The sequence below is a fragment of the Clostridioides mangenotii TR genome (assembly GCF_000498755.1).
Classification (GTDB): Bacteria; Bacillota; Clostridia; order Peptostreptococcales; family Peptostreptococcaceae; genus Metaclostridioides; species Metaclostridioides mangenotii_A.
This window is the reverse complement of sequence record NZ_AXUS01000002.1, coordinates 115,344-173,014: the sequence shown is the minus strand read 5'-3', so window position 1 is coordinate 173,014 and position 57,671 is coordinate 115,344. Positions and strand designations below refer to the sequence as shown.

The window sequence follows — 57,671 nt, the reverse complement described above, 5'->3', positions numbered from 1 at the left end:
ATATCTCCATTTTCGTTCTTCCAAACTAATACCAAAGGAGCAGAGAAGCTTTACAGTATTGCGAAAGATTTTATAGGAGATCACAATGACAAAGTTTTATTTGACTTATACAGTGGAACTGGTTCAATAGGTCAGTTAATGGCTGATTCAGCTAAAAAAGTGTACGGAATAGAGATAGTTGAAGAGGCAGTGTTTGCCGCCAATGAAAATGCTAGATTAAATGGACTTACTAACTGTGAGTTTATAGTAGGTGATGTTGCTAAAACAGTTAAAGATCTTAAGGAGAAGCCAGATCTTATTATTGTCGATCCTCCTAGACCGGGTATCCATAAGGATGCGGTAAGAGATATTTGCGGTTTTGGTGCTGATGAGATTGTATATATTTCTTGTAACCCTAAGACTATGGTTCTTGATTTAGAGTTGTTTATGGAGTACGGGTATGAGGTTAAGGTTGTTAAATGTATGGACATGTTCCCTAATACGCCTCATGTGGAAACTGTAAGTAAACTTGTGAGAGTATAGCATGGTTACAACTGTTTTACAATGATGAAAAATGTGTAATGTGTGCCATGTTGTATGCCCGAAATACAACATGGCACACATTATTTTATTATAGACTCTAAAATATTAACTGTTACACTTTCCATTTTATCTGTAACATGTGAATAAGTATCCATAGTTGTTGATAATTTAGAATGCCCTAATCTTTTTTGTATATCTTTTATGTTGGCACCAGACTCTAATAACATTGTAGCATGTGTATGTCTTAAACTATGAAAATCAAATTTTATCATTAGTTCGTAATTTACTTTATTAGTCGGTATAGGTCTTGGAATTATGTTTAGATCAGATGCATCAACAGGTGGAACAGACCTTATAGCACTTATACTAATCAAAAAATTCCCTAATTTTAAGGTAATAAATTTACTTAGCGGTCTTGACGGAACTATTGTTATAGCATCAGGAATCGTAAATAATAGTATAGAGACAGCTCTATATTCAGGTATAGATCTTCTCGTAATAGTGAAGATTGCAGATATAATAGTAGAAGGATTTAACTCATCGAGAGCATTTTATATAATTTCAGACCAGCCAGAAAAAGTTAGAACGGCAATAACTGGTGAATTAAATAGAGGACTAACTATTTTAGATGGTAAAGGCGGCTATACAAAAACAAGCAAAGAGATACTACTAGTAGTAGTAACAAAAAACAAGAGCTATTTTTAAATAGACTTGTTATGGACGTTGATCCAGAGGCGTTTTTCATTGTTTCGGATGTAAAAGAAGTCTACGGTAAAGGATTTAAAGTTCTGGGGTCATAATAATCATAAATTATTTACTAAATTTCAATTGGTCTTAATATGAAGATATGAGGTTTACTCTACTTCTATTAAGACCTATTTCTTATTTAAAAATTATTGATTAAAAACACTAAAACAAATACTTATTGTATCTAGTAGAATTCTACTTATAAAGAATGTATCTGTAGCAAACAGTATCTTTTGTATTTAAAAGAATAGATTTAAATAGTTCATTTTTATTTGTCTTTTTATTTGTATTAGAAAATTTTTTTGTAACTGTTTCTAGATATATAAATCCTAAATTCTTGAGCGATTTAGTTGAATTAGAGTTTTCTTTATATGTTTCAGCTATGATTCGTCTTAAATTTAGATGTGTAAATCCATAGTTTATCATAGCCTCAGTAATTTCTGTAGCATAGTCATCTCCCCAATAATTTGGATTTATGCAGATGCCTATTTCAGCTTCCTCATCGCCAGGATTTATATTGTTAAATCCCTGATTTCCAATGACTTTATTATCTCTTTTAGAAACTATTGCGTAGTGCCCTACTCTTCCTTGGTTATAATTATTTATAAAAAACTTTTTTATAAACCTTTCAGTATCTTTTAAATTGGAATGTTTTTTTATTGGTAAATACTTTACTACAATGTCTTTACTATAACATTCATACAAATCTTTTGCGTCAGATAGTCTCACAGGTCTTAAAAAGCAATTTTTACTCTCTAGCGGTTTCATTTGTGAATACTCATTACTCATACTATCCTCCCCCTAATATCATCATCTATATTATAGTATTTATTTACTTGAATTTAGTTCGCAATACAAAACAGCAGATGAATTTAAAAGCTATAATATATTCAGTCAAATTAATTAATAGTAATATAAAAAATTATAAATATAGCTGGTATTGGGTTAAAAATATTACTACAGGCATTAAATTAGATGCTCCGGATTTTATAAAGAAAAAGTAAAATAGACCTTAATAGTAAGGAAGAAGCAAAGTTGGATGCTCTTGATGAATTAGGTAAGTACATTGTTGACACAAGGAATGTGATTGCTCATGATAAAGCTAACTATACAAAAAAGGGCAAGGTGCTTTAAAACTTAGTGCCGAATACTTAATGAGAAATAAGTTGATTTTTTCAAGAAAAAGAAAGAGACTTATCATGGCAGCATCTTTCCAAAGATAATAACTTGGGCATTATGTGCTTTAGTATGTTTTTTTAACATTTTCTCTATTTTAATAATTCTCATAGTGATTTGGATTGGATTCTGTTATTTTACAGAGATGCGTTAGAAATAAGCTGTTGCTACCGTAGAGTACATGCCGAACGATCGAGGTAAGAATAAATATAAGGGGTTAGTGATTATCACTCCCCCTTATATTTATTTAGCTAACTTTTTTAATTACATTAAATTATATTAATTCCATATAAGAAAATATTTAATGTAAACAATTTATTTTCTCTAGTAATTGTTATGATTTTGTCTCCTTGTCGAATAAAACCATGACTATCATAGAAACCATAATTACATGTTGTATCTGTGAATAGATAAATATTATTAGTAGATTTATGCTTAAGATATTGAAAAAGATAATTCAACAATTCATTACCAACACCATAACCTTGACATTCTTGTGTAACAGCGAAAAGAGTAAGAACGCCGTCAAAATCTTTTTCACTGTCTAAAAGAAGTTCTTTATATGTTTTACTCAAAATCTTATATTCATTTATATCGCATTTAAATAGTTTAGCTGTAGTTATCATTAAAGAAGAATAGAATCCCAGGAAGAGTAAATAAGGTAAATGTTTTATATATTGATATTCTTTTTTCGATTGACCTAATATAACCCCAACAACTTTGCCATCTTTTTCTGCTATACAATTAAACGTTTGCTCAACTAGGCAACTATATAGATAAGTTTTTAGAAAATACTTTAATACTATAGGATTATCTACATATTTATATAGGTCAAAACTTTTATTTATAATTGACTCAACTTCTTTAAAGTCACTTTTTCTTATTTTTCTGTATAGTACTTTATCCATTTTGTAATTCGTCATATTTATTAAACTCACCTGCCCATTCAAAAGCCTTTTTAGAAATTATAACAGCCAAAATCTCATTGATAACTGCAGCTGCAGCTATTGTTCCTTGAATAATTTTTGCACTCTCAGGAGCTGGAGTAGATAATACGGATACGGCAATACCGGTAAAAACTAGTGACACACCTGAATGAGGTAATAATACAAGCCCTAAGTACTTCTTAACGGTATTAGGTGAATTGGTAATCTTCGCTCCATAGTAAGCACCACTGTATTTTCCTAATGATCTTGCTAGTATATATATAACAGTGTATAAACCTGCTCCAAAAACTAAATTATAATCAAGTGGCGTACCAAGATTTAAGATAACTATTAGCATTGAAATACCAAGTATAGGATTAAAAGAGAGCATAATCTTATTTAAATTTTCTTCAGAAATTAAATTAGCGAATGTAGCAGAAAAGGCCATTCCAATTAGCATAAAATTAAGAACTGGTTTTGGTAAAACAAAATAGTTGAAAATGAAACCAACACTTGAAGCAATTAATAATGTACTTATCAAAATCAAATTTGTAACATAAGAAGGATATTCTTTTTTAAAAAATAAGCCTACAAATAATCCAAGTATTACTCCAATTACTATAGGTAATAAGATTACTACTAGTATCATATATAAAGGAAGTTTTTGTTCTGATATATGATTAGATACAACGGAAATAGTTGTGAAGAAAACAATAACAGCTACCATATCATCAAGTGCTGCCATAGGGATTAACGTTTTTGTAACAGGACCATCTGTCTTGAATTCACGTACAATTGAAAGAGCAGGTGCAGGTGCTGTTGCAAGTGCAATACCACCAAAAATAACTGAAAGATAAAGTGGTACACCTGTAAAATAAAATGCAATGCAAAATATTATACTAACAACAAAATAAGTACCAAGTGAATGAGTCAATGTTGTAATAATGATTTGTTTCCCTGTTTTTTTAATTCTACTCCAGACAAGTTCTGTACCAATTAATAAACCGACTGTACATTCTAATATATTAATAATGGTTATATACCAATCAGAATTTAAAAGTTCATTATTGATAAGACCTAAAGCATGAGGTCCTAAAAGCATTCCTGCTAAAAGCCAACCCAAAATTGATGGTAATTTGGTTTTAGAAACAATCTTTCCGACAAATATTGTTAATATAACTGAGATAATAAGACGTATTAATAATAAAATCAAATTTACTTTTCCTCCTTTGCAATTCCATAAAGCAAAATATCAAGTAGTTTAGATAATTTTAATTCATGTATCTCAACTAAAGTATTAAAATCTGAGTTTCCAAATGCTTTATTTTGAAAATAGCCATTGTACATTTCCTGAAATATTACGAAAAATTTCAATGCCTCACTTTCTGTAAATTCATCTCTTAACGTAATGTCATCAAGTATTCTTTTATAGTGTTTAATATTTATAACATCAAACTCTTTTCTAAGTTCTTTGATTTGTTCTTTTAAATGTCTAGGTGGCTGTATAATTGATTGAAAAAATATATTACCATATAAAGGATTAATGTAGAAAAAATGCTCTCTTCGATCTAGATAATTTTTTATACTATTTGTGCTTTTGCTAGGAATAATATTACTATCTTCTTCGTCTTTTAGATATTCTGTAAGTTTATCAAAACAAGATTTTACACATGTTAGATATAAGGCTTCTTTATCTTTAAAGTAGTGATAGATCAATCCTTTAGAAATTCCATTTTCATTACATATATTATTTAGCGATGCGCTTTCATAGCTTTTAGTTCCAAATTCTACTAGCGCTGAATTTAGTATTTTTTCTTTACTGATTTTACTTTTTTCTTTTTGTTTCATAAAAATCCTCCAATATAATATAAAATAGACCATATGGTCTATTTTATATTATATTGAAAACAAACCCGGTAGTCAATATTAATTAATCTCATGAAGTAAAATTAATAGTATCATGCTAAATTTTATATAATAAGCAATAACAGAGGACGAATTCGACACTAAGAAAAAAGTGTAACTAAGTTTGTAGGTAATGACTTTAAAGACATATAGAAGAGTAGTTGAGTGGTTGGAAAATAGAAAATTAATGTAGGTGTAAGGTAGGTGCAATTTGTACCTACCTTTATTTTTTATGCCTAAATATGAAAGAAGGTTTATTAGAATTGCATGTTGAATAATAAAATATAACAAAATCTATGAGATCAATAAATTTAATGTAACATCAAGTGCGTCACCATTTTTAAAAATAGGGAATCTGATCAATAGTTTACATAGGATTTAATCAAGTTTATAAGAAATAGCTCTATAGAAATAATAAATAATAACTGTTTCGTGATTAAGAATCAAATAACTGTGTATATATAGAAGGGTAGGTGATCACTACTATTGTATCAAATGTATATACAATAACTAATCAGTATACTAATATAAAAAAGTTGTAAATTAAATTTCTATTGGTGTAAGGAGTATGAATATGAAAAAATTTGGTAAATTAGGTATAAGCCTATTAGTATCCGCTTTTGTCTTCTCTGGAGGAACAGTTTTGGCTTTTCAATCTTCAGTAGATTGGAATTCGATTATAACAAATACTGAAAACAGAGTAAATGATCTGGCTGGTCGTTTAAAGCGAAGTAAAGCTGATAATATTACATTAGAAAACAATTCTAAAGAGTTACAAAAAAGCAAAGATCAATTGATATCAGAAAAGACAACACTAGAATCTCAAAAACAACAGTTAGAAAATGAATTGAGCTCATTGAAACAGGGAAATCAGTCATCAGAACAAGAGATTAAAAGTTTAAAGCAACAATTGCTTGATAAACAAAATGAGATACAACAGAAAATTAATGAGATAAATGAGAAGGTAAAGGAGGTTAATGAAAAGGCTAATGAAGTAAGCAGAGCAAATGCCGAAAGGGATCAGTACAAATCCGAATCGGAAAAAGCTAAATCCGAACTATATAGTATTAAGGCTAGATTACAGCAAATGGAGGAGAATACTAAAAACGTTTATGAAGATGCTATTAAATAGTGTTTTTTTCTTAATTTAATATAAAGAAATGGTAGAGCAGATTAATACATATTAAATTCATCTGCAAAATGTAGATATATAACTGCTTCAATAAAATTATAATATAATGATTTGCTTATATATTTAAGTTATGTTTTAGTTAGATGAGTGAAAGAAAGAGCCATGTAAATTGGCTCTTTTCTCGTGTTCAAAAAATAGATCTAACTATGTACAATTGAGTTTTGGTGATAATTTTAAAGAAATAGAGAAACACGAAAAGATTGATAATACTATAGATAAGCTTCGTTATAGATTCGGACATTATGCAGTTCAAAGAGGAATATCACTGGTTGATACCGAGTTATCGCATATAAACCCTAAAGAGGATCATGTAATACACCCTACAGCATCTAGATAACGTTATTGTAAATATTTTCCTATATTTGCTATAATATATATAAATGAAGTGTAAGGAGATTAAATCATTATGGACTTAACATTGGCTTTTGGAATTTTAGGTGGCATTCTAATTATATTTTTAGGATATACAGCTAATAGAGAAGATGAAAAAGAGCTAGCACATTTAAAAGAATTATTAGATATAGGAGCAATAACTGAAGATGAATTTAACACTAAGAAGAAAGAGTTATTAAATATATAAAGTATTGGTACACATAAATCTAAATGTGTGCCAATTTGTGTGCCATAGTAGTAATATATAATGAAATATAATACACTATGAAAAATATTAAAAAAAGTTGATTAACTGGAGTAAATAGATATTAATAATATAATAAAAGGTGTTAGCTAATAATAAAAAATACTAGGTCATAATGTAAATACACACGACTCATGTGGAAACTGTAAGTAAACTTGTGAGAGTATAGCTTGATTTCAAAGTTTTAATTATGTGAAAATATATAAATTGCCAACGTAAGATTTTTCTCGTTGGCAATTTATTTTTCATTGGTAGTCCTTTTGAAAATATCGACTGTTTGTTCTGCCAATGACTATGATATAGCTACAAAATCGGGTTATGGAGAAGTTGCTAAATTAATAGCAGAAAATAAAGCAATAGAGAGCGAAAAAAGTAATAATGATACTAAACTAAACCACAGGCATACGATAATGCTAATCAAATCGCAATTTTATCGTCTTCTTGTATTAAATCAAAGTCCTTTATAGCTTGTCTTGCTTTACTTAGTAATTTTTTCATTGATATATCCAAACACAGCAATATAGGAACAATATAATTTTGACTTAGTTGTTATAATTTAAATATCATGTTAAAAAATTGCATAACCTTACAAAAGATAATATAATGGAATTAAATAACAAATTTATAATATATTAAAAGATAAAGGAACTTTTATAATGTAGTTAGCATTGAATAATAAGATTTATAAATAATTAAAATTATTATACAACCTAAAAATTCAGAAAACTTTCAATAAAAAAAGTTCAATTTGTATAATTTTATTAATTAATATATAAACCGACTTAAAATCATAAAAAAATCAGAAATGGAGCTGTATATATGAGCGATGTAAATCAAATAGTAGCAACCACTCTTTTAAATAATATAAGCAGAGTTTATGAAAATAATAGAAGTCCAATGTATTCTAAGTCATACTCATTTAATAACATACTTAATGACACATTAAATACTCTTGTTGAAAGTAATGGTGGATGTTCTTGTAGCAGTACTGGTGATTTAGGTAAATTACTTATGCTGACTACATTTACTGGATATTTAAATAATGTAAAATTAGATGTAGCTCAAAATAATGACTTAAGTAACAATACAAGTAACGATGATATTACCAATTATACAAATATTTCGAGCACTGCATCTACAACATCAGAATCTACAACATCTACTAAAATGAATGATGCTATGAAGCTGTTAGAAGCACAAATAGGAAAAAAATATGTATGGGGTGCTAACGGTCCAGATTCATTTGATTGCTCTGGATTAACTAGATACATTTATAAAAATGCTCTAGGAAAAGAAATACCTAGGGTATCTTATGAACAAAGTAAAACTGGACAAGTTATCGATAAAGAAAATTTAAAACCTGGCGACTTAGTATTCTTTGATACTATGGGTAAAGGTAGAGTTAGCCATGTTGGTATTTATGTAGCAATGATGAGTTTATTCATGCATCAAATGCCAGGGATGGAGTTAAAAAATCCAATTTATCATCATCTTATTACCAAAAAACTTATAGAGGTGCTAGAAGACCATTAATAGCTTAATATTTAAGGAAGTAAAAAAAGATAAAAACAAGCTGACTCTAGTATATACAGTTGAGTATATGCTGAATGATAAGGGAAGTTTAAGGCATACAGTTTTAAAGGGTATTAGAGAAGATAAGTTACCGAATGAGTGTAGTGAGTAAATAAGAGTGGTGTAATTGCCACTCTATTTTTTGCTTAGAGTATCTTTATAAATTTCCCAGTTATGTGAGAATAATTTATCAAAACTATATACTAAAAACATAAATCATGTTACTTTAAAAATTGAACTAAATAATTTGTTAGATAAGAGGTATATATATGGGTATAAAAAAATAATTAAAACTTCATTAATATTATTTTAAATATTGATATTAATATTATTTTGTTTATTTGATTTTTTAGGTATGAATATAAACGTAAAATTAAAAGTAGGTTTGATGCTTATCTTTATTTCGGCTTTATTAAATTTTTTAAATATTTTTCTTGTACAATAGTCATAGGTATAGTGCTTAATTTAATTACACGAGGAAATATGAATATTATCCGTATTATTGTGTTGTCTATTGGTTTTTCATTCGTGTCTATATTTATTAATATAAAAAATTAAACGAGCTTACTATTAATGTAACATGAGGTAGAAACATTAAAAGAATTGCTAGACATAGGAGCAATGACAGAGGACGAATTTAACACTAAGAAAAAGGAACTATTAAATATATAGACAGTAAAGAAGAGTTAGTTTATAAAAATACTAACTCTTTATTATATAGTTAGAAATATGTACTAGAAGATAAAAGTTATAGACACACACTAATACATATTGCATAAACATATAAGTAAAGGTTCTGAAAATTCTATACTATACAAGAGGATGGGAATTGGAGGATGGATTAATGCTTAATATAATAACCTTGTTAACCTATATCGCAATAGCTACCGTTAGTCTAATTATAATATATAACTATGGACGAAAGTTAGAGCAAGAAATTTACTCAGAACAAAGAAAAAAATTTGAGCAACTTAATATAGAAAATATGAAATTAGAGAATGAAATTCGAAATAAAAAACAAAGTTAGATTATTGATATAGAAGGTACTCAAATGTACCTTCTATACAATATTATTATGAGGGGGAAACTATTGAAAGTAGTATTTACAATACCAGGAGAGTGTGTCAGCAAAGATAGACCTAGGTTTAATAATGGACATGCTCGTATTGTATTTGGATTTTTAATAACTATTACATTTGTCTTAGATATTGTAACTGTTATATATTATGAAAAAAAGAATAGAAAATTTAAATTAGATTTTTATAAAAATCAATATTAAAATAAATTAAACTTAAGAACCCTAGAAATAGGATTCTTTTCTATATTGTAGATTATCACCTGCTTTCAGTATTAAAACAAACATAAGATAATAGTATTATTAAAAAATATTCCACGACAGATAGGTTTTCCACCCTAGATAATAATTAGTATCATTAAAGACTTAGATTAATTTTTAGCTTGTTATAACTTTTCATTGTATATATCACCTTAAGAAAGAACTATTTACTTAATAATTTATAAATATATAAAAAAACAATTATATTAAGTAAAATTAATACGACAAATGAGAGCACGGTTAATTTCATTTTTATCACAACTACCTTCTAATAAAATTTAATTTAAAATATTTTTTTCCTAGTCAGAAGAAATTACTTATATTTATTAGACGTGAAATTTAATTTAAAAGTTTCAAATTTATAGAAGGATTTAATTTAAAAGTGCACTTTCTTTACATTTGGGATAGCGATACCCTCAAAATAGCGTTTTTTTGTTGTATTCTAATTAAGTTATAAGTATAATCTAATTAGTGCATATATTTACATAGGGAAAATTTACCATCATGCATGAGGTAATAGTAAAAAGAAAATTTTTAATATTATAATTTTAATTGATTGAGGAGGATTATTTTGGAAGATTTATTGAAATCATGCAGAGTTGCTGTGGTGCAAGCATCGCCAATTCTATTTGACAAGACCGCGACAATTTTTAAAGTTATTGAAAAAATTAATGAAGCAGGAAGTAAAGGTGCTAATATTATTGTTTTTCCAGAATCGTTTGTACCTGCATATCCAAGGGGATTTTCTTATGGGTATGTTGTTGGCGGTAGAACTATGGAAGGGCGAGAGGACTGGAAGAAATATTATGATACTCCGTTATTGTTCCGAGTAAAGATACCGACTTGATTGGACAAGCAGCCAAAGAAGCTAATGCTTATGTATGTATAGGAGTTACTGAACGAGATAATATCAATTGTACTCTGTATTGTACCACACTTTATTTTGGTCCAGATGGATCATTGTTAGGAAAGCACCGCAAAATTAAGCCGACGGGTTCAGAGCGCCTTATTTGGGGAGAAGATGATGGAAGCACTTTAACAGCCATTAGTTCTCCTTATGGAGTGATTGGAGGTTTAACTTGTTGGGAGAATTATATGCCATTAGCGCGTGTTGCAATGTATCAAAAAGGTGTTTCAATTTATATAGCACCAACTGCTGATTCTCGCGAAGAATGGCAATATACTATGCGTCATATTGCTTTGGAGGGTAGGTGTTTTGTGATTGGATGTAATCAATATGTCACAAAAGTATGTATCCTCAAAACTTCAATTACCAAGATGAACTGGACAAGTGTCCTGAAAACATGTGTCCCGGGGGGAGTTGCATAGTCGATCCATTTGGAAAATATGTTGCTGGACCTATATGGGAAAAAGAGGAAATATTGTTTGCAGAACTAGATCTTGATTTAGTACCGCTTAGTCGTATGGATTTTGATCCAACCGGACATTATGCAAGACCTGATATTTTTGAGTTGATTGTACATGAATAATGTCACATGGAAGTTATATTTACAAAGCATGAATATTTGTAATGCTAGGAATTATTATGAGTTGGTTTATCACTAATGCTTGGATAATTTCTCTATTATTTTGTTTTGCTTGTTTTTTCATTAAAGATGAAGAATTACAAATACAAATTAAAACATAATGTTTAATTTTCGATTATAGAGAACTCTTATATAGGAGTTCTTTTTTTATGCAATAAAAGTAGAGAGAAAATGTGAGAAGAATAAAAAGTTAAGAGGTGTACACAAAGCCTTACAGTCGATAGGAGACTATGAAAAAAGTATTAAATTAAAAACGACTTACTATAGTAAAATTAATTTAGCTAAAGGAAGTCGTTTTTTAATTTAATACTTTTTTGGACTTTCTATTTCTTTTTAAAATTTTTTATATCCTGTGGCATTTTTGCTTGATGATTTAAAAATGTACAAGTAGAGTTAGCTGATAATTTAATAGCACTTACCGCTAAAGATCCTACTTTTTCCAATACTGTTGAAGTTATATCTTTTTTCATAAGTTAGTCACTCCTTTCTTGATGAGACCTAGAATTAACATTATAAAAATACATACAATAACAGATGATAAATACATAGCATACTCATAAGTTATCGTAAAATTAAAGCATATAGCTGAAATTACTATTAGAATACTACAGAGATATATTACTATTTTTTTATATTTTTTTCTTTCTTTGCTACTTAAAGGATTATGTCTATGCTCTTGTGGCACTAAAAAAAGTATCCCCATGTAACTTACAGATGCTAATACTATTATAAGTGTAGTTAAATTTGAATCAATTAGTTTATCTAACACGTATAAATTTGTTAGGAACATCGTAATGAAACAAAACAAACATCTTATATAATTTTCAGCATGAAACCCACCAGCAAATTGCCTTATTGAACAGTAAAATACTAAAAATAATAGTGTTTCAATAAATCTATTTAACAATGCTCCTATAGTTAGTATAATAATTATGTTACCTATAGAAGCTATTAATGTCTCAAATCCAAATGAATAAATTTCATAATCTTCATATTCTATTGTCTTCTTGGCAATTAAAAGTGATGTAATCTTATTAGCGCAAGACTTAACCATTTTCATCCCCTCCAAATATTTTTCATTAATTAAACTAATTTAAGCTTCCTATTACCTTAAATCGATTTCTAACTAAAGGTATCAAAATAGTCATTTCAAAATCATCTTCAGTTAAATCTAGTACTACCTCTCCCTTATACTTTTCTACTGATTTTATTATACTATTTATACCAATTCCAAATGGCAAAGATGCAAGAGGTTCCTGCTCATCTGTAATTATTTTATTTTTTAGAATAAGTTTATTAGTTTTGGGATTTTTGCACTTTATTACATGAAATTTATTTACAACTTTACCCGAAATATCTATTCTCTTTATCATACTATTGTTTCTAATATTTTTACACGCTTCTATTGAATTATCAATCATATTTGAATATATACAACATACATCTGCGGTTTCCATAAAATCGCACTTAGAAAAATCTACATCTACATTAAAATCTATAATACTTTCATCACAAATAGATTTTTTCTCATTTAAAAGTACATCTAAAAATAAATTATGTGTATCATAAAAAGTGTTCATTTGTTTTTTCTGTAAACACAAATAGTGTTTATATTGTAATTCCGTCTTTTCTTTAATTATCTCGTTTACTACTCTTGAATCATTATGTTTCACTATGTTGGATACAATCAAAATTAATGATGCGTTTGAAAGTAATAATACACATGATGCAGAGAATGCAATTATACTTTGTGAATAGCTAATAGTTGATATAGAAAACAATAAACTAATAATTGTAACGATACTAATGATGTTGGCAATAATTGGAATAGTTATGTATATATATTCTCTTTTGCTTATTTCAATTTTTAATTTAATTCCTTTAATTATAGGTATTAATAATAATAGCAATGACTTAGCCATAATGGTATTTTCTAACCTAAATACGTTATCTCCTAAAAGTACATCCATACTAGGAACTCTGTTTATTAAAATCACTAAACTACCAGCTATTGTATCAACTCCAGCTAACAACATAAAATAAAATAAAGTTATAAATACACATTTCAATATTGTTACTTTATAATTATATTTAAATATTGTGAAAGCCATAGCTATACCAATTAATAATTTTAAAATCGGATTAACTCCAATTACAGTCATGAGAAAAAGCACACAAATAGGTACTAGAAATAACAGATTTGAGACTAATTTACTTCTTTTTGCTTCACTTGCTTCATCAAAAATATACTTTAACACATACCACTCAATTACTCCTGCTATTAGTGTCATTAACAGCCAAAACAAATTTGAATCTAGCAAATTATATCACCAACCTTGATCTGGATAATACTATCCTTATAAATAACTATTCTATACATAGTCACGCCCCCTATAAGATTAATAGTTGCAGTATAAGAATTATTTTGATTCTATTGATAAAAAAATTTATTCTTATTTGAGAAAGTTAATTAATACGAGACTATGATATAAATTAAGATCAAATAACAAACCTATAAAGTCCTATTTATTGATTGTTTAAACTAAATTTTGCCATAAAACGTGTTCATATATAAAAATAATTCGACGTAAGTGATGTCTTATCCTTTTTTTTAGATTTTTTTTAATATATTATTAATTGTTGCCATAATGTTAACTTCTAGCGATGGTAAAAATATAAAAAGTTGAATGAAAGACCAAGATATAAGATTAATAGTGAAATCGTAATTTTGCAATACATAATGTAGAATTGTTCACTTAGAAGAACTAGTGAATATATGGTTTTTAATTATTAGTGAGGCGATAGACATGAGAGAAGAGATAACAATATTTACTACCATAATTTCTTTATTTACATTTTTAATTACATTTAAAAGGTTATTAGGACATTAAGTAGGTTTAGAAAGTTAAATTAAAGAGGATATAACAGTTATTTATAGGTAAATCTAGTAAATTTACTTATATAAGGAGGGATTTCTATATTTTACGCGAATCTCTAAATATGGGGTGAGTGTGAGGTCTCACTCAATATGCAAGTAATTATTAAGCAGGTATGCCTCCTACATACACTTGCTGATTGTTTTCCTTCTTTGATTAAATATATTAAAAGAAAGACTTAGATTAATTCTAGGTCTTTTCTTTTTCTTAATTTTAGTAATTAATAATAAAAAATTAAACAAGTCATTAATTATGTTAATTCAGTAGCTAGTTGTGGTAGGGATAAGACAATTCATAAAATAAAACCAAGAATAAAGTTGAAACATATGCTAAACCGACTAATGATGGAATCAGCAGTAGAATAAGATAGAAGAAACAGAATCTAAGGAAAAAACGAGCGAGGACTATACAAAGTAGAGTTCTTTTTTATTGCATAATATTAAGGTTAATTTAATACATTGTAATAACATCTTAGATAAATCTAAAAAATGTAAACTATAAAAATTATTCTATTACCACTAAAAAGCATCTTTAACATATGAGGTGTTTTTTTAGTATTAAAATAAGATAATTGTATATAATACTTATACAGGATTATTGGTTCACTTAATCGTGTTTCTCCTTAAATTTTGCATTGTGTATTATATATTCATGAAAAAGCACCGCTTTATGTGGTGTTTTTTTATTGCAAATTTTGGGGTAAATTAACAACAACAAGCCGCTTTTGCTATTCAAATTGGGTCAGATTTATGTTCTAATTAAAGTTTTGTATACTTTTCGTTATATCCATACAATCACTCTCCAATGACCATACTATCCATAGGAGGTTGATAGTATGAATATATTCAAAGAAAAGGGAATTAAGTATTAAGCCTATGCAATATATAAAAGCATAGACTTAATACTTAATTTAGATGCAAATAATTTATAAAATAGATTATATAAAAGGGTAGTTTATTTGCTATCCTCATTTTTTATTTTAAATAATATCTTGTTTTACCTTGTGTTTTATTTTTGTACTCAATAGCTTCATTAGGGCAACAAGAAATACATGCCATACAATGGGTACACTTATTTGACCAATAGGGCCTATTGTTATTCAGCACAATATTATTAAGAGGGCATAACTTTACACACTTTCCACAACCATTACAGAGTTCAGTAGTATAAAAGCCTTTTGCATGAACAAATAATTTATAGAAAAGTAAATTTACAATTCCGCTTTTTATTTTTCCTTTAAATCCACTTGGAGCAATAGTGATAAAATTATTTTCATTACCTATATCTGAAGCAATTTGATATATTAGAGGGTTAGCATTTAGTATTATTTTTTTTACTGTATTTTCATCAGATGACGGAAATAAAGCTATGTAATTATCAGGCATTATAACCTCTGCTATACCTTTCAAATCCCAGTTTTTATCTAGGCACAGCTTTTTAATATAACATATTGAGTTTGATGTATCAGCTCCACAAGTCATTATGAAATATACCTTGTTACTACCAGAGAAAGTCATTGTTGTGATAAACTCAGTCACAACCTGCGGAAGTCTCCAGGCATAGGTTGGACATACGAATATAAATGGACGATCTTTTGACACCAGTTGTTTTTTATTTTTCTGTTTCATAAGATGATTTATAGAAACTATTTCATCATTAATTTCTTTTGAAATTTTTTGAGCTACATACCTACTATTACCTGTACCAGTAAAATATAAAATCATAATTATCTCTCCTAAAAATCTATTTTCAATATCATGAACATGTGTTGACTTATATTCATGTGTTCATTATACTTTTAGTTAATTATTCATACAATCGGCAATAATCGATTATGTGTTCAATACTGTACACTTAACTTGAAAGTGTATAGTTTAGGAGGAATATATGAAAGATAGAAGATCAATAAAAACAAAAAAAGCTATCCGTGAAGCATTTTTATCCCTTATGGAGGAAAAGAAACTTAATCGCATAACAGTGTCTGAAATATCTAGAAGAGCTAATCTTGGAAGAGGTACATTTTACTTACACTATAATGATGTTTACGATTTGTACGATCATATAGAAGATGAATTGTATGGTGAACTTGGACAATTATTTGATGAATCCTATCCGAATTGTGATCCAACAAATCTTTTAACATTTACAAAAAATATCACAGAATACTTTCAAAAGAATCAAGATATTTTTTTACTTCTTGTACAGTCAGATTCAAATGGAAAAAACCTCAATAAACTCAAGTATTTTTTTAATAAAAAAATTTTACAGGATGGATTATGTAAAAATATATCTGAGTTTGATGAAGTTGAATCTATATTTATTGTTTCTGGAGTTGTAGGTGTATTAATAGAATGGTTAAATGATGGTATAATCGTACCACAAGATCATATATCATCTATTCTCTATAAAATTTTGCTTAAATTTTAAAACTAAATAAAAAGAATTAATAATCAGAGGTGTATTTTTTTCAACGTTGGAAAAGTAAATAATTCATAGGGTAGCTTAATTTGCTACCCTATTTTGTTTCTTGGATATAAACCTAATAATAAATATATTAGCTGAATGAATAAAAATATTTTATAGACCCTTACTATATTCCTTAATTCTATTCAGAACTCTTTCACCTTCTTCACCCTCTAATGGTGTAGGTTGGTAGGTGTTTCTGTACTTTGAAGATGATATAGTACATGGTAATATATTTGGTTTTTTAGAGTTTATTAATTTTCCATTTTCAAAATTAAATGTTTGTTGATATATCATTGAATCTTTATCACTAGGATTTTTGTTCCCACCAAAACAAAAATTGCTTAGACTATATGCTATTATTTTTTCTTCTCCATCTTTATTTGGGTAAGATTCTATGCCTTGTAGTACATGGGGATGACTTCCCATTACTAAATCAGCACCATTATCAATACTGAAATGGGCGAAATCTTTTTGAACCTTAGTAGGATAATTTTCTTTTTCTACACCCCAATGGAAATAAACAGTTACTAAGTCTGCTTCTTTTTTAAGTTCATCTATATCATTTTTTATATCTTCTAAATATTTATCATTATAGTTAGATTCCCAACCATTATAGGCAAGTAGTCCAACCTTAATACCTTTGGATTCTATTATAGCTTTTTCGCCCATTCCAGAATATTTTATACCATTACTATCCAATATATTTTTTGTATCTTCTAATCCCTTTTCGAAATAATCTAAGGAATGATTATTTGCTATACCTACAGCTTCTATATTGCCTTCTTTTAATATATTTACATAAGACGGATCTCCTTTAAAGGCAAATTGTTTTTCTTTGTTTCCATCAGTAGATGTTGTTAATGGACCCTCTAAATTAACTATAGTAATATCATCATTTTCAAATATTGATTTCACATTTTTAAAGAAATATGAATAATCATTATTTTGTTTTTTAAACTCTCCATCAAAAGTTTCGCTTCCAGTAGAACCCATATCATTACCCATAGTAACATCACCAGCAAAGCTCAAAGTAATACTTGTTTTCTTCTTTTCACGGAGAACATGTTTTTCAATGTCATTGTTTGAGTGTTTATTCAAACTAACAAGTGAAAATAATAATACAATTGATATAAATAATAATACAATTAATATTAATAAAGGTTTGCGTTTAATTCTATATTTAACTCTACGATTAATTCTTTTTTTTGTCATTGTAGTTCCTTTCTCTATGCATGGATATTCAATTTACTTATATCATACAGTAATATAGGTTATTTTGTCGATAAATTTTATAAAAAGATATATAACAAAAACTTTTTTATAAATGTTTACATTTTGCTAATAAATTCTAATTCCATATAAGAGAGAATATTTAATGTATACAACGCTAATTTATCTAGGGATGGTTTTTCTCTTAATTTATTAGTGTTCACCTTCATTTATTTCTTCGTTTGCATCTACATAGGTGCTTTTATTGCAATAAAAAATTGGGGTAGATCATCTATCCCTTATATAATTTTAAAAAATTTTGGAGGTAGTTTATGGAGCGAATGAGGGATCTTTAATATTAGTATGAAATACTTGGGCTATATTATAGGCAAAAAGTGGATGGATTATAATGTCTTTTTTCTAATGGGATAATGTTTCGTAATGGTTAAATATTTAAAAGATAAGGATTAATGAAATTCATAAATTCATTAAGGTAATAATATATTAGAATAAAGAAATTAAAATACCCGGAGCTGGATATGAAGGGGATGTACAGACACATACCCTGTAGACTACAATCTAATGGAGAAATAGTCGAGGTGGAATCTGAACTACTTAGTGAAGATGAGGAAAAATTGACTCTAGACTTATAATTTTAAAACATTTGTATAATTGGGAGCTGATCAAAGTCTAAACATTCATTATCCAAATTAAAATTATGGATATGGAGGTTTAAATATTAGAAAGATATTTGATTTATTTAAAGAGGAGGATATATGGAAAAATCATATTATATTGCGTATCAAGATGACTTAGAATCTGCTCTTAGGGAGAGAGGCCTAAATAACTTTATAATATTAAATAATAGACTTGCAGTCCTGTACACACCTTTAGATTTCAATTCAACTATTTTAAATGATATTTATGAGATATCTTGGTATAATGAATCGACTCCAATGAGTTCTTTGATAGATATAACGAATTATATAGAAATTGGGGAAAGTTCAAGAAAGATAACGGAAGTGGATTATATTTATAATAATGAATACAATGATATTACAGGAAAAGGAGTAATAATTGCAAATATAGATTCAGGAGTCAGTTATTTACATCCAGATTTAATAAGAGAAGATGGCTCCAGTAAAATAATGAGATTATGGGATCAAGAAGGCAGTATAAATCCTCCCCCGGAAGGGTATTTATTTGGAAGTGAATTTTCTAGGGAAGAATTAAATGCTGCTATAGCAAGAAATGATGGAAACTTAAGTAGAGATGATATAGGTACAGGGACGATGGCTGCAGGAATCACAGTTGGTAATGGAAGGATAAATTCTAACTATAAAGGGATAGCGGAGGGCTCTGAGTTAATTGTCGTTAAGTTAAGATCATATCCAGGGAAATATTATGTAGAAAAACGTAATTATACAATGTCAGATTTTTTAGCAGCATTTTCATATGTTATTAATGTTGCAGTAAGAGAAGAAAAATTTCTAATAATAAACTTAACGGTCGGTGCAAGATCTTCAATTGGATTTATAACAGCTCTAAATACATTTACTGAATTGGATTATCCAGGAATACTTGTAGTATGTGGTGCAGGAGACCAAAGAAACACATACATACATCATGCTGGTAAATTTATAAGCCAGACAGATGTAAATGATATTATTATTCAATATGGAGAAGGACAAAACTTAGATGTTTATATTAAAGGAGTTGATTTAGATAGGATAAACGCTACACTAATTTCACCGTCTGGAGAGGTGAGTTATACTGCATACTATGCACCGGATTATTATGAGTACATAGGAAAGTTCAATTTAGAAAACACAACATATAGAATTAGATACATATATCCATGGATAACTACAGGATCTGAACTTCTTGAGATAAACCTCAGAAATATGAAACCAGGAGCGTGGACACTTAGAGTTAGGCCGGATGTATTTATAAATGGTGAGTATCACGTTTATCTACCCAATAAGAATCTTTTAGGTCCTTATGATGGATTTATAGAAGCGAGTCCATATTCAACTATTACTTTATTTGGCATTGGTGAAAATATAATTACTGTAGGTGCTTATGACAATAGATATGATAGCATATGGTTTGGTTCATCAAGAGGTCCATCAATGGGCGCTTCTACTAAACCGGATTTTGTAGCTCCTGGTGTTAATATTATTTCTACTTATGGTAATAACAGCTATAGAACAGGAACAGGAACGGGAATAAGTAGTTCTATTATATCTGGTATGTTAGCATTGTTAATTGAGTATATATATAAACATGGTATTTATCCAAAATTGGAGTTGTATTCTCAAGTTCTAAAATCATATTTAATGATAGGGGCTACAAGAAATAAATTATATGAATATCCTAACAGCTCCCAAGGATATGGTGTCGTAAATTTCAAAAGAACTATTCAAATAATCTCAGATAGTTTATAATTCATTTTTAAAATAAAATTCTTTTTAAACTTTATAGTTATTTAATAAATATGGCTGCAATGTATGACTTTATATTGAGGGTATTATACCTATTTAGGTGGAGGAATCAAGAGAATTACAGAAGTTTCCAGACAGTTTAACTAAGTTTTTTGGTAATGACTTAAAGAGACATATAGAAAAGTAGTAGAGTGGTTGGAAAGTAGAAAATTAATGTAGTTTGTACTTTTTAAGTAAAAGTTACGAATTAATTATTTTAGGATTTTTATGTTTAATTGTCAAGCAAAAAATAGAGTATATAACTGTGATATAGGGTAGCTTAATTGCTACCCTATTTTTTATTTATTACTAATATTTATTATATTTAGATATAAAGCCTCCTTTTAAAAGATTAAATCTGTTTGAGTTATGATCACCAATATCACGCTTTACTTTTCATAAAAATCTCCCAGCTTTATGGCGTTAACATATATTAACAGTAAAAACCCTGCAATAGTTATGTTAGTATAAATTTAAATCATAATAAAAAATTATACTAACAGATATCTATATACTAAATGGATATGTATAGGAATAAATTTTTTTATAAAAGGAGGAGTGGATTTTAAATGCATATTAAAAAGTATATATCAGTTTTAATGGCAGGTTCAGTAGTTATTAGTGGATTACTTATGACTAGCACAGTAAATACATATGCAGAGAGCGGAAACACGAAAAGAAAAGTTGTAAATTGTTCAAAAAAATCGGCGGTAATTTTGGCAAGCGGTGAAAAATATACAGATATATTGACTGCTACAGTATTAGCAAATGAAAAAAATTGTTCCATTCTTTTAACTTCAAAAGATTTTGTTGATCAAAAAACTGTGAACGAAATTAAGAGATTAAAAGTTGGAGAAGTTATAATATCTGGTGGGGTAGACTCTGTTTCTGAAAATGTTGAGAAACAGCTTAATAATTTTAATGTCAGAAGGATAGCTGGTGAAGATAGATACGAAACTGCAGTTAAAATAGGAGATGAAGTAAGATCATTGTCTGGTAATCTAGATGATGCAATTTTAGTAGATGGAACAAATTTCCCTGACGTGATTACAATCTCTGCGTTGGCATCTCAAAAGAGAGCACCAATATTAATAACTCAACCGGAACAATTGGTGAAATCGACTAAAGATACCTTACAAGAGTGGAATATCAAAAATACAACAATTGGTGGAAGTTATAATTCTGTGTCAAAAAATATAGAAGATAATCTAGAAGTTACTAATATAAGTAGAATAGGTGGAGCTGACAGATATGAGACAGCTGAGTTAGTTGGGTCAGAAGTAAGAAATCTAACTGGAAATTATGATGATTTGATCTTGGTTGATGGGACTGATTTCCCTGATGGTATAACAATAAATAGTTTAGCATCTAAATTTAAAGCACCTATAATGTTAACACCGCCAAACAAACTATTAGAAACAACTAGTAGCAAAATTAATGATTGGTCAATAAAAAATATACTAATAGGTGGAGGCTATAAGTCAGTATCTAAGAGTATTGAGGATAATTTAGGAGTAGAGAAAAAGGAAAGAGTTGATGGAGTTGATAGATATGATACAGCTGTCAAGATATCTCAAAGACTATCACAACTAAAAAACTATATAGGAAAATAAAGATAAATTAAAGAACTTAAACAATTAATTTTAAAATAAGAACAAAAAAGGGACCTAAAATATATATTTTGAGTCCCTTTTTGTTCTTATTTACTGAAAAGAATAGAGAGTGTTTCATATCCATTAGCAATGGGTATTTTACATTTAACAACGAAATCCTTAATATATATATTATTGTTGAAATAAAGACGAATCTATAGATCGCAAATTATTATTCTTAATGAATAACAAGGAGTGAGTAGTAATAAATGATAAATTTATTAACAAAATAGACCAGAATACTTTTCCAATTGATGTAGTTTTTCATCAAAATAGCTGTTCCAGTATTCACTGTCATGAAGAACTAGAGTTTATTTTAGTTATAGAAGGAAGTATAAAAGTAAATATTAGAAATGAAACAAGTATTCTCAAAGAAGATGATTTTTTATTAATAAACGGGAATGAAACACATTCAATTACGAGTTTAAGTAAAAACAGATTTGTATCTCTTAAAATCAATGTTAAAATACTAACAAAATATCTACCTAGCTATAATTACATCTATTTTAAATGTAACTCTATTTTTGAGAATGATGATAATAAGTATATATATGATAAAGTGAGAAATTTAATTGCAAATTTATTATTGGTTTTAGTAAAAAAGGAAAATGGATTTGAGTTAAAAGCCTGTAGTTATGTTTCTTTAATAGGAGAACATTTATATAATAATTTTGAGGTAAATAAAAGAGGATCAAAGAATAGTGAAGTTCGAAAAGACAATAGAATTAATAATATTACAAACTTTATTAACAAAAAATATAATACTAATATTACATTAAGCGAAGTAGCAAGTGAATTCAATCTAAATTATCATTTTTTGTCCCATTGCATTAAAGATGATATTGGGATGTCGTTTCAAAATTATTTAAATAAAATAAGATTAGAAAAAGCAACAAATATGATTATACACAGCAATAAAAATATGACTGAGATAGCTTTAATGAATGGCTTCTCCAGTACCAGCTACTTTTATAAGGTTTTTAAAAAAGAATATAACTGTACTCCCTTAGAATATAGAAGGAGATTTGATGATAAAGAATTTAATAAAAGCCTTTGCAATATTAGAAATTTGAATTTAGACAACAAAGACATTAAAAGCGTTATACAAAAATTATATCCGTATTATAATAACATTTATCAATGAAGAAAAAGATATTATGAAAAAGACAAAGGAAGTTTGATACAACCAGTTTTTAAAGTGAATTAGAGAAGATAAAGCACCTACACACCTACAGAGTGTATAGAATAAAGAAGGCCTGATAACTAAATAGGTCTTCTTTTTGTTTATTTAATTCTTTGTAAAGGATTATTTTACTATTCTTCAAAATAAAATAATTCTTCAAATTTTTTATCCAAAGTAATAAACAAAATAAGTGCTGACTTTGCTGATGGATTGAATTGTCCTGTTTCTATTTAACTAATAGTATTCTGCCTACCATATTTTTAGCTTCTTTAAAGCATTTATATTGTTCGGAGGATTGTGCAGGTAATTCTTCGCCGTTATCTTCAGAAGCCCATAAATATAGTTCTAGCACCTCCCTGGCGTTATGTATGGGAATGTAACTATGAGTGAATTAATAGTAAATTGGTTAAAATAACATAAGTATTAAATCTTTTAGATAAAGGAGATCTTTTATGGACTTTTTACATGGTCAGGAAACACTTAGTGCCATTGACTGGATACTTCGTGCTATTTTTGCTTTTTTCTTTTTACTAGCTGTTGCAAAACTATTAGGGCAACGTACCATTTCTCAATTAAGACTAATTGATTTTGCTATTACTATAGTAATTGGTAATATTATTGCTCATCCACTGTCTGATGAAAAACTTGGATTAAAAGGCTCCATTATTACATCACTTGTATTAGTTATCCTTTATCTTGGCGGAGTATTCCTCACACTTAAATTTCCGTATATTAGAAGACTTATTAATAATTCACCAATTACAATTGTTAAAAATGGTGAAATCCTATATAACGGGTTAAAAAAAGCAAGAATTTCAATCGATATATTATTAGAAGAATTTCGCGAAGAAAAAGTAGAGGATGTGAAAAAGGTAGCATTAGCAACTTGGGAGCCGGATGGTAAAATTTCTATTTTTTTACATCCACAATACGAATCAATTACACCTTCATCCTTGAATATAGAAACGGAACCTTTTAATTTTCCAAGAATAATTATCAAAGAAGGTAAAATTAATTTTAAGGAGCTAAATGAACTTCATAAAGATGAAAGTTGGGTTATCTCCAAATTAGAAAATTTATATCATACTGGAGTAAAAAGCGTTTTACTTGCCACCCTTGATAATAAGGATAACCTAAAAGTTTTTTATATAAGTAATACATTAAAACTAATTCAGCGAGACTAGGTGTAAAAGATAGATTTGAAACGCATCCATGGGCAATTTTGGAACACCTTCACTCCAGTAATAAATAAGATGAAGGAAAGGAAATAGTAACAAATATATAATATCAATTAGGTATAACTGAATCGCATAATTATTAGGGCTTTAATTTATAAGATTTATGATGAATTAATGAAAGAACCAATACGTTAATTCGTGTACCAAATGATAAAGGGGGACTTAAGTTTTGGAGTTAACTTCAAAGAATTAGAGAAAAACGAGAAGATTGATAATACTATAGATAAGAGATGCAAGAACAAGAAGATCTTATTGCTCTATAGAATAAGTTTAATGAATACTAAGTGTAGTCAATATAGAATTATTTTATAATTAATAAATAATTAACAAAGTTCTTATTTTATTTGATATAATACTTATGAGAATAGATAATTTCATATGGCAAGATGAATTTCCAATTTTCAGACCTAAGAACATCCGTCCCTTAAGCGGATGTTTTTTATTGCAATTTTTAATAGGAACAAAGTAAAGAAAATTAATGTAGTCAACAAAGGGTAGCTTAAATTCTACCCTTATTTTATTTCTAATATTTGCAAATATTTTTCTATTTTATTGATCATTACACAGTGTATTGTATCACACACCTCATGTGGAAACTGTAATCGAATGTTTCTGGGTTTACCATGAATCCAATTTCCTTTGTATAAACCATATTTAACTCTGTGAAATTGATAGTGAGCAAATCATTCTTAACAGTTTATTTTCTTCTATTTCTAATTTAAATTATTGTAATGGTATAGGGATATTAAGATTTTGTTCATTTTGAATGCGTATTAATTTTGAATACATATGATTTAGTAAAGTTCCATGATTTAATTCATCAGATATTATACTAAAAAGTGCATCTCTATAGTAATAATTTGGTAATCCAAACATTATGAGTCTTAATTGCTTTACATACTTAGTAGTTTTTACAATGGAATCATATATACCTGTAAATATATCTCTCGGTGGAACAAAATAATAACCTTGATCGATATTGGCATAAGTACCCGTCAGTTGATAATATATTTCTTTCAACAAATTGCTATTATTAATGATATCATTTTTTAGTGATTCAACTATTTCGATAATATCATATAACTCTTCAGCATTAGGTGAGGGTAATGTTTGTATTTCTGAAATAGGTATTTTATCACTTAACCAATTATATAAAAGTAAATCTTGCTCCATAGAGTTTATTGAATCTTGTATCAAATTTATTGAATTTTGCAATTGAATAGGGTTTGGGTAAATATTTTGATACATAATAAACCTCCTAAATGTTTTACTATAGATATATGTGTTAAATTACATTTGGATACATTTATAAAAATGAAGCTAAAAATTATTCATATTTGAACATACTATAATCAGGAGGTGAAAGTAGCAATATAATTGATGAAAAAGGAATTAAACCAATATTACTAGCAGAGGAAGCATTAAAAGTTACGATTTACATATTCTAATTAAAAAGCCAATTAAAAACTTTATGGCGATGTTATACTTATACTTTTCTTTTAATTATGATGGTGGTAAAATATACGAAAGCATAACTCACCTCGCTGTTATTATATGACTTATGAAATTATTATAATAAATTTTAAAATTGAAAGGAAATTATACTTATGATTGGTGTAGAAATTGATATGGTTGTGCCAGATTCCATAAAAGCTATTACAACTTATGAAAATATATTTAAAGTAGAGCGAATAGAAGTAACAGATTTTAGAGAAGGTGGAAACGAGGCAGTTTTTAATATGTATGGAACAAGATTTCACCTTTTAGATGAAAATGTGGAATATCACCTGATAGCGCCGAAAGAAAATGACCCTAAACCGATGTGGATTAACATTGTAGTACCGGATATTAATGAAATTTATGATAAAGTAATGAATCAAAATTGTAAAGAAATACAGCCTATTACTGAAATGAAAGAAATGGGAGTAATAAATGCTATGTTCGAAGATCCTTTTCACTATATATGGATGCTTCACCAAATTGAGAAGGAAGTTAGTTTTGAAAAAAGATGCGAGATTCTTGAAGAGAAATTTAAAGAAAATCATAACTAGTTACTATTGTTTTATTAATTATGATAGGAGACTACTTAAAGAAGAATGAAACTATAAAATTTTATACAGATTACATTAATAGTAGCAGATAGATTCGGTTAGAAAAAGATTATCCTTACTATTTTTCGGAGGTTGATAGGTATAGATATATTTTGTTAAAAAAATAAAACCAATGTAGAACTACCATACTATTGATATTTTAATGAAAAAAATTAAGTATAATCCATTTAAAACAAATATGAAACCGCAATCCCTTATAAAAATGGACTGCGGTTTCATTTTCAGTAAATCGGTGATTAAAATTACTTCCATTCTTGAAGCCAAGTTTTGTCATTTGCAATAGCTGTTACTATTTCCTCGCCAGATTTAAAATCATCAAAAGTTCCTTTTTCAATTTCAGTCATAGCTTTGTTTAATATGTTTTCATAATATGCTTCAGGTGTCATATCAGTTGTAGTTTGGTGGAAATGCTCCTGGGATTCAGAAGCAGCTATCTTGGCATATTCATTTTTTATCTGGTCTATGAGTTTATCACGAGTCATATAATTTGCTCCTTTGCATGAAAATTATTATTTATCGTTACCGGGTTTATGGCGACTACCAGACTGCTTCTTTGCATTACGGCTTTCACCGTCTAATGCGCTCTCTGCCATAGTTGGTCCACCTTTTGATTTTTGTTTACGGATCGGTTTTGGATCAAGTTGTGAATCTTTAGCCATAATATTATTCTCCTTCATTTTATTATTGGTAGTGTTATTATTTGCAGAGGAGAGGATTTTATTCAGAAATTTAATAGTGTAGTCTACAGGTATAGAAACCTATTTAACGGCTAATGATAATAGCGTACGAAATTATTTATTCAGGGATGGTGAATTATGGCTAAAGCAGGTATGAGAAGACCGGATCCAAAGGATTCACATGGAACAGAAAGCAATAAGAAAATGAAAACAAAAAAAAATGATGTAGAACCTGTTCCAGAAATACAGGGCAAAGCAAAGGCAGGACACAATAAAGCAAATGACATTCAAGATAACAAAAAGAGTTAATAAAATACGAAGGAATTTACCATTGTATGTAGGGCTGAGGCAAATAATTGTCTGAGCCCTTTTTATGTTTTTAAATTACTAAACCAAGCCTTATTTAATCTAGAAATACAATCTGGGATATCTAAAATATCAATTTGACTAAAAGCTATAAATAAGGTGTTTTTGGGACAATGTTCTTTATTTTGCCAATATTGTATAGTAGGATAGACTTTTATCTGTTCATCTAACGCTTTTTTTATTAGCCAATCTTGATTATACTTTTTAGGAAATTCTAATATAAAATACAGCCCCGTTCCATTTTGATGTATTTTTATTTCCTTATTCATTTTTGTAATTTCACTAATAAATAGATCGAATCTCTTTTTAAATTTTAAACGTAACTTGCGAACATGTCGCTCATAAAAGCCGGTTTCAATAAATCTACTTAGAATATATTGGTCTATCCATGAAACGCTATTATTATATTTATCAAAAGTCTGGTTATAAATATTCAATAAATGTCTTGGTAAAACAAAATAACCAATACGTATTGATGGAGATAGCGTCTTTGAGAATGTTCCTAAATATATTACTTTATTGTTTTTATCAATAGATTGTAATGATGGTATCGGGTTTGCATTATATCCAAATTCACTATCGTAATCATCTTCAATAATGTATGTATTATTTATATAAGACCAATTAAGTAGTTCATAACGTCTATTAATTGGCATTGTAGCTCCGGTTGGGAATTGATGTGAAGGTGTAATATATATAGCATTAATGTTCGAATTCTTATGATTCTCTAATTCAGATACTTTTAGACCTTTGTCATCAACTTCTAATGCCTCTATTTTTAAATTATTGTTTTTAAATACAACTTTTGCACCATCATAACCTGGTTCCTCAAATCCTATAGTCCCTCCATCAGAAAATATAAGTTTACAGATAATCTCTAAAGAATGTTGCAAACCTGAAGTAATTATAATTTGGTCTTCATTGCAGCAAACTCCTCTCGAATTATTCAAGTAACTTACAAGTTGTTTTCTTAAAAGGATGTCACCTTTACCATCAATACATTTATTTATCTTATACATATTTTTTTCTGATAGTGCATCTGACATATATTTCTTCCATTGGATAGCTGGAAATAAATCATCTGTAAAGTCACCATAGGATAAATTATATAATATATTATTATCTTTTAAATTTTTTGATTCATATTTTAAGCTTTGTTTAATTTCAGCATTTGAAATACTGAAATTAACTTCATTAATATCCTGGACAATAAAGCCAACACCTTTTTTAGACTCAATATAACCCTCTGCTGCAAGCTGAGAATATGCATTATCTACAGTATTTCTACCAACACCTATTTCTTTTGATAAAATACGACTTCCTTTTAAGACATCTCCAGATTTAAATTTTTTATTTAATATATCTGCCTGAAGCTGAGAATATATTTGTAAATAGTATGGAGTTTTACTTTTTTTATCTATAAAAATCATTTCGAATCTCCTTAAAGTGGCTCCTATATTTTTTTATTTAGTGGATCTTGTTATAGAACCAATGCAAGTATATACTAATATTTATAAAAAGACAACCATTTTGATTATCAATTAATTACATGATTTAGTGCAATAAATACAAAAAGGATGTTATCTAAGTGAAATTAAAAAACAAAAATTAAAATCAATCGCTAAATTAAAAGTTATGTCATATACAACAACTTTAATTATATTTTCTATTTATGTATTTACTAATATTTAAACAGGAGTATTCTAATATTTGTTATTATATTTCACTTTTACTATATATTCTTTAAAATAAAAATAAAACATAAAGGAGATTACAACATGCAACATAGAATGAGAGAACACCAACTAAATATGCAACAAATTGAAACCATGTTAAATCGTATACAAACCGGTACAATAGCAACAATAAACCTAGATTCTACACCTTATGTTATACCTGTACATTTTGTATATTTAAATGATAAGATATATTTTCATGGACTTCCAAAAGGGCAGAAAATAGATAATATTAATTTTAACCATAATGTATGTTTTAATGTTTATGAAATGTATGGTATAACTTTAGATAAAAACGGAAAAATTTGTGATACTAACACAATGTATCAAAGTGTTGTTATATCAGGAACTGCTGAAATAATAAAGGATTTAAAAATAAAGAGTGAAGTTTTAAATAAAATAATTACTAAATACACACCTAATGTAACAAACTCAGAAATACCTGAAAATATGCTTAAAGGGACAGCTATTATAGAAATCAAAATAGATCAAATGAATGGTAAGTACTATTAAAGTGAACCCTAAAAATTAGATTTTTAGGGTTCACTTTTGGGATTCGATTAATAATTGCTGACATAATTTTTTCGCAAGCAATATTTTATTATAAAACTTTAGAGTAAAAATTCGTGATTTTTTCTGTACTTAATGCTACTATTTGCGGAACGTAAAATTTAAAATGATCTGCTTGTGAATGTTTATCTAGATACTCTTGACTCTTCCATTCTTCTAAAATTACAATCTGGTTTTTATCATTATTATCTTGATAAACTTCATAACTTACGCAACCAGCTTCTTTTCTTGTTTTAGCAACTAGTTTTTCACATAATTGCAAAGCCTTTTCAAATTCATCTTCTTTTATAAAGAATTTTGCTATTATCTTTATCATAATATCTACCCTCTCTAAAATGTTTTTCACTTTGAAAATACCTTATAAATTAAGCAGAGTTTCATAATTATAATACCCAGTATTTTCATAACCTTATTAAGAATATTATACTTTTAATTATTTGTATAATCAACTAAATGAAATTTTTGTGCCACAATTTACTTAGGTTTAGAATCGGATTACATAACAGATAAATAGTATCAATCAATTGCTCTATTTGTTTATTTCCGGTATATTTAATAGAATAGATTAATAAAAATTAGGGTCTGGAGGATGATGAGTGATGAGTTGGATTAAAAATGTATTATTAGAAACGAGTAGAGAGGAAGTATCTCAAAGCAACATTATAACAAAGACAGGGCAAGTGTGTTTGTTTGTTCAAGAAGGAGTTATAAAAGAAATCACAGATGTTTTACCTAATGATGCAGATGATGTTATAGATGCTAAAGGTTATTTAGCGGTACCATCTTTATCAGATAATCATATTCATTTAGATAAAGGGCATTATGGTGGTAAATGGAATGCTGTTGTACCTATGAATAGTGTCGCAGAAAGAATTGTAGAAGAACAAGGTTTTTTGAAGGAATTTTTAGTTGATACACCACAAAAGGCACAGGCTCTAATTGATTTAATTACGAGTAAAGGTGCGACTTACTTAAAGGTGCAAGTCAATGTTGATCCTGTTATTGGATTAGATAATTTAGATGTAATTAAAAAGGTTCTTGAAAAAAATATACATAAATTAGATTATGAAATTGTGATTTTTCCTCAACATGGGACATTAGTTACGGAGGAGCTAGGTTTACTAAGTAAGGCTTTAGAAGATAATGCTGTTACAGTTTTGGGAGCTTTAGATCCAGCTACAATTGATGGCGATATTGAAAAATCTTTAAAGATTACATTTGATTTAGCGATGAAATATCAAAAGGAAGTTGATATACATTTACACGATAAAGGAAGTTTAGGGATTTACGAAATAAATCGTATTATTGATTATACTTTAGAATCAGATATGCAGGGCAAGGTACAGATAAGCCATGCACTGGCATTAGCAGATATATTTGGTGATGAATTAGAAAATATTATTAAGCGTTTGAAAGAAGCGGATATAGTTATCAATACGACTATTCCAATTGATACAAAAGCATTATCTTTTCCTGTATTAAGAAAGCAAGGGATAAAAGTTAATGTTGTAAATGACAATATCAATGATCACTGGAGCCCATTTGGTACAGGTGACTTAATACAACGTGCCAGTCGTGCAGCAGAGGTATTTTCTTTAACTGATGAAGTCTCATTATCAAATGTTTTAGGGCTTGTGACAAATGGTATAACTCCACTTGATACTAAAGGCAAACAGGTATGGCCAAAAGTTGGCGATAAAGCAAATATTTTATTCGTAAATGCAGAATCTTCTGCGCATTTAATAGGAAGAGTTTGTGAGGATAGAGTTGTTTTATTTAAAGGAAAGTTTGTTTCAGGAGAATTTAAATAAATTTATTATTTCAAAGCTCACTATGATCAATTTAAAATGTATAAGAATATAGCTTAATTTGCTTAGCGACACAAAAGAGGACTTCAATCTTATAACTCAACCACAAACAAAACAGTTTAGCATCACTATATAAAGCACCAATAATGCTAACAGAACCAGACAATTTACTGGGCAAGACAGATATGATACAGCAATAAAAATATCTGAGGTATTTTCTCAAACACATAAAGCTTTGGTAGAGAATTAACTATTATTAGGGGTGGCCTCAAACTATTTTAAAAATGGTTTGAGGCTACCCCCTTTGAAATTTTAAGTAATTGTATTATTATTTCATATTTTTTTAATATAGAATAATAAATAGGAAATAATATTAATCTGTTATAATAGGAATAAATAAAATGACCTGTGATATAAAAATAAAGGATAATCTCTATGATTTAGATAATAAATATATTAGAGAAATCACACTAATTGTTCTAATAATTGATGGTATCATCGATAATGAACATGTAGAATAATCATGTTAATTTATATTAATTAAAAATAAGAGTGAATTTATACTTTATTACTTTGTATCATGAAAAAATACAGTACTTTCGATTGGAGGGAAATTTTATGGCTCAAACAACTAAAAGGGCGCTTGCTGCATCGCTCAAAAAGTTACTTGCAGAAAAGCCGCTTGATAAGATTACTGTTGTCGATATTGTAGAGGACTGTGAGGTAAACAGGCAGACATTCTACTATCATTATAAGGATATATACGACCTTGTTGAAAGAATTTACACAAGCGATGCAACAAAAGCACTTGACGGAAAAAAGACTTATGATACATGGCAGCAGGGGATTTTGCAGATTTTTAATTATGTGATTGAAAATAAAACTTTTGTAAAAAACACTTACCATTCTATAAGTCGAGAGCATTTAGAACGCTATCTTTACAACGAAACGTATAATCTTTTAATTGCGGTTATTGAAGAGAAAGCTACTGGGGTACCCGTAAGGGATGATGATAAGGAATTTATAGCCAACTTTTATAAATATGCTTTTGTGGGACTTATGTTAGAATGGATCGGCGGAGGAATGAAGGAAAATCCATCTGACATTATTGAACGTTTAAGTATTCTAATTCATGGGGATATAACTAAGGCGCTTGAAAAATTTAGAACGGATCATCATAATTAGACAAACAGAACACTTTGTATAAATTTATTACAATATCTGCCTTGTGTTGGAAGTTACGACACAAGGCTGATATTGTCTATTGTGAGAATGCTGAATAATCTTTATTATATAGTATAAAATAAAGAAAGTTTAGGAGGTATTTATATGTATTATAGCAATGGAAATTATGAGGCGTTTGCACGCCCTGAAAAACCAGTTGATGTAGATAAAAAATCAGCATACCTAGTAGGATCTGGTTTAGCATCTCTAGCAGCAGCGTGTTTCTTAGTTCGTGATGGTCAGATGAAAGGTGATCGTATTCATATCCTAGAAGAACTTAGTATAGCTGGTGGCGCATGCGATGGTATTAACGATAGCCAAAAAGGATTTATTGTTCGTGGTGGTCGTGAAATGGAGAATCATTTTGAATGCTTGTGGGATTTGTTCCGTTCAATACCTTCTCTTGAGATAGAAGATGCCTCTGTTTTAGATGAGTTTTATTGGCTAAATAAGAAAGATCCAAACTATTCTCTAATGAGAGCAACTGTAAACAGAGGTCAGGATGCACACACTGATGGAAAATTTGCATTGAGTGAAAAAGCATCAATGGAAATCGTGAAATTGTTTATGACTAGAGATGAAGATCTATATGATAAAAAGATATCCGATGTATTTACAAATGAATTCTATTCTTCTAACTTTTGGCTTTATTGGAGAACGATGTTTGCATTTGAGGATTGGCATAGTGCTTTAGAAATGAAGAACTACATTCAAAGATTTATACATCACATTGGTGGTTTACCTGATTTTTCTGCTTTGAAGTTTACAAAGTATAATCAGTATGAGTCTTTAATTTTACCAATGATGAAATATCTTGAAGCGCATGGCGTTCAGTTCTTATATGATATGAGAGTAACTAATGTTGTTTTTGACATTAAAAATGATAAAAAAGTAGCTACAAAAATTGTTTGTCAACATGAAGGCAAGGAAGAGTGTATTGATTTAATTGAAGATGACTTAGTGTTTGTTACAAATGGAAGTTGTACGGAGAATTCATCTCTTGGTGACGATAATACTGCTCCAGAATTTAATGATTCTGTTGGTGGTTGTTGGGAGCTTTGGAGAAATATAGCCAAACAAGATCCGTCTTTTGGCCGCCCAAATAAATTCTGCACAAATACAAAAGAAACTAACTGGGAGTCTGCTACAGTAACTACTCTTGACGATAGAATACCACCGTATATCGAGAAAATATGTAAACGTGACCCGTTCAGTGGAAAGGTTGTTACTGGAGGTATAGTTACAGTTAAAGATTCTAAGTGGCTTATGAGTTATACTTTAAACCGTCAACCTCATTTTAAAGAACAGCCAAGAGATCAGCTCGTTGTTTGGGTATATGGATTATTTACTGATGTTCCGGGAGACTACATTAAAAAACCAATGAGAGAATGTACTGGTGTAGAAATAACTGAAGAATGGCTGTACCATATGGGTGTTCCAGAAGCTGAGATTCATGATATGGCTACTAATTCTGCTCACTGTATACCATGTATGATGCCGTATATCACATCGTTCTTTATGCCTAGAACAGTAGGTGATAGACCTAAAGTTGTTCCAGATGGATGTGTAAACTTTGCTTTTATTGGTCAGTTTTCTGATACAGTAAGGGATACTGTATTTACTACAGAATATTCAGTAAGAACAGCTATGGAGGCGGTTTATACATTACTGGATGTAGACCGTGGTGTACCAGAGGTATTTGGTTCGTGTTATGATATTCGTGTGCTATTGGATTCGACTTCAAAGATGATGGATGGTAAAAAGCTTATCGATATGAAGCTTCCATTTATTTTGAATTTGATTGAAAAGAGAACGTTGAAGAAGATTTCAGGAACTGTTATTGAGGATTTATTGAAACGATATAACATAATTTAATTGTATAGATTAACTTATTATGTAAAGCCGGATGATTTTAATGATCAGCCGGCTTTTTTATATTCAGTAGATATCCTATAAAGATAAAGTATGAAAATGTATTAGATTATTTTAATTAGAAAATTAGAATAGTATAAGTGGTTATTTTTATAAACCTTTAAATGAAATGAAATCTGAAATACTACTTGTAGCGAGTAAGGACCTATATCTGTAAATAAATTATGACTTTCATTATGTAAATTAGGATTAGATATATATGTATAGATTTCTTCGATATAAAAGTACATTTATATTCAAAAAACACATACATTAATTTCCATTAATCAAGATATTATTACATTAATAGTGATATAATTAAGAAAATACAAGGGGGGTCTTTTCAGATGATAAATTATGAGAAAGAATACGAGATAGTAGCAAAAAACGGTGAACTATTAGGTGAGCAAAGCCCAGCAGTTATGAGAAAATTTAAAGGCATCGCTGGAGAAGTATTAAAAGATAATAAATTAAGCTTAAAAACTAAAGAGCTTGTTGCTGTAGGAATTGCAATATCAGTTAGATGTGATGCGTGTATTCTATCACATGTTAGAAATGCTATAAATGCTGGAGTAACAATGGAAGAGCTTGCAGAAACAGTAGAAGTTGCTATCTTAATGGGTGGTGGACCTTCAACAGCGTACGGAGCAAAAGCCCTTTCAATTGCAGAGCATCTTTTTAATGAGAAAAAATAAAAAATTATATAGAAAAGTGGTAAAGGATTATATAAATCCTTTACCACTTTTATTATGTATAAATTAATATTACAATAAACCTCTTTATAAGTAATCAATAAAAATTATACAGATAATTATAAGAATAATTTGATAATGTAATATTTTGTAAGATATATTATAATTAAGATGGATAGTATAAATTTATAAAATAAGAGGAGAAAATAATGTTTAATATGTTTAAAAATCAACCTCTTTGGGAAGTATCTCAAAGCTTATCTGCAGTTGCTATGGGAACGCAAAGTGCAGATATTGTAATCAAAGATGGGAAACTAATTAATGTTTGTACAAAAGAAGTAATAGATAACATAGATGTTGCTATAAAAAATAGTAGAATTGCCTTAGTAGGTGATGCAGACCACTGTATTGGAGAAGATACAAAGGTAATAGAAGCAAATGGAAGATACATATCGCCAGGGTTTTTAGATGGGCATATACATGTTGAGTCATCAATGATGAGTGTAAGTGAATACGCAAAAGCTGTAGTTCCACATGGTACTGTAGGAATCTACATGGACCCACATGAAATATGTAATGTACTTGGAATGGACGGCGTTAATTATATGATAGAGGATGGGAAGCGCACACCACTTAAAAACATGGTTACAATGCCTTCTTGTGTTCCGGCAGTACCGGGGTTTGAAGATTCTGGAGCATTTATAGGGCCAAAAGAAGTAGCAGAAAGTATGAAATGGGATAGCATGGTTGGTTTAGGAGAGATGATGAATTTCCCTGGAATAATCAACAGTAGTGACCACGCTCATCATATTGTAGGAGAAACACTTAAAGCAAATAAAACAGTTACAGGTCACTGGTCTATCCCAGATACAGGAAGAGCATTAAGCGCTTATATTGCAAGTGGCGTACGTGCTTGTCATGAGTCTACAAGCAAGGAAGAAGCATTAGCTAAAATGAGACTTGGAATGTACGCTCAGTTTAGAGAAGGTAGTGCTTGGCATGACTTGGTCGAGGTAGCTAAAAGTATTACAGAGGAAGATATTGATACCCGTTTTGCTATGCTTGTATCTGATGATACACATCCACACACTTTAGTAGAAAAAGGTCACATGGATCATATAGTTAGAAGAGCCGTTGAGGAAGGGATAGATCCAATCACTGCAATTCAAATGGTATCACTAAATTGCGCTCAGGCTTTTCATATGGATCAAGATTTAGGATCAGTAACGCCGGGAAAATGTGCAGATATATTAATTATAGACAATCTTGATGATTTAAACGTTGAGGAAGTCATAATAGATGGTAATTTAGTAGCAAAAGACGGTAAGATGTGCATTGAGATAGAAAAATATGAATTTCCTAAGGAAGCTCTTAACACAATGCACATAAAGGAAACAATAACACCAGATTCATTTAAAATAGAGACTAAAAAGAAAGATAGCGCAGAAGTTCGCGTTATAGAGATAGCTCCATTAAAAGTAAATACTTATGAAAGACATATTAAAATTCCTGTAAAAAATGGTTTAATTCAAGCAGATCCGAGTAATGATGTATTAAAAGCAGTTGTATTTGAGCGCCACCATTACACTGGAACTAAGGCATTTGGATTTATCAAAGGGTTCCATATAAAAGAAGGGGCTATGGCATCTACAGTTGCACATGATGCACATAATTTACTTGTTATTGGGGCTAATGATGAAGATATGTCAGTCGTAGCAAATGCACTTAATGAGTGTGGAGGAGGAATGGCTGTAGCTAAGGGTGGAAAACTTATAGGATTGTTACCCCTTCCAATTGCAGGGCTTATGAATGATAAATCAGTTGAAGCGATGTCAAAACTTGTAGAAAATATAAGTAGAGCTTGGGAGTCAATAGGATGTGATATAGCTTCACCTTACATGACTATGGCAGGGATACCTTTAGCTTGTATACCTGAGATACGTCTTACAAATAGAGGATTAGTTGACTGTACAACATTTAATTTAGTACCATTAGAAGTTGAGTAGAATCAAAAGTATAATAATATTTATATAAATTAAAGTGGTATGGAATTCAAATCTTTACTGCTTTTATTTTATAATAATTAAATATTAAGATTAGATGACAATAAAGTTTGCACAAATTCACGACCATTAGAATAGTCTGTTAATGAGAAAATTTTATTAATGGAGGTATTACTTTGGGATATTATGTTAGAGTACAACCTAATGTAAAAATTTATGTAGAGGATCTTAATCCTAGCGGAAGAAAAGTTATCTTGTTTTTACATGGATGGCCGGGTAGCCATAAACTATTTGAGTATCAATTCGATCAGTTATCAAAAATGGGATATAGGTGTATAGGGATTGACACTAGAGGATTTGGATATTCAGATAAGCCTTATGACGGTTACAATTATAATCGATTATCAGATGATGTTAGATGTGTAGTTGATGAATTAGGTATAAAGAATTTTATACTTGCTGGACATTCTACGGGTGGGGCTATAGCTATTCGATATATGGCTAGACATAAAGGGCATGGGGTAGCGAAACTCGCTCTTTTTGCAGCAGCAGCACCTAGTCTTATAAAGCGTCCTAATTTCCCATATGGTTCAAATAAAGAAGATATAATAAATATTATCCAAGGAACATATTTAGATAGACCTAAAATGCTGAGGGATTTTGGAGATATTTTCTTCTTTCAACATACAACTCAACCTTTTTCAGAGTGGTTTCTTCAACTTGGTTTACAGGCAGCAGGATGGGCTACTGCGGAAATTGCAAAGATGTGGATAGAAGAAGTTCTATTTAATGATTTAGGAGAAATAAGAGTACCAACGTTAATTATACATGGAATTCACGATAAAGTTGTTCCTTTTCAATTGGGTGAAGTACAAAATCAGTGCATTAAAAATTCAAGGTTAGTACCGTTTATATTCAGTGGTCATGGTTCGTTTTACGATCAAAAAGATGACTTTAATATGGAACTTATGAGATTTATTGAAGAGTGATGGATTGTTCATAGATAAGTTATCAAAATAAATGATAAACCCATGTAAAACATACGAAAAGGCCATATAAATACTATGGCCTTTTCGTATGTTTAATTTAATTATTATTTTATTGGCATACATAAAATTCAGTATTAACTTTATGAATCTACTTTTAGTTATTTGTAATCAATATGTATTCTTACTTATCAAGCATCTGAGAGATTTTAACTGCAGTTTCATATCTGTCTACACCAGCGATTCTATTTAAATTGTTTAAACCAGATTTTGATAAGAAACTTTCGATGTCTGATGATACTGATTGATATCCTCCACCTATTAATACATCTTTGATATTCCAAGTTTTAATTTTATCTTCAGTTGTCTTAGTTAAAGTTTTTGGTGTTGTCAGTAGTATAGGTGAATTATGTTTTGCTGCGATACTATTTATTGTTAAGCCATCAGGGAAATTTGTTCCATCGACTAGTATTGTCTCAGCTTTATTTACTGTTAAGTTTCTAACTTCATCTCCAATTATTGCGGCAGTCTCGTATCGATCTGTGCCACCAAGTCTACTAAATTTATTTACATTTAAATTATTTTCGATGTCTTTTGATACAGAGTCATAACTACCACCGATAATTATATTATTTAGTCCCCATTTTTTAATTGTGCTTTCTGTAGTTTTCTCTAACTTATTTGGAGTAGTTATTAATATTGGAACCTTTTTTTGTGATGCTAAGCTTGACATAGTTATTACATCTGGGAAATTTGTTCCATCCACTAGCATAGATTCATCTGTTTTACCAGTTATACTTCTAACTTCATTTCCTATTTTCACTGCTGTTTCGTATCTGTTTTCACCAGCTATTCTTCTGACTTTATAGTCTTTTAACTGATTTACTACTTTTTCAGAAACTGAATCCACTCCACCAGAGATTATTATATCTTCTGTATTCAATCTCTTAATTTCTGTTAGAGTTTTTTCATCTAGAGAATCTTTTTGGGATAACAGAATTGGAGCATCTTTTTCATTTCCTAAAACTGTCGCTGTTAGTACATCTGTATACTTTTCTCCACTTGCTAGAATTACTGTTTTTGACGTAGCTGGTGGTTTTGGATCTGGGTTTGGATCAACTACTGATCCTCCACCTGATGTTTTAAAGGGTTGAGTTAGAGTTCCAGAATATTTTACAATCACACCTTGAGAAAATCCAGGAACACCAGGGTTATTTGGATCTATACACTGATAGGTCATCAATATTGTTATTGTCTATATATAGGAAGTTTACGGATGTCCAAGGTAGATCATCTATTTTAGTTAATTGATTATTTGAAAGATCTACTAAATCTGCATATAGTTGTCCTTCTATTACTTCGATATTTTTAATTGATTCATCATTTATACTATTGTTAGCGAGATTTAATCTTTTTAAATTAATTGTTCCTATCGTGCTAATATCACTTATACCATTACCTGATAAATCTAGACTTTCACTTGATATATGCCCTAATTTACCTAAAAAACTAATATCTGTAATATTGTTATTTGATAAATTTAACTTAGCAAAAGTCATGTCCAACAGTGGTTTTATATCACTGATGTTATTGTTTGATAAGTCTACATTTTCAAGACCACTAGCATACTCTAGGCCACTTAATGATAGTATATTCATTCCTGAGGCATTTAAATCTGTGACTCTAGCTAAATCTTCATCGGTTAACACCTTTTCTTCATAGCCTTCACCGAGACTAATTCTTATAGCTTTTTCTAAATTTTTATCTTTTATAAGGCCTTCATTACTTTCTTCTTTTGTTAATTTTGATCGATTAATGGTATTGAAGTTTGTTGGATTTTTCAATTTATTTTCTTTATTGATTGACGATTTACTTGATACTCCGATAGATTCGAGAGCATTTATATTAATTGTTGGTGTAACGAGTGCTCCTGTTATCAATAGAATTGCTAATTTTTTTTATATTTTTTTTACCATTTTTTATAACCTCCATAAATATATTTCGGGTGGATACATTAAGTAATCAAGATATTACAATGTTCTCCAGGGATTTTATAGTTCTGATATTGGTTTATCGATACTAACTGCATTTTTGTATATTTTATTCATAATTACGATTATACTCTTGTAAAATTTTTTATTGATAAGAATGTTGTAAAACACTGTTTATTTGTTGTGAATGTATCTGTTATTTAAAAAACAGCTATTAAAATTGTTATAATGAATGGCGAGAAAAAGTTCTTATCAAGCTATAGGTAAGTTGTATTTTGAAAACAAATGTATATCAGGTAAAAATTTATACAATAAGACAAGTGAAAAAGTGAGACAAACGGCAATATACGCATGTGGTGAAATAGCAGTTAATGATTTAATGTCAGTTACTAAAGCGGTGAAAATGTTAGCGCATGTATTAGGGCAAATCAGTTATAAAAAAGGATGTTTTCATTACGTAGTGAATGAATTAAAAAAGTGGGGAAATAAAAATATATATAGAAGCTTTCATAATGAGGTTATTGAGGTTCACGGCAGATAAGAAAAATTTAGTGAGTTTTCTCAGAAATATGTAAGTAATTACTTTAAAAACGAAGAATAATTATAGATATATACATAAATTATCAACTTTTACAAAAAATAAATAAGTGAGCTTTAACTATATCAAATATATACGAGATTATATATTTTTAATTTATAAATAGAATGAATATTGTGTGCATTATAAATGTGTTTTATTTATTATGATATACTGTGTATACATAAATGGGAAGGTAGTATCAATTATAGAATATCTTGTAGTAAAGAAAAAAGGGAGGTGGGTAAGTGGTAAATTTATTTATACCATTACTTGAACGAGTTGGTCTTATTATAATTTTAGCATATATTTTATTGAATATAAGTTATTTTAAAGTATTACTAAAGAATCGAGATGCGTTTTCTACAAAAGTAAAATTTATAGTTATTTTCAGTGCTTTCGCGATAATTTCTAATTTTACTGGCGTTGAAGTTAACGGTGAAAGTACTTTCTTAAATGGTTTTTTACTAAAAGTCGGACAACATTCATCTATTGCAAATACAAGAGTACTAACAATAGGAGTTTCTGGATTAATAGGAGGTCCTTTTGTAGGTTTCTTTGTTGGTATGATTTCCTCAACAGTACGTTTATTACAAGGTGGAGACGCTGCGTATACATATTTTGTTTCTTCTATTTTAGTCGGATTTTTTTCAGGTTACTTTGGAAGAAAATCCTTACGAAAAAATACATTTCCATCTGTGAAGGAAGGTATGATTATTGGGGTTGTTATGGAATGTATACAAATGATGTGTATTGTTATTTTTAAAGGAAACCTAAATGGATCAGTGGAGCTTTTGAAAATTATAGCATTACCTATGATTTTGATTAATGGCATTGGAACAGGTGTATTTTTATCTATTATTTCTTCTACATTGAGACAAGAAGAAAGTGCGTTAGCAGTTCAGACTCATGATGTATTGGAACTTGCCAATCATACATTGCCATTCTTTAGATCTGGTTTAAACGAAGAATCTTGCAAAGAAGCAGCTATTTATATTTGTAAATTTTTACGAGTATCAGCAGTAAGTATTACTGACAACAAACGGATATTGGCTCATGTAGGTGCAGGAAGTGATCATCACATTCCTTCATTTAAAATCTTAACTGATTTATCAAAATCAGTGATACAAACAGGGAAAATAAAGGTAGCCAACTCGCCTGAGGAAATAGGGTGTAATCACAATGGGTGTCCTTTAAAAGCAGCTATTGTAGTTCCGCTTCATTCCAGTGGAGAAGTTGTTGGGACATTTAAATTGTATTTTACGGATCCAACAAAATTAACTTTTGTCGAGAGACAGCTAGCTGAGGGATTGGGAGAAATTTTTTCTAGCCAAATTGAATTTGGAGAAATTGAGCTTCAAAATAAATTACAAAAAGATGCAGAGATAAAGTCTCTTCAGGCCCAAGTAAATCCACATTTCTTTTTTAATGCTATTAATACTATTTCTGCATTGATAAGGATTGACAGCGAACAAGGACGTAGATTATTATTGCAATTAAGTAAATTTTTTAGATCAAACCTACAAGGCGCGAGCAGAAATCTCATTACTTTAGAAGAGGAGCTTGAACAAGTAAGGGCTTATTTATCAATTGAGCAAGCTAGATTTCCAAATAAATATACTGTAGATTTCCAAGTGGAAGAGTCTATGAATGACTATTTACTGCCTCCGTTTGTAATTCAAATTTTAGTAGAAAATGCTCTAAAACATGCTTTTGGATCTAGAAAAAATGGCAATAATGTATGGGTTAAGGTAACAGAGGTAAATGGAAGTGTAAGATTAGAGGTTAAAGATAATGGTTTTGGTATTGATAAATCTAAAATTGAGAAATTAGGCAAAGATGTTGTAGAATCTGAAAGTGGTACTGGATCAGCTATTGAAAATTTAAATAAGCGACTTAAAAGCTTATTTAGCGATAGTTCAGCACTCCAGTTTGAAACATCATCTTCAGGAACAACTATCTCATGTAATATACCTAAACGAGAATTTGGAGGTGTATAAAAATGAAAACACTAATTATTGATGATGAGCCATTAGCACGTAACGAACTTCGTTATTTATTAGAACAGTGTGAGGAAATTACAGATATAAAAGAAGCAGAGACTATTGAAGAGGCTTTCGCTGAAATGTTGAATAATAAACCGGACTTATTGTTTTTAGATATACATTTATCTGATGAGAGCGGTTTGAGTCTTGCAGAAAGATTACAGAGTATTGAGGAACCTCCAATGATTATATTTGCAACAGCTTATGACGAACATGCGGTAAGGGCTTTTGAGCTTAATGCAACCGACTATATCCTAAAACCTTTTGACTTAGATCGTATAAAAAAAGCAGTAAAGAAAGCATATAAAAAGTATGAAATCAAGTCAAATTACTCATTGAATAGTTTGGAACCTGATGTAACAACACTGCCAATTCAAGTTGATGAAAGTATATTTGTATTGAAAATAGAAGATATACTTGCTGTAGTTGTTGAAGAAGGTAAGACATCAGTATATACTAATCAAGAGATTTACCATACAGCAACCGCTTTGAGTACATATGAGAAAAAACTTCCAAGTGCTCAATTTTTAAGAGTTCATAGAGCTTATATTATTAACAAAAATTATATTAAAGAAATACAACCTTGGTTTAATCATACATACCAAGTAACATTAGAAAACAAACTAAAAGTTCCCGTTAGTAGATCGTATATAAAAGAGTTCAAAATCGAGTTGGGAATTTAGCTGTGAATTTAAAATTGATAATAGTGTATTTGGGACTGTAAATGTCGCATTTCACTTTGAAAACATCCTACTTTTCATTATTTTTATTATAATTTGTATATAGACAAATATAAAAAATAACCAAAAGGGGATGTTTCTTATGGAAAAAAAAGTATACTCATATATGTATCAAGCAATCGTTATCTCAGTAGTAATGATAATTTCAAAATTAATTGAAGGGGTATTACCTTTTGTAATGCCAGCTTCTGTAATAGGTTTAATATTACTTTTTACAGCACTATGTACAAATGTAATAAAATTAGAGCAAGTAGAGCCTGTCGGTTATATGTTAGTTGACAACATAAGTCTTCTATTTGTCCCAGCAGGTATTTCAGTTATAAATTCTTTTAATATATTATCTCAGCACCCAATCCTAATTTTAGGACTTATAATAATATCAACATTTTTACTTTTAGCTTTTACTGGATGGATTGCACAATTAATACTTAAAGTTAACCCAAAAAGTTTTAAAGTAAGCTTCCCAGAAAAAACACCACAAAGTGAAGGGGTGAATTAATATGAGCACAATGACTCCGTTTTTCGGTATCTTAATTACATTAATTTCTTTTTCAATTGGAAAGTCTTTATTTAAAAAAACAAACGGATTTTTTTTATTCGCACCTTTGTTCGTAGGAATGGTACTTGGAATTATATTTTTAAAGACAACTGGTTTTAGTTTCGATGACTACAACCAAGGTGGAAAGTTAGTTAGTTTCTTCTTAGAGCCTGCAACAGCTTGTTTTGCAATTCCTCTATATAAAAGAAGAGATGTTCTAAAAAAATATTTCACGCAAATTATGAGTGGAATAACATTTGGAACAGTAGCAGCTATTATGGGAATTTATTTTGTAGCAACAACCTTCCAATTAGGACCACAAATAATAGCTTCTATGCTTCCTCAAGCAGCTACAACAGCAATTGCAATGCCTGTATCGACTTCTATTGGAGGAGTTGCTGAAATAACTTCTCTAGCATGTATTTTAAATGCTGTAATTATATACGCTTTAGGGAAAAAGATGTTGAAGCTTTGCCGTATAACTGATCCGATTGCTAGAGGTTTAGCTCTAGGAACAAGTGGACACTCTCTCGGAGCAGCCGTAGCTAACGAGATGGGTAGTATAGAGGCTTCAATGGCAAGTATTGCATTAGTTATTGTAGGTGTTATAGTTGTAATCGTTGTTCCGATTGTAAGTACATTCATATTATAAAAAATCAATATAGCTCTAGACTATATATAGTCTAGAGCTATATTGATTTTTATAATATGATTAGATGTAAAAATAAGGTAATCATTATAACGAAATATTGAGGGAGAGTAGATTAATGTAATTGTTGTATAATTTATGTTGCAAATAATTATTATTTAAAGCATACTATTCTATAGTGTAATTATATAATTAAATATATCGAATAAGTGAAAGGATAATATGGTTCAATATGGGACATAAATTAGAAAAATGGAAAAAAGAATTCTTGATTCTTTGGTCTGGACAAGCAGTATCGATTTTAACCAGTGCAATTATTCAGATGGCAATTATTTGGTATTTAATAGATAAAACAGGATCGGCGGCTGTTTTAACATTTGCAACTTTGATTGGATATTTGCCTCAAGCAATTATTGGAACATTTGCAGGAGTATTCATAGATAGATATAACCGAAAGAAGATTATGATTATTTCAGATGCGTCAATAGCTATTTTAACATTCTCTCTTGTTATAGTAGGTTCATTTGGAGATATACCAGTGTGGTTTATTATGTTAGTTTTATTTGGCAGGTCTATAGGATCGGCTTTCCACAATCCTTCTTTACATGCGATAACACCGCTAATTGTGCCTAAAGATAATTTAACTAAATACGCTGGATATTCACAGGGATTTACATCGATGTCGTATTTAATAAGTCCGGCTATTGCAGCGCTTTTATACAGCATGTGGGATCTTCATATTATAGTATTTTTGGATATAATTGGAGCCGCTTTTGCAATTGTAATGTTATTATTTATAAAGATTCCTGATATCAGAAAAAGTGAATCAGAACAAAAGACAGGATATTTTAGCGAATTTAAAGAGGGCGTAAATGTATTGAGGAAAAAGCATGGAATGATGACCTTAGTTGTAGTAGATGCAATTTATGCAATTATTTACTTTCCTATGGGGAATTTATATCCATTAATTACTATGACGTATTTCAAAGGAAATTTCTTTGATTCAAGTGTAGTTGAAATTGTATTTTCATTAGGTTCATTCTTGGGATCTTTCTTATTGGGAGTAATAGGAAGTAAGATTAATAAATCGAAGTCTTTAGGAAGATCTATTGTAGTGTACGGAATTGGACTTTTAATCATAGGAATGCTTCCTTCAAGTGGATTTAAGATATTTGCAGTGATTTCAGGGATAATGGGAGCTTCTGTACCGTTTTTCACAGGTGTAAAGACATCTATATTCCAAATGAAGTTTGAGTCCGAGTATTTAGGAAGAGTTTTATCTCTAACATCTAGTATAACAATGTTCGCTATGCCAATAGGTTTGGTTCTAGCAGGAGCGTTTGCTGAGGTTATAGGGGTAGAGCGTTGGTTCTTTATTTCTGGAGTAGCGACGATGTTTATAGCTGTAATTACAATGTTCGCACCTAGTCTTAGAAATTGTGCTGATGAAGATATAGATTAGATTAATTTAAATAGACATATTTAAGAGAGGCTATCGCGAAGTATGATATGCTTTCCTAGGTTAACAGATAATATAATATAAATCTGTTAACCTAGGGAAACAGATTGTTTTCAAGGTAGCCTCTTAATACTTTATAAGTATAAAAAGTAAACTTCTATCAAACAATAAGATACTAATAAATATATTAGTCAAAGATCCAAAAGGCGTCAGAAGATATAAAAAAGATATTAGAAATTATTAAAGAACTTTAAATGTAAATAGTGAATGTAAATACTAAAGAGTCACTTTATTGAGCACTCTTATTTTTTTGTTTTTACTTACTTTAGAATTTATGAATTAACCTTATGAGAGAATAAATTTAGTTAATGATCATTTTAATTGCTTATTTTCTATAAACTTTCTTAGGATGATCTTTTGTGAATAATTCAGAAAAATGTGGATAACTTTAAATTGTTGAAATTTAACTAATATTATGATGAGAAATAATTTTTATAATTATCAAAAATATGAAGCTTTATTTATTAGATACATATAATTAACTAATATAAGCAATAAATTATACACTAAATAAAGAAAAATAAATAGCCGATTATAAGGTCGGTACTGGATATATACTAACTATACTTTGTAAATGGGGGATATAATTATGATCTACTTAATAAGTGATATTCATGGCGACTATAAGAGATTTCAAAGGATGCTTAAGAAAATTAAATTTGGTGTGGATGATAGACTTTATATCATAGGTGATATTATCGGCAGAGGAACTGAAAATTTAGATATGCTTGAGTTTTGCATGAATGAATCAAATATATATTTGATTAAAGGAGACCACGAACTTTTTTTGCAGCTCTACCTTGAAAATTCAAGTATAGATATTAGTAATTGGAAGCAGTGGGATGGTCAAAATACTATAAACGAAATTCAAAATATCACAGATAAAGAGAAAAAGATGTACTTAAATTATTTAAAAGAGTTGCCTTTTTATATAGAGATATGTGAATTCGAAACAAAATATATACTTACTCATTCAGGGTATAATGCAGATATCGATCCAATTATAAATGGCTATGGCAAAGTAGACACAAAACTTACGATAGAAAAATCAGTAAATCAAGATGAGTGTGATTATCTGGGATCTAGAGATATTCATTACATTCCTGCGGGTATAAAATTTGATAGGTATATTATTGTTGGACACCATACTACTATAAAATATGGAGAAGACAAAATTATGAAAAATAAGCGATATATGAATATAAACTGCGGAAATAGCATTAGGGAGAGCGGTGGAAAATTAAGCTGTATTTGCCTAGATACAATGCAGGAATGGTACGTATAGAGATAATAAATTAGTTAAATATTAGTGAATATTAAGAATTTTTATTACACATTTTCCACAATATTATTTTCAATAAATACTTAACAATATTTATCTTTAAGTGGTTGATTATTCTAGAATATATACTATAATAGATCTTGTCGTGTTTTTAGTATAAAATTTAAAATATTTCTGCTAAGAGCAGACAAAATGTAATTATATTTGGTTCATTATATCTTCAAATCAAAAAAATATAAGATTTTATAAAGACACAGTTATTGAATCAAAATTAAGCAATAGAGTTTAAAATCAAAAAAATATTTGGAGGAATTGATGGGCGATCAACTTAAGAAGACTTTGGGACTACCGATAGCATTATCAATAGTTGTTGGTATGGTTATAGGTTCAGGTGTGTTTTTTAAACCACAAGCAGTTTATGAGCTGACTGGAGGAGCACCTGGATTAGGTATTATAGCGTGGATATTGGGTGGTTTAATAACAATAGCAGCAGGTCTTACAGCTGCAGAGATATCAACTGCAATACCGAAAACTGGGGGTATGATGGTATACCTCGATGAAATTTATGGAGAGAAATTAGGATTTTTGGCAGGATGGGCACAGACAGTGCTTTATTTTCCAGGGGCATCTGCAGCTCTAGCAGTTGTTTTCTCTCAACAAGTAATAGAATTTATAGGTAAAGATCCTAACAATATGTTATATACACTACCTATTGCTGTAGGGGTTATTGTATTTATAGCAATGTTAAATAATATAGGGTCTGAATTTGGTGGAAAAATACAAACAGTTTCTACAATTTGTAAGTTAGTGCCATTATTTGTAATTATAATATTCGGATTTAGCAAAGGTCAGAGTTCAGAGATATTTACTCCGATGGTAGGAGAAGGCAAAACAGTTTCAGGTGTTTTAGGAAACGTATTATTAGCGATATTATTTGCGTACGACGGCTGGATAAATGTTGGTTCTATAGCAGGAGAAATGAAAAATCCAGGTAAAGATTTACCTAAGGCAATAGTAGGTGGATTATCTATAGTAATGTCAGTTTATATTATAATAAATATAGCGTATTTATGGGTATTACCAGCGAGTGAGCTTGCACAAGCCGTATCTCCGGGTGCATTAGTAGCGACAGAATTATTCGGTCCTATAGGTGGCAAAATAGTAAGTATAGGTATAATGATATCAGTGTTTGGAACATTAAATGGATTTATATTAACAGGACCTAGAGTACCTTATGCTTTGGCTGTTAAAGGATTTCTTCCGGGAAGTAAGTATTTGTCAAAAGTCAACAAGGGTGGATCACCGTATTTTGCTACTTGGTTAATAGCTATAATTGCTTGTATATATGCCACGTCGGGACAATTTAATTTATTAACGGATTTATCAATATTTGCAGTATGGATATTTTATGTATTTACTTTTATCGGAGTTATAAAGCTGAGAAAAGATAGACCGGATATGGAAAGACCATATAAAGTTCCATTGTATCCTATAATACCGTTAATAGCTATAGCGAGCGGATTATTTGTTATTATAAATCAATTAATAACGGCAACAGTTTTAGCAGCGGGATGTATATTCTTAACATTACTTGGATTACCAATATACATTTCGATGAAGAAAAAGTTATAATATATAAATCTCTGTGTTTTTATAAAAATTATATTTACAATTTTAGGTGGTAGAACGAACCAGAAAAACGTACTCTATATAAATATAAAAAGTATTAAGAAAATAAAAGTTGATTTCTATATTACATAGGAGTCAACTTTTTTAGATTATATTAATTTGTATAGCAAAGTGTGCTTGACTAAAAAGATGTAATAAATTAGATTTTAGGGGAATGGTTAAAAGAACGTAACGAAATAACTAAGATCGTTACGCCCTTTTTAATTTACTTAACAGCTACATCTATTAGTAACTATCTTAGCTTTCTGTATATCCCTTACAGTTTTACAGCCTGTAAGCTGCATTGCTATCCAAAGCTCGTAATTGATATGATCAAATACCGATTTGACTCCTTCCCAGCCACCAAGAGCTAATCCGTAGTAGACAGGTCTACATAAACCAACAATATCAGCACCAGAAGCTATAGCTTTAAATACATGCTGACCTCTTCTAACCCCGCTATCAAATATAACAGGGACTTTTTTATTTACAGCTTCAGCTATTGATTCCAGTACATCAAAAGAAGCAGGAGCGCCTTCAAGTTGTCTTCCACCATGATTTGAAACCCATATCGCTGATGCACCATGTGATATAGCTATCAGTGCGTCTTCGGGTGCTTGTATACCTTTAACAATTACAGGCAATTTTGTATAAGCTGCTACTTTTCTTATAATAGAAGGTTTTATTTTGCGTAGTGTGTCAGATAATAGATCTTCTACTGACATACCTTCAGCTTGAACATATCCTTCTATATTTGGCATGGTAAGTGGAAATGTGAAGTCGTTTCTTTTATCAGCTTCCCTATTACCGCTTACAGTTGAATCAAGTGTTAGGACAATGGCCTTTGCGCCAGCTTCTATTGCACTATCTAAAAGATGTTTATTGAAATCTTGATTATTAGTCAAATAGATTTGGAACCATTGAGGTGAACCACCGCCTGCTATTTGAACTTCCTTGAAAGTTTTATTGGCAAAAGTGCTTACAGTCATTATTGTACCAGATGCAGAAACTCCACGCGCTGTACCTTCATCGGCTGTTTCATGTGCTAATCCTTGAGCTGCTCCAGGGCTCATGATCAGTGGAGTATCAATGTTGATTCCAAGAATTTTGGTTTTTAATATAGGGTTTTCTACTCCAGTCATTACCCTAGGAACAATTCCTTTATGATTAAATGATTTTGTATTTTGGATTAGGGTCCATTCATCGCCAGCTCCTCCTGCTATGTAGTCAAATGCACCTTTAGGTATTACGGCAGATGCTCTTATAGGTAAGTCGTCGATATCTACAATTTCTATGGGCCCTTCCAGTTGGCTTGCTTGATAATTATCGCTCATATAATAATTCTCCTTTATCTAATTTGTTAGTTACTATACCATGAATAAAAATTATAAAGTTTACATTTTAGTTCAAGTTGTATGATATATTATATGAATGATTTAGAATATATTATAACTTATGAAACATTTGTGAAGTATTTTAATGTAGTTTAAAGGGGTAGAACCACATCAATTTCTAAATGATGTGGTTTGTTTTGTTATGTTACAAAAGTGTAATATTGGAGCATGAAAAGTAACCTTAATCGCAGGATTAAATATAATAAAAATATTAAAATATAAGTATATTAGTAATTCAATAAATAAAATTTGGAGGAATATTTATGAAGGAGATACTTAGAGTAAAAGATGTTTCAAAAGACTACGGTTTAAAAGGATTTAAAACTAATGTACTTAAAAATATATCAATTACAGTCCATGAAGGAGATTTTATATCAATAATGGGACCTTCTGGTGCTGGCAAGACAACATTACTTAACCTAATGTCGACACTTGATAAGGCTACATCGGGAGAAATATTACTGGATGGTATAGATATAGACAAAGTGAAAAACAAAGATCTTTCAAAACTAAGGAGAGATAAGATAGGTTTTATATTTCAAGATTATAATCTATTAGATAATATGACGCTAATGAATAATATAGCCCTTCCCCTAGCACTGGGCAAGAAAAGAAGCAAAGAAATAGAGGATAGGGTGGTTGAAATTGCTAAAAAATTTGGACTTGTAGATCACTTAGACAAGTATCCTTATCAATTATCGGGTGGCCAGAAGCAAAGAGGAGCAGCGGCAAGGTCTTTAATCACAAATCCATCTGTTATATTTGCAGATGAACCTACTGGTGCACTGGATTCTAGATCTGCATATGAGCTACTAGATTCACTAGAGAAGGTGAATAAAGAAAACAATGCAACTATAATAATGATCACACATGACCCTCTAACTGCAAGTTACTCAAATGAAGTTTACATGATTAGCGATGGAAATATAAAGTGTAAACTTAACAAAGGTGAAAGTAGAAAAGAATTCTATGGAAAAATCATGGAGTTGCTTTCTTCTATGGGAGGTGGACTTTAATTGAGTGTATTTAGTATTGCATTTAATAATTTTAGAAGCAACATAAGAACATATGCAGCCTTTTTTATTTCTATGGTATTTTCTGTAGTAGTACTTATAAACTTTGAAATTTTAAAGAATAGCGAAACAATAAAATTTTTACAAGGAGAAAATAAAAAATTTACTGAGGCGGTTCTTATATCTGTAATAGTGATTTTATCGGTGTTTTTGATATTCTTTATTTGGTATGCTACAAATGTATTTTTTAAAAACAGAGTGAAAGAGATTGGTATATTGTCGTTTATGGGACTCGATCTGTTTACAATAGGCAAAATATACTTTGTCGAAAATATGCTTATAGGAGTGAGTTCTTTTATATCTGGTTTAGCAATAGGGGTAATGTCTTCTAGATTTTTTCAAGTTATTATTGTTAAAATTTCTGGATTTGATATAGATGTATCAAGCAAATTTGGACTAAATGCTTTAGTATCATCTGCAGTACTTTTTTTATCAATATTTTTAATAATGACTTTAAAGGGCTTTATAACAATTTGTAGAAGCAGTGTTATAAGTCTTATGAATATGGCAAAACAAGAAGAAAAGATACCAAAAGTAGGTCTTTTACTGTATATAATGGCAATTGTTTCATTAATGATAATTGGTTATGGATATTACCTATCATTTGATATAAGGTCTGGAAATATAGGTAAAATAGTACCAATAATCATCATTATATGTATCGGCACATATGGATTATTTAAGTCGGTTATTCCAGTTGTTTTTAGCGTATTGATGAAAAATAAGAAGATACTGTTTAATGGTGAAAATATAATTTCTATAAGCAATATAAACTACAGGCTCAGTAAAAACTATAAGACCTATGCCGTAATCTCTATAATAATTACAGCGACTATATCCACTTTAGGATCTGCTGTAGCTATAAAAAATATACAAGAAAATGCGGCAGTTCAAAGAAACATATATACTATTAGTGCGGTGTCTAGTGATAAAAATGTTGTAGATAAATATAGACTTGAAAATATAATTAGACAAACCGATGATATTAAATATTCAGTAAACCCAGAAATGACTATTATAGAAAAAAAGAATAATAAATATTTAGGCGATATTGGCAATATATTTATGAACTATAGAGATTTTGTAAAGATATTAAAAGATAATGGAAATGAAGAAGCGATTAAAGAGTTGGGGCCAAAGTATGTAAATGGAAAAAATATAATTCAGTTAAAAAGCCCTCAAATGATAGGTTCAGTAGCAGAAAAAGTTAAAACAGTGAATGTTGATGGTTTTACATATAAGATATCAGAGGGAGAAGTAAAGACTCCAGTTTTAGGTACCGGTTTTAGCTATGAGATTTATATTGTAAACAATAGTGAATACCAAAAACTAAGGGAGAAAGGGAAGCAATTATATTTCTATGGAGCAAAAGTAGATAATGAAAAAAATAGTCAGGCTATGTTTAACAATCTTGAAAAAGATTTAAAAACAAAAAATATCTTCTCTGTTCAAAATGGCTATAAGGCACAAGATGAAAGCCAATGGATGAAATTTGCATATGCGGTATTAGTATTCCTATTTATAGTATTTATAATGGTTGCAGGAAGTATAATATATATGAAAATATACAATGACGCGTATGAAGATAGAGATAAATATGACATTTTGATTAAAGTGGGAGCTAGTAAGGGAGAAATAAAGAAGAGTATTGTAAAAGAAGTATCCTTATTTTACTCTTTACCGATAATAAGCGCTGCAATTTCTAGCTATTTTGCACTTAGATTAGTCGGAGATATACTAATTACCCTTGAAAACGTATTTAGTATATATATTTTGAGTTTAGTTGTATGTTTTGTAATTTTCCTAATATATGGGGTAGTTTCGGTAAGCAAATTTAAAAGAATTATCGGGATAAAGTAATTTAAATATTAATAATGGTAAGTATAACTAAGGCGAAATTGTATATGAAAGCAAGTGTGCCATGTAGTTACACAGTTACATTGCCATTATTTTTTATTTATATAAAAGTTATATAAACAAAATAAGTTAATTTAAAGGTTTATTTTATATAAGAATTATATAAATAAAATTAATTATTAAGCAAATATAGTTATATAATGTACTTATAAATTATTTTAAAATATAGGATTAATTAAAGATAAAATATTAGAGTAAGGAGGTTGTGTATGAAAGAGATTTTATTAGTAGAAGATGATATTGCTTTGGCAAAAGAAATTTCTATAGCTCTAGAAAAATGGGGATTTAATGTTAGTTTAATAGATAACTTTGAAATGATTTTAGAAGAATTCGTTAAAAAGATGTCTCATGTAGTTATTATGGATATCAATTTACCTTTATACAATGGATTTTATTGGTGTGAAAAAATACGAAAAATATCAAATGTACCTATAATATTTTTATCATCAAGAGACTCAGATATGGATTTAATTATGGGAATAAATAATGGTGGAGATGACTACATAACAAAGCCTTTTTCAATAGATGTTCTTGTTACAAAAATAAATGGAATAATACGTAGAGCTTATAATTACAGTGATCTGAGTAATTTTATCTACTATGATGACATAATTTTCGATATTGAAAAGGGAACTGTAAATTATAAAGAAAAAAATATAGATCTTACGAAAAATGAAATTAAAATACTAACCCTACTTCTAAAAAATAAAAATAAAATAGTATCGAGAGAGAGTCTTATGATGTCTCTGTGGGATAACGATGAGTTTGTTACAGATAACGCTCTTACTGTCAATATAAACAGATTGAGAGTAAAGTTTAAAGATTTCGGATTTGATGACTTTATAAAAACTAAAAAGAGGATGGGGTATATAATCAAATGAACATAATACAATATTTAAAATATAAGATAAATTATATTGCCCTTGTTTTTATTTTAATCGCAATAATAGATATATATCTTATTTCTCTACGTTCACTCGAAAATAGTTACATTGAGCTTGTTTATATCAATATGTTCGTACAAGTAATTGCAATTGGGTTTTTCACTATGGATTATTTAAGATGGAAGTCTAAGTACAGTAATATTTTTAACTGCATAGAAGAAGGAAGTTGTGTTGAAGGATATTTAATAAATGGGGATTCTTTTGAAGAAGAATTAATTAAGGAAATAATAAAGAATTTGAAGAAAGAGAGTGAAATTGAATTAAGCAAGTATAAAAATGCAACAAAAGATCTAGACGAATACATATCAAAGTGGATTCATGAAATAAAGATTCCAATATCCGCATTAAATATTATTACTGATAGACTAGATAGTCCAGAAGACAGTATAAGTATAAAAAATGAAACAGAAAAAATGAATTTTCTAGTGAACTCGATTTTATATGGTAGCAGAAGTACAAATTTGTTTGATGATGTATTTATAAATAAAGTAGATTTAGAGGATTTGGTCAAAAAATCTGTTAAGAACAATGCTTTTTTATTAATAAAAAACAATTTGGATGTGGATTTAAAGGATTTGAACTATGAAGTATACACGGATATGAAGTGTATTTTGTATATTTTTGATCAAATAATAAATAATGCAATAAAGTATTCAAAAGAAAGAGGAAAGATAGAGTTCAATGCAAAATCCGAAGAAAATTGTGTGGTATTGTCTATCAAAGACTATGGTATTGGAATAAGTAAAGAAGATGTAAGTAGAGTGTTCGATAAGGGATTTACTGGATCAAATGGCAGAGAGCGAGTTTATAAATCCACTGGTATGGGACTTTACTTTTCTAAAAATATAATGGACAAATTAGGGCATAAAGTGGAAGTTAGCTCAGAGAAAAATGTATATACGGAGTTTAGGATATTTTTTTATAATATCTCAGATCATTTTGTTTAATATGTGTGGACAGTTGAACCAACTGGCAATCTGGACAGCAATACAGGTGTCGAAATTATGAAACTATTAAGAGAAATTAACGAGGAAAATAATAAAACGATTATTATGGTAACACATTCTATTAAGTCAGCTCAATACAGCAGTAGAATAATAAATGTAAAAGACGGTGAAATATTGTAAACGGTGGGCTATCCTTTAGTGATTTCAATTGATACTTAAGTTTAACTTGATTTTACTATTTATAATAAGTAAAATAAATAGTTAATAGAAAAATAGTGCAAAGAAACAGTAGGTGCTATTTTTGAATTTTGAGGATCAGCTAGGAGAACTATTATGATGTCAAAGAGAGTTAGACAATTTTATATAAATGTAACAGATAAAATGAGCAAATCAGATATAGAGTATGTAAAAGATAGATTAGGCGATAACGAAGGAAATTTATTTTTTAAGCTGTTAAAATCAGAACAAAAACACAGTGTAAGAATAGCTAGAGAGATTGAAGCAATTATTGAGAATAGCGATGTAGATGATGAAGAAATAACTTACAATAAAGATAAGCTTATAAAAATCGCACTTCTGCATGATGTAGGGAAGGCTAAAAAAAAGTTAAACGTAATCGACAAATCTATAATAGTTATATTAGCAAAAATTACAGATCATAAAATTAAGAATGTAAAGTTTTCCAAAAAAGTTCAGTGTTATTACAATCACAGTGAGTACAGTTATGAAATTCTAAAAGACATTGTAAACGATGAGAGAATGCTTTATATAATAAGAAATCATCATAGTGATGTGGATGATAAAATGATTAATTTTTTTCAAATAATAGATGATAAAAACTAAATTGCTTAATAACAAACGAATCAATTGCAGTAAATTGGTTTTTGACAAAATAGATATTCACAATGGCTAGATTTGTATACCATACAATTATTTTATTGTATGGTGTTTTTTATATGATAATATGAAATTATTAACCAAAAATCGCATTAAAAGGGGGATACAGTTTGAAAACATTTCGTTTTGCTGTAAAACAAATTATACCTTTGCTATTTTCGTATCTATTTGTTGGAATTGCATTTGGGATTCTAATAAATGAAGCTGGCTATTCAGTTTTGTGGTCGTTTCTAGCAGGTGTATTTATTTATGCAGGATCTATGCAAATAGTAATGGTTTCGCTAATGACATCTGGAGTATCGCTGTTTATGATTGCAGTAATGACGTTTTTTATCAATGCAAGACATATTTTCTATGGAATAGGATTTGTTGAAAAATTTAAAAAAATGGGCTGGAAATATCCGTACATGGCTCTAACACTAACAGATGAAACATATTCTGTTTTGTGTTCATTGAAGTATCCTGAAGATGTAGATGAGCAAAAAGTAGATTTCTATATTGCTTCTATGTGCCATTTTTTATGGATTTTTAGTTGTACAATTGGTGCTTTGTTTGGAAAGATGTTGCCATTTGATTTGTCGGGAATTGAATTCTCTGCGACTGCTCTTTTCGTTACAGTCTGTGTAAATCAATGGCGTCAGTTTGAATCACATATTCCTACTATAGCTGGTTTTGTAAG

The 57,671-nt window shown here is 29.3% G+C and carries 58 protein-coding genes and 5 pseudogenes (2 of these 63 cut by a window edge); 43 read left to right on the top strand and 20 right to left on the bottom strand.

Annotation, left to right across the window (positions count from 1 at the left end; all coding sequences use genetic code 11):
* A protein-coding gene (rlmD, locus tag T473_RS0101785; RefSeq protein ID WP_024620360.1) for a 23S rRNA (uracil(1939)-C(5))-methyltransferase RlmD crosses the window boundary here: on the top strand, positions 1-522 show its 3' end. It extends 834 nt beyond the left edge of the window; only the last 522 of its 1,356 coding nucleotides appear in the window; the start codon falls outside the window, past its left edge; its stop codon occupies positions 520-522.
* An 80-nt stretch (positions 523-602) separates the two neighbouring features.
* On the opposite strand, the gene T473_RS18235 is transcribed toward rlmD, so the two are convergent.
* The gene (locus tag T473_RS18235; protein ID WP_330369325.1) at positions 603-794 is read right to left on the bottom strand and encodes a tyrosine-type recombinase/integrase; all 192 of its coding nucleotides are present in this window, start codon (positions 792-794) and stop codon (positions 603-605) included.
* Positions 795-837: 43 nt separating this feature from the next.
* Between T473_RS18235 and T473_RS15935 the strand changes: the two are divergent.
* Positions 838-1,322: pseudogene (locus T473_RS15935) on the top strand (YitT family protein).
* Positions 1,323-1,464: 142 nt separating this feature from the next.
* On the opposite strand, the gene T473_RS0101775 reads toward T473_RS15935, so the two are convergent.
* From T473_RS0101775 to T473_RS0101755, 4 genes are all read right to left on the bottom strand, one after another.
* Positions 1,465-2,058 (bottom strand): GNAT family N-acetyltransferase, encoded by a 594-nt coding sequence (locus tag T473_RS0101775; RefSeq protein ID WP_024620359.1) that lies wholly within the window; start codon positions 2,056-2,058, stop codon positions 1,465-1,467.
* A gap of 656 nt (positions 2,059-2,714) precedes the next feature.
* Entirely contained in the window at positions 2,715-3,368 is a 654-nt protein-coding gene (locus T473_RS0101765; protein ID WP_024620358.1) for a GNAT family N-acetyltransferase, read from the bottom strand.
* Positions 3,346-4,584 (bottom strand): cation:proton antiporter, encoded by a 1,239-nt coding sequence (locus T473_RS0101760; protein ID WP_024620357.1) that lies wholly within the window; start codon positions 4,582-4,584, stop codon positions 3,346-3,348. The genes T473_RS0101765 and T473_RS0101760 overlap by 23 nt, the downstream gene beginning before the upstream one ends.
* Before the next feature lie 2 nt (positions 4,585-4,586).
* Complete coding sequence (locus T473_RS0101755; protein ID WP_024620356.1) at positions 4,587-5,219, bottom strand: TetR/AcrR family transcriptional regulator; 633 nt, start codon at positions 5,217-5,219, stop codon at positions 4,587-4,589.
* 631 nt (positions 5,220-5,850) lie between these two features.
* On the opposite strand from T473_RS0101755, the gene T473_RS0101750 reads away from it, so the two are divergent.
* From T473_RS0101750 to T473_RS20040, 11 genes and pseudogenes are all read left to right on the top strand, one after another.
* Entirely contained in the window at positions 5,851-6,408 is a 558-nt protein-coding gene (locus T473_RS0101750; RefSeq protein WP_024620355.1) for a hypothetical protein, read from the top strand.
* Between the two features lie 169 nt (positions 6,409-6,577).
* Entirely contained in the window at positions 6,578-6,805 is a 228-nt protein-coding gene (locus T473_RS0101745; protein ID WP_024620354.1) for a hypothetical protein, read from the top strand.
* A gap of 69 nt (positions 6,806-6,874) precedes the next feature.
* Complete coding sequence (locus T473_RS17965; RefSeq protein WP_077173543.1) at positions 6,875-7,048, top strand: SHOCT domain-containing protein; 174 nt, start codon at positions 6,875-6,877, stop codon at positions 7,046-7,048.
* Positions 7,049-7,365: 317 nt separating this feature from the next.
* The gene (locus tag T473_RS18830) at positions 7,366-7,572 is read left to right on the top strand and encodes a hypothetical protein (protein ID WP_024620353.1); all 207 of its coding nucleotides are present in this window, start codon (positions 7,366-7,368) and stop codon (positions 7,570-7,572) included.
* A gap of 352 nt (positions 7,573-7,924) precedes the next feature.
* Positions 7,925-8,638, top strand: a complete 714-nt coding sequence (locus tag T473_RS15930) for a C40 family peptidase (protein WP_051365840.1) — start codon at positions 7,925-7,927, stop codon at positions 8,636-8,638.
* 633 nt (positions 8,639-9,271) lie between these two features.
* Positions 9,272-9,349 (top strand): annotated as a pseudogene (locus T473_RS20045) (SHOCT domain-containing protein); the annotation flags it as partial.
* Positions 9,350-9,506: 157 nt separating this feature from the next.
* Entirely contained in the window at positions 9,507-9,704 is a 198-nt protein-coding gene (locus T473_RS0101725; RefSeq protein WP_152522255.1) for a hypothetical protein, read from the top strand.
* Between the two features lie 63 nt (positions 9,705-9,767).
* On the top strand, positions 9,768-9,956 hold the full coding sequence (locus tag T473_RS0101720) for a hypothetical protein (RefSeq protein ID WP_024620351.1): 189 nt from the start codon (positions 9,768-9,770) through the stop codon (positions 9,954-9,956).
* Between the two features lie 628 nt (positions 9,957-10,584).
* Positions 10,585-10,860 (top strand): nitrilase-related carbon-nitrogen hydrolase, encoded by a 276-nt coding sequence (locus tag T473_RS19520; protein WP_330369324.1) that lies wholly within the window; start codon positions 10,585-10,587, stop codon positions 10,858-10,860.
* A complete protein-coding gene (locus T473_RS19515; protein ID WP_330369323.1) occupies positions 10,857-11,342 on the top strand; it encodes a nitrilase-related carbon-nitrogen hydrolase in 486 nt (161 codons plus the stop codon). The genes T473_RS19520 and T473_RS19515 overlap by 4 nt, the downstream gene beginning before the upstream one ends.
* A pseudogene (locus T473_RS20040) lies at positions 11,318-11,386 on the top strand (hypothetical protein); the annotation flags it as partial. The gene T473_RS19515 and the pseudogene T473_RS20040, both read left to right, overlap by 25 nt.
* A 497-nt stretch (positions 11,387-11,883) precedes the next feature.
* On the opposite strand, the gene T473_RS17565 reads toward T473_RS20040, so the two are convergent.
* From T473_RS17565 to T473_RS0101695, 4 genes are all read right to left on the bottom strand, one after another.
* Complete coding sequence (locus T473_RS17565; protein ID WP_077173542.1) at positions 11,884-12,030, bottom strand: AgrD family cyclic lactone autoinducer peptide; 147 nt, start codon at positions 12,028-12,030, stop codon at positions 11,884-11,886.
* Positions 12,027-12,614, bottom strand: coding sequence for an accessory gene regulator ArgB-like protein (locus T473_RS0101705; RefSeq protein ID WP_024620350.1), 588 nt, complete (start codon positions 12,612-12,614; stop codon positions 12,027-12,029). The genes T473_RS17565 and T473_RS0101705 overlap by 4 nt, the downstream gene beginning before the upstream one ends.
* Positions 12,615-12,648: 34 nt before the next feature.
* The gene (locus tag T473_RS0101700; protein WP_024620349.1) at positions 12,649-13,881 is read right to left on the bottom strand and encodes a GHKL domain-containing protein; all 1,233 of its coding nucleotides are present in this window, start codon (positions 13,879-13,881) and stop codon (positions 12,649-12,651) included.
* Positions 13,882-15,470: 1,589 nt separating this feature from the next.
* Positions 15,471-16,220 (bottom strand): EFR1 family ferrodoxin, encoded by a 750-nt coding sequence (locus T473_RS0101695; RefSeq protein WP_024620348.1) that lies wholly within the window; start codon positions 16,218-16,220, stop codon positions 15,471-15,473.
* Positions 16,221-16,383: 163 nt separating this feature from the next.
* Between T473_RS0101695 and T473_RS0101690 the strand changes: the two genes are divergently transcribed.
* Positions 16,384-16,923, top strand: a complete 540-nt coding sequence (locus T473_RS0101690) for a TetR/AcrR family transcriptional regulator (RefSeq protein ID WP_024620347.1) — start codon at positions 16,384-16,386, stop codon at positions 16,921-16,923.
* Between the two features lie 150 nt (positions 16,924-17,073).
* Here T473_RS0101690 and T473_RS0101685 read toward each other — a convergent pair whose 3' ends face one another.
* Positions 17,074-18,174: a CapA family protein gene (locus T473_RS0101685; RefSeq protein WP_024620346.1), complete on the bottom strand. Its 1,101-nt coding sequence runs from the start codon at positions 18,172-18,174 to the stop codon at positions 17,074-17,076.
* 773 nt (positions 18,175-18,947) lie between these two features.
* Here T473_RS0101685 and cspC point away from each other — a divergent pair.
* The 4 genes and pseudogenes from cspC (at position 18,948) to T473_RS0101665 (ending at position 23,450) form a co-directional block, all read left to right on the top strand.
* The gene (cspC, locus tag T473_RS0101675; protein WP_024620345.1) at positions 18,948-20,618 is read left to right on the top strand and encodes a bile acid germinant receptor pseudoprotease CspC; all 1,671 of its coding nucleotides are present in this window, start codon (positions 18,948-18,950) and stop codon (positions 20,616-20,618) included.
* Between the two features lie 605 nt (positions 20,619-21,223).
* On the top strand, positions 21,224-22,267 hold the full coding sequence (locus tag T473_RS17115) for a cell wall-binding repeat-containing protein (protein WP_024620344.1): 1,044 nt from the start codon (positions 21,224-21,226) through the stop codon (positions 22,265-22,267).
* A gap of 244 nt (positions 22,268-22,511) precedes the next feature.
* A pseudogene (locus tag T473_RS20035) lies at positions 22,512-22,865 on the top strand (cupin domain-containing protein); the annotation flags it as partial.
* Complete coding sequence (locus T473_RS0101665; RefSeq protein ID WP_024620343.1) at positions 22,866-23,450, top strand: helix-turn-helix transcriptional regulator; 585 nt, start codon at positions 22,866-22,868, stop codon at positions 23,448-23,450.
* 170 nt (positions 23,451-23,620) lie between these two features.
* Here the strand turns inward: T473_RS0101665 and T473_RS18980 are convergent.
* Positions 23,621-23,719 (bottom strand): annotated as a pseudogene (locus T473_RS18980) (helix-turn-helix transcriptional regulator); the annotation flags it as partial.
* Positions 23,716-23,841, bottom strand: coding sequence for a hypothetical protein (locus tag T473_RS19355; RefSeq protein WP_278246341.1), 126 nt, complete (start codon positions 23,839-23,841; stop codon positions 23,716-23,718). The gene T473_RS19355 and the pseudogene T473_RS18980, both read right to left, overlap by 4 nt.
* Positions 23,842-23,941: 100 nt before the next feature.
* Between T473_RS19355 and T473_RS0101660 the strand changes: the two genes are divergently transcribed.
* Positions 23,942-24,673 (top strand): DUF421 domain-containing protein, encoded by a 732-nt coding sequence (locus T473_RS0101660; RefSeq protein WP_024620342.1) that lies wholly within the window; start codon positions 23,942-23,944, stop codon positions 24,671-24,673.
* 777 nt (positions 24,674-25,450) lie between these two features.
* On the opposite strand, the gene T473_RS0101655 is transcribed toward T473_RS0101660, so the two are convergent.
* Positions 25,451-25,975, bottom strand: coding sequence for a hypothetical protein (locus T473_RS0101655; protein ID WP_024620341.1), 525 nt, complete (start codon positions 25,973-25,975; stop codon positions 25,451-25,453).
* A gap of 359 nt (positions 25,976-26,334) precedes the next feature.
* Here T473_RS0101655 and T473_RS0101650 point away from each other — a divergent pair, with 359 nt between their 5' ends.
* Positions 26,335-26,778 carry a VOC family protein gene (locus T473_RS0101650; RefSeq protein ID WP_024620340.1) on the top strand — a complete coding sequence of 148 codons (444 nt, stop codon included), beginning with the start codon at positions 26,335-26,337 and terminating at the stop codon, positions 26,776-26,778.
* A gap of 302 nt (positions 26,779-27,080) precedes the next feature.
* On the opposite strand, the gene T473_RS0101645 is transcribed toward T473_RS0101650, so the two are convergent.
* Together T473_RS0101645 and T473_RS18820 are read right to left on the bottom strand one after the other, a co-directional pair.
* Positions 27,081-27,320, bottom strand: coding sequence for a hypothetical protein (locus T473_RS0101645; RefSeq protein ID WP_024620339.1), 240 nt, complete (start codon positions 27,318-27,320; stop codon positions 27,081-27,083).
* A 27-nt stretch (positions 27,321-27,347) separates the two neighbouring features.
* Positions 27,348-27,497, bottom strand: coding sequence for a hypothetical protein (locus T473_RS18820; RefSeq protein ID WP_200865870.1), 150 nt, complete (start codon positions 27,495-27,497; stop codon positions 27,348-27,350).
* A 156-nt stretch (positions 27,498-27,653) separates the two neighbouring features.
* Here T473_RS18820 and T473_RS18815 point away from each other — a divergent pair, with 156 nt between their 5' ends.
* On the top strand, positions 27,654-27,824 hold the full coding sequence (locus tag T473_RS18815; RefSeq protein ID WP_200865869.1) for a hypothetical protein: 171 nt from the start codon (positions 27,654-27,656) through the stop codon (positions 27,822-27,824).
* 62 nt (positions 27,825-27,886) lie between these two features.
* On the opposite strand, the gene pdxR is transcribed toward T473_RS18815, so the two are convergent.
* Positions 27,887-29,311 (bottom strand): MocR-like pyridoxine biosynthesis transcription factor PdxR, encoded by a 1,425-nt coding sequence (gene pdxR / locus T473_RS0101630; protein WP_024620338.1) that lies wholly within the window; start codon positions 29,309-29,311, stop codon positions 27,887-27,889.
* A 348-nt stretch (positions 29,312-29,659) separates the two neighbouring features.
* Between pdxR and T473_RS0101625 the strand changes: the two genes are divergently transcribed.
* On the top strand, positions 29,660-30,130 hold the full coding sequence (locus T473_RS0101625) for a pyridoxamine 5'-phosphate oxidase family protein (RefSeq protein WP_024620337.1): 471 nt from the start codon (positions 29,660-29,662) through the stop codon (positions 30,128-30,130).
* An 88-nt stretch (positions 30,131-30,218) separates the two neighbouring features.
* Here the strand turns inward: T473_RS0101625 and T473_RS0101620 are convergent, their stop codons facing one another.
* Entirely contained in the window at positions 30,219-30,503 is a 285-nt protein-coding gene (locus T473_RS0101620; RefSeq protein WP_024620336.1) for a putative quinol monooxygenase, read from the bottom strand.
* 283 nt (positions 30,504-30,786) lie between these two features.
* Here T473_RS0101620 and T473_RS0101615 point away from each other — a divergent pair, with 283 nt between their 5' ends.
* From T473_RS0101615 to T473_RS0101585, 6 genes are all read left to right on the top strand, one after another.
* Positions 30,787-31,998, top strand: coding sequence for an amidohydrolase family protein (locus T473_RS0101615; RefSeq protein ID WP_024620335.1), 1,212 nt, complete (start codon positions 30,787-30,789; stop codon positions 31,996-31,998).
* A 615-nt stretch (positions 31,999-32,613) separates the two neighbouring features.
* The gene (locus T473_RS0101605) at positions 32,614-33,180 is read left to right on the top strand and encodes a TetR-like C-terminal domain-containing protein (protein WP_024620334.1); all 567 of its coding nucleotides are present in this window, start codon (positions 32,614-32,616) and stop codon (positions 33,178-33,180) included.
* A gap of 144 nt (positions 33,181-33,324) precedes the next feature.
* A complete protein-coding gene (locus tag T473_RS0101600) occupies positions 33,325-35,094 on the top strand; it encodes an oleate hydratase (protein ID WP_024620333.1) in 1,770 nt (589 codons plus the stop codon).
* A 383-nt stretch (positions 35,095-35,477) separates the two neighbouring features.
* Complete coding sequence (locus T473_RS0101595; RefSeq protein WP_024620332.1) at positions 35,478-35,825, top strand: carboxymuconolactone decarboxylase family protein; 348 nt, start codon at positions 35,478-35,480, stop codon at positions 35,823-35,825.
* Between the two features lie 206 nt (positions 35,826-36,031).
* Complete coding sequence (gene ade, locus T473_RS0101590; RefSeq protein WP_024620331.1) at positions 36,032-37,828, top strand: adenine deaminase; 1,797 nt, start codon at positions 36,032-36,034, stop codon at positions 37,826-37,828.
* Between the two features lie 173 nt (positions 37,829-38,001).
* Positions 38,002-38,814, top strand: coding sequence for an alpha/beta fold hydrolase (locus T473_RS0101585; RefSeq protein ID WP_024620330.1), 813 nt, complete (start codon positions 38,002-38,004; stop codon positions 38,812-38,814).
* Positions 38,815-38,995: 181 nt separating this feature from the next.
* Here T473_RS0101585 and T473_RS0101580 read toward each other — a convergent pair whose 3' ends face one another.
* Both T473_RS0101580 and T473_RS0101575 read right to left on the bottom strand, forming a co-directional pair.
* The gene (locus T473_RS0101580; RefSeq protein ID WP_161627523.1) at positions 38,996-39,994 is read right to left on the bottom strand and encodes a cell wall-binding repeat-containing protein; all 999 of its coding nucleotides are present in this window, start codon (positions 39,992-39,994) and stop codon (positions 38,996-38,998) included.
* Between the two features lie 28 nt (positions 39,995-40,022).
* The gene (locus T473_RS0101575; protein ID WP_024620328.1) at positions 40,023-40,751 is read right to left on the bottom strand and encodes a leucine-rich repeat domain-containing protein; all 729 of its coding nucleotides are present in this window, start codon (positions 40,749-40,751) and stop codon (positions 40,023-40,025) included.
* Positions 40,752-41,034: 283 nt separating this feature from the next.
* On the opposite strand from T473_RS0101575, the gene T473_RS0101570 reads away from it, so the two are divergent.
* From T473_RS0101570 to T473_RS0101535, 8 genes are all read left to right on the top strand, one after another.
* Positions 41,035-41,343 carry a hypothetical protein gene (locus T473_RS0101570; RefSeq protein WP_024620327.1) on the top strand — a complete coding sequence of 103 codons (309 nt, stop codon included), beginning with the start codon at positions 41,035-41,037 and terminating at the stop codon, positions 41,341-41,343.
* A gap of 284 nt (positions 41,344-41,627) precedes the next feature.
* Positions 41,628-43,379: a sensor histidine kinase gene (locus tag T473_RS0101565; protein WP_024620326.1), complete on the top strand. Its 1,752-nt coding sequence runs from the start codon at positions 41,628-41,630 to the stop codon at positions 43,377-43,379.
* A 2-nt stretch (positions 43,380-43,381) separates the two neighbouring features.
* Positions 43,382-44,107 carry a LytTR family transcriptional regulator DNA-binding domain-containing protein gene (locus T473_RS0101560; RefSeq protein WP_024620325.1) on the top strand — a complete coding sequence of 242 codons (726 nt, stop codon included), beginning with the start codon at positions 43,382-43,384 and terminating at the stop codon, positions 44,105-44,107.
* Between the two features lie 139 nt (positions 44,108-44,246).
* Positions 44,247-44,663, top strand: coding sequence for an antiholin-like murein hydrolase modulator LrgA (gene lrgA, locus T473_RS0101555; RefSeq protein ID WP_024620324.1), 417 nt, complete (start codon positions 44,247-44,249; stop codon positions 44,661-44,663).
* A gap of 1 nt (position 44,664) precedes the next feature.
* Positions 44,665-45,354, top strand: a complete 690-nt coding sequence (gene lrgB / locus T473_RS0101550) for an antiholin-like protein LrgB (protein ID WP_029791429.1) — start codon at positions 44,665-44,667, stop codon at positions 45,352-45,354.
* 229 nt (positions 45,355-45,583) lie between these two features.
* Positions 45,584-46,813, top strand: a complete 1,230-nt coding sequence (locus T473_RS0101545; RefSeq protein ID WP_024620322.1) for an MFS transporter — start codon at positions 45,584-45,586, stop codon at positions 46,811-46,813.
* A gap of 646 nt (positions 46,814-47,459) precedes the next feature.
* On the top strand, positions 47,460-48,155 hold the full coding sequence (locus T473_RS0101540; RefSeq protein ID WP_024620321.1) for a metallophosphoesterase: 696 nt from the start codon (positions 47,460-47,462) through the stop codon (positions 48,153-48,155).
* Positions 48,156-48,467: 312 nt separating this feature from the next.
* Positions 48,468-49,784 (top strand): APC family permease, encoded by a 1,317-nt coding sequence (locus T473_RS0101535; RefSeq protein ID WP_024620320.1) that lies wholly within the window; start codon positions 48,468-48,470, stop codon positions 49,782-49,784.
* A gap of 266 nt (positions 49,785-50,050) precedes the next feature.
* Here the strand turns inward: T473_RS0101535 and T473_RS0101530 are convergent, their stop codons facing one another.
* Complete coding sequence (locus T473_RS0101530; protein WP_024620319.1) at positions 50,051-51,154, bottom strand: alpha-hydroxy-acid oxidizing protein; 1,104 nt, start codon at positions 51,152-51,154, stop codon at positions 50,051-50,053.
* A 323-nt stretch (positions 51,155-51,477) separates the two neighbouring features.
* Between T473_RS0101530 and T473_RS0101525 the strand changes: the two genes are divergently transcribed.
* From T473_RS0101525 to T473_RS15920, 7 genes are all read left to right on the top strand, one after another.
* Complete coding sequence (locus tag T473_RS0101525; RefSeq protein WP_024620318.1) at positions 51,478-52,230, top strand: ABC transporter ATP-binding protein; 753 nt, start codon at positions 51,478-51,480, stop codon at positions 52,228-52,230.
* Positions 52,231-54,147 (top strand): ABC transporter permease, encoded by a 1,917-nt coding sequence (locus tag T473_RS0101520; protein WP_024620317.1) that lies wholly within the window; start codon positions 52,231-52,233, stop codon positions 54,145-54,147.
* A 266-nt stretch (positions 54,148-54,413) separates the two neighbouring features.
* Complete coding sequence (locus T473_RS0101515; protein ID WP_024620316.1) at positions 54,414-55,085, top strand: response regulator transcription factor; 672 nt, start codon at positions 54,414-54,416, stop codon at positions 55,083-55,085.
* 167 nt (positions 55,086-55,252) lie between these two features.
* Positions 55,253-56,095 (top strand): sensor histidine kinase, encoded by an 843-nt coding sequence (locus T473_RS0101510; protein ID WP_242825829.1) that lies wholly within the window; start codon positions 55,253-55,255, stop codon positions 56,093-56,095.
* 57 nt (positions 56,096-56,152) lie between these two features.
* Positions 56,153-56,275 (top strand): hypothetical protein, encoded by a 123-nt coding sequence (locus T473_RS18975; RefSeq protein WP_330369322.1) that lies wholly within the window; start codon positions 56,153-56,155, stop codon positions 56,273-56,275.
* 153 nt (positions 56,276-56,428) lie between these two features.
* A complete protein-coding gene (locus T473_RS0101500; protein WP_024620314.1) occupies positions 56,429-56,938 on the top strand; it encodes an HDIG domain-containing metalloprotein in 510 nt (169 codons plus the stop codon).
* A 164-nt stretch (positions 56,939-57,102) separates the two neighbouring features.
* A protein-coding gene (locus T473_RS15920) for an AzlC family ABC transporter permease (RefSeq protein WP_242825828.1) crosses the window boundary here: on the top strand, positions 57,103-57,671 show its 5' portion. 67 nt of this gene lie beyond the right edge of the window; the window shows 569 of its 636 coding nt (coding positions 1-569); the start codon lies at positions 57,103-57,105; its stop codon lies off the right edge, out of view.

Excerpts from the sequence above, each read along its gene's own strand:
- T473_RS18235 (WP_330369325.1), bottom strand. The coding sequence starts at position 794 with ATGATAAAATTTGATTTTCATAGTTTAAGACATACACATGCTACAATG.
- T473_RS0101775 (WP_024620359.1), bottom strand. The coding sequence starts at position 2,058 with ATGAGTAATGAGTATTCACAAATGAAACCGCTAGAGAGTAAAAATTGC.
- T473_RS0101765 (WP_024620358.1), bottom strand. The coding sequence starts at position 3,368 with ATGACGAATTACAAAATGGATAAAGTACTATACAGAAAAATAAGAAAA.
- T473_RS0101755 (WP_024620356.1), bottom strand. The coding sequence starts at position 5,219 with ATGAAACAAAAAGAAAAAAGTAAAATCAGTAAAGAAAAAATACTAAAT.
- T473_RS0101750 (WP_024620355.1), top strand. The coding sequence starts at position 5,851 with ATGAAAAAATTTGGTAAATTAGGTATAAGCCTATTAGTATCCGCTTTT.
- T473_RS17965 (WP_077173543.1), top strand. The coding sequence starts at position 6,875 with ATGGACTTAACATTGGCTTTTGGAATTTTAGGTGGCATTCTAATTATA.
- T473_RS15930 (WP_051365840.1), top strand. The coding sequence starts at position 7,925 with ATGAGCGATGTAAATCAAATAGTAGCAACCACTCTTTTAAATAATATA.
- T473_RS17565 (WP_077173542.1), bottom strand. The coding sequence starts at position 12,030 with ATGAAAAAAGATATAACTTCAACAGTATTGGAAAAAGTAGGATCTTTA.
- T473_RS0101705 (WP_024620350.1), bottom strand. The coding sequence starts at position 12,614 with ATGGTTAAGTCTTGCGCTAATAAGATTACATCACTTTTAATTGCCAAG.
- T473_RS0101695 (WP_024620348.1), bottom strand. The coding sequence starts at position 16,220 with ATGATTTTATATTTTACTGGTACAGGTAATAGTAGGTATGTAGCTCAA.
- T473_RS0101690 (WP_024620347.1), top strand. The coding sequence starts at position 16,384 with ATGAAAGATAGAAGATCAATAAAAACAAAAAAAGCTATCCGTGAAGCA.
- T473_RS0101685 (WP_024620346.1), bottom strand. The coding sequence starts at position 18,174 with ATGACAAAAAAAAGAATTAATCGTAGAGTTAAATATAGAATTAAACGC.
- cspC (WP_024620345.1), top strand. The coding sequence starts at position 18,948 with ATGGAAAAATCATATTATATTGCGTATCAAGATGACTTAGAATCTGCT.
- T473_RS17115 (WP_024620344.1), top strand. The coding sequence starts at position 21,224 with ATGCATATTAAAAAGTATATATCAGTTTTAATGGCAGGTTCAGTAGTT.
- T473_RS0101660 (WP_024620342.1), top strand. The coding sequence starts at position 23,942 with ATGGACTTTTTACATGGTCAGGAAACACTTAGTGCCATTGACTGGATA.
- T473_RS0101655 (WP_024620341.1), bottom strand. The coding sequence starts at position 25,975 with ATGTATCAAAATATTTACCCAAACCCTATTCAATTGCAAAATTCAATA.
- T473_RS0101650 (WP_024620340.1), top strand. The coding sequence starts at position 26,335 with ATGATTGGTGTAGAAATTGATATGGTTGTGCCAGATTCCATAAAAGCT.
- T473_RS0101645 (WP_024620339.1), bottom strand. The coding sequence starts at position 27,320 with ATGACTCGTGATAAACTCATAGACCAGATAAAAAATGAATATGCCAAG.
- T473_RS18820 (WP_200865870.1), bottom strand. The coding sequence starts at position 27,497 with ATGGCTAAAGATTCACAACTTGATCCAAAACCGATCCGTAAACAAAAA.
- T473_RS18815 (WP_200865869.1), top strand. The coding sequence starts at position 27,654 with ATGGCTAAAGCAGGTATGAGAAGACCGGATCCAAAGGATTCACATGGA.
- pdxR (WP_024620338.1), bottom strand. The coding sequence starts at position 29,311 with ATGATTTTTATAGATAAAAAAAGTAAAACTCCATACTATTTACAAATA.
- T473_RS0101625 (WP_024620337.1), top strand. The coding sequence starts at position 29,660 with ATGCAACATAGAATGAGAGAACACCAACTAAATATGCAACAAATTGAA.
- T473_RS0101620 (WP_024620336.1), bottom strand. The coding sequence starts at position 30,503 with ATGATAAAGATAATAGCAAAATTCTTTATAAAAGAAGATGAATTTGAA.
- T473_RS0101615 (WP_024620335.1), top strand. The coding sequence starts at position 30,787 with ATGAGTTGGATTAAAAATGTATTATTAGAAACGAGTAGAGAGGAAGTA.
- T473_RS0101605 (WP_024620334.1), top strand. The coding sequence starts at position 32,614 with ATGGCTCAAACAACTAAAAGGGCGCTTGCTGCATCGCTCAAAAAGTTA.
- T473_RS0101600 (WP_024620333.1), top strand. The coding sequence starts at position 33,325 with ATGTATTATAGCAATGGAAATTATGAGGCGTTTGCACGCCCTGAAAAA.
- T473_RS0101595 (WP_024620332.1), top strand. The coding sequence starts at position 35,478 with ATGATAAATTATGAGAAAGAATACGAGATAGTAGCAAAAAACGGTGAA.
- ade (WP_024620331.1), top strand. The coding sequence starts at position 36,032 with ATGTTTAATATGTTTAAAAATCAACCTCTTTGGGAAGTATCTCAAAGC.
- T473_RS0101570 (WP_024620327.1), top strand. The coding sequence starts at position 41,035 with ATGGCGAGAAAAAGTTCTTATCAAGCTATAGGTAAGTTGTATTTTGAA.
- T473_RS0101560 (WP_024620325.1), top strand. The coding sequence starts at position 43,382 with ATGAAAACACTAATTATTGATGATGAGCCATTAGCACGTAACGAACTT.
- lrgA (WP_024620324.1), top strand. The coding sequence starts at position 44,247 with ATGGAAAAAAAAGTATACTCATATATGTATCAAGCAATCGTTATCTCA.
- lrgB (WP_029791429.1), top strand. The coding sequence starts at position 44,665 with ATGAGCACAATGACTCCGTTTTTCGGTATCTTAATTACATTAATTTCT.
- T473_RS0101545 (WP_024620322.1), top strand. The coding sequence starts at position 45,584 with ATGGGACATAAATTAGAAAAATGGAAAAAAGAATTCTTGATTCTTTGG.
- T473_RS0101540 (WP_024620321.1), top strand. The coding sequence starts at position 47,460 with ATGATCTACTTAATAAGTGATATTCATGGCGACTATAAGAGATTTCAA.
- T473_RS0101535 (WP_024620320.1), top strand. The coding sequence starts at position 48,468 with ATGGGCGATCAACTTAAGAAGACTTTGGGACTACCGATAGCATTATCA.
- T473_RS0101530 (WP_024620319.1), bottom strand. The coding sequence starts at position 51,154 with ATGAGCGATAATTATCAAGCAAGCCAACTGGAAGGGCCCATAGAAATT.
- T473_RS0101525 (WP_024620318.1), top strand. The coding sequence starts at position 51,478 with ATGAAGGAGATACTTAGAGTAAAAGATGTTTCAAAAGACTACGGTTTA.
- T473_RS0101515 (WP_024620316.1), top strand. The coding sequence starts at position 54,414 with ATGAAAGAGATTTTATTAGTAGAAGATGATATTGCTTTGGCAAAAGAA.
- T473_RS0101510 (WP_242825829.1), top strand. The coding sequence starts at position 55,253 with ATGGATTATTTAAGATGGAAGTCTAAGTACAGTAATATTTTTAACTGC.
- T473_RS18975 (WP_330369322.1), top strand. The coding sequence starts at position 56,153 with ATGAAACTATTAAGAGAAATTAACGAGGAAAATAATAAAACGATTATT.
- T473_RS0101500 (WP_024620314.1), top strand. The coding sequence starts at position 56,429 with ATGATGTCAAAGAGAGTTAGACAATTTTATATAAATGTAACAGATAAA.